This window comes from Gordonia terrae (assembly GCF_001698225.1).
Taxonomy (GTDB): Bacteria; Actinomycetota; Actinomycetes; order Mycobacteriales; family Mycobacteriaceae; genus Gordonia; species Gordonia terrae.
The window spans coordinates 3,734,758-3,792,196 of the sequence record NZ_CP016594.1; the positions used below are offsets into that span (position 1 = coordinate 3,734,758).

General features: G+C 68.6%; 55 protein-coding genes (2 of these 55 running past the window's edge). 18 read left to right on the top strand and 37 right to left on the bottom strand.

Features of this window, described 5'->3' with window-relative positions; genetic code table 11:
* From BCM27_RS16760 to BCM27_RS16795, 8 genes are all read right to left on the bottom strand, one after another.
* Positions 1–46 carry the start of a uroporphyrinogen decarboxylase/cobalamine-independent methonine synthase family protein gene (locus tag BCM27_RS16760; protein WP_004019285.1) on the bottom strand. It extends 971 nt beyond the left edge of the window, so 46 of the gene's 1,017 nt are visible here — the first part of the coding sequence; its start codon is at positions 44–46; the stop codon falls past the left edge of the window.
* On the bottom strand, positions 43–1,161 hold the full coding sequence (gene mnmA / locus BCM27_RS16765) for a tRNA 2-thiouridine(34) synthase MnmA (protein ID WP_004019284.1): 1,119 nt from the start codon (positions 1,159–1,161) through the stop codon (positions 43–45). Before mnmA ends, BCM27_RS16760 begins: the two co-directional genes overlap by 4 nt.
* Entirely contained in the window at positions 1,161–2,381 is a 1,221-nt protein-coding gene (locus BCM27_RS16770) for a cysteine desulfurase family protein (RefSeq protein ID WP_172622063.1), read from the bottom strand. The genes mnmA and BCM27_RS16770 overlap by 1 nt, the downstream gene beginning before the upstream one ends.
* Before the next feature lie 151 nt (positions 2,382–2,532).
* The gene (locus BCM27_RS16775; protein ID WP_004019282.1) at positions 2,533–3,012 is read right to left on the bottom strand and encodes a DUF4334 domain-containing protein; all 480 of its coding nucleotides are present in this window, start codon (positions 3,010–3,012) and stop codon (positions 2,533–2,535) included.
* Between the two features lie 62 nt (positions 3,013–3,074).
* Positions 3,075–4,019, bottom strand: coding sequence for a lysophospholipid acyltransferase family protein (locus BCM27_RS16780; protein ID WP_004019281.1), 945 nt, complete (start codon positions 4,017–4,019; stop codon positions 3,075–3,077).
* Positions 4,016–5,002 carry a GNAT family N-acetyltransferase gene (locus BCM27_RS16785; RefSeq protein ID WP_004019280.1) on the bottom strand — a complete coding sequence of 329 codons (987 nt, stop codon included), beginning with the start codon at positions 5,000–5,002 and terminating at the stop codon, positions 4,016–4,018. Before BCM27_RS16785 ends, BCM27_RS16780 begins: the two co-directional genes overlap by 4 nt.
* Positions 5,003–5,102: 100 nt before the next feature.
* Complete coding sequence (locus BCM27_RS16790) at positions 5,103–6,059, bottom strand: electron transfer flavoprotein subunit alpha/FixB family protein (protein ID WP_004019279.1); 957 nt, start codon at positions 6,057–6,059, stop codon at positions 5,103–5,105.
* A gap of 53 nt (positions 6,060–6,112) precedes the next feature.
* Positions 6,113–6,898 (bottom strand): electron transfer flavoprotein subunit beta/FixA family protein, encoded by a 786-nt coding sequence (locus BCM27_RS16795; protein ID WP_004019278.1) that lies wholly within the window; start codon positions 6,896–6,898, stop codon positions 6,113–6,115.
* A gap of 185 nt (positions 6,899–7,083) precedes the next feature.
* Between BCM27_RS16795 and BCM27_RS16800 the strand changes: the two genes are divergently transcribed.
* From BCM27_RS16800 to BCM27_RS16810, 3 genes are read left to right on the top strand one after another with little or no spacing between them, the layout of a single operon-like run.
* Positions 7,084–7,902: a class I SAM-dependent methyltransferase gene (locus BCM27_RS16800; protein WP_004019277.1), complete on the top strand. Its 819-nt coding sequence runs from the start codon at positions 7,084–7,086 to the stop codon at positions 7,900–7,902.
* Between the two features lie 2 nt (positions 7,903–7,904).
* Positions 7,905–9,512: a 1,4-alpha-glucan branching protein domain-containing protein gene (locus tag BCM27_RS16805; RefSeq protein WP_004019276.1), complete on the top strand. Its 1,608-nt coding sequence runs from the start codon at positions 7,905–7,907 to the stop codon at positions 9,510–9,512.
* Positions 9,509–10,786 carry a glycosyltransferase family 4 protein gene (locus BCM27_RS16810; protein WP_033203978.1) on the top strand — a complete coding sequence of 426 codons (1,278 nt, stop codon included), beginning with the start codon at positions 9,509–9,511 and terminating at the stop codon, positions 10,784–10,786. The genes BCM27_RS16805 and BCM27_RS16810 overlap by 4 nt, the downstream gene beginning before the upstream one ends.
* Positions 10,787–10,809: 23 nt before the next feature.
* Here the strand turns inward: BCM27_RS16810 and BCM27_RS16815 are convergent, their stop codons facing one another.
* Complete coding sequence (locus BCM27_RS16815; protein ID WP_004019274.1) at positions 10,810–11,556, bottom strand: acyltransferase; 747 nt, start codon at positions 11,554–11,556, stop codon at positions 10,810–10,812.
* A gap of 156 nt (positions 11,557–11,712) precedes the next feature.
* Between BCM27_RS16815 and BCM27_RS16820 the strand changes: the two genes are divergently transcribed.
* The gene (locus BCM27_RS16820; protein WP_004019273.1) at positions 11,713–13,050 is read left to right on the top strand and encodes an outer membrane protein assembly factor BamB family protein; all 1,338 of its coding nucleotides are present in this window, start codon (positions 11,713–11,715) and stop codon (positions 13,048–13,050) included.
* A 59-nt stretch (positions 13,051–13,109) separates the two neighbouring features.
* Here the strand turns inward: BCM27_RS16820 and BCM27_RS16825 are convergent, their stop codons facing one another.
* The 3 genes from BCM27_RS16825 to BCM27_RS16835 form a co-directional block, all read right to left on the bottom strand.
* Positions 13,110–14,309, bottom strand: coding sequence for a class I SAM-dependent methyltransferase (locus tag BCM27_RS16825; RefSeq protein WP_004019272.1), 1,200 nt, complete (start codon positions 14,307–14,309; stop codon positions 13,110–13,112).
* Between the two features lie 21 nt (positions 14,310–14,330).
* Entirely contained in the window at positions 14,331–15,308 is a 978-nt protein-coding gene (locus tag BCM27_RS16830) for a class I SAM-dependent methyltransferase (protein ID WP_004019271.1), read from the bottom strand.
* A gap of 65 nt (positions 15,309–15,373) precedes the next feature.
* Positions 15,374–16,162, bottom strand: a complete 789-nt coding sequence (locus tag BCM27_RS16835; RefSeq protein WP_004019266.1) for an enoyl-CoA hydratase-related protein — start codon at positions 16,160–16,162, stop codon at positions 15,374–15,376.
* Between the two features lie 102 nt (positions 16,163–16,264).
* Here BCM27_RS16835 and ligD point away from each other — a divergent pair, with 102 nt between their 5' ends.
* The gene (ligD, locus tag BCM27_RS16840) at positions 16,265–17,245 is read left to right on the top strand and encodes a non-homologous end-joining DNA ligase (RefSeq protein ID WP_033203980.1); all 981 of its coding nucleotides are present in this window, start codon (positions 16,265–16,267) and stop codon (positions 17,243–17,245) included.
* Between the two features lie 120 nt (positions 17,246–17,365).
* On the opposite strand, the gene BCM27_RS16845 is transcribed toward ligD, so the two are convergent.
* Entirely contained in the window at positions 17,366–18,190 is an 825-nt protein-coding gene (locus BCM27_RS16845; protein ID WP_004019264.1) for an NUDIX hydrolase, read from the bottom strand.
* A complete protein-coding gene (locus BCM27_RS16850) occupies positions 18,190–19,026 on the bottom strand; it encodes an ABC transporter ATP-binding protein (RefSeq protein WP_004019263.1) in 837 nt (278 codons plus the stop codon). The genes BCM27_RS16845 and BCM27_RS16850 overlap by 1 nt, the downstream gene beginning before the upstream one ends.
* A gap of 152 nt (positions 19,027–19,178) precedes the next feature.
* On the opposite strand from BCM27_RS16850, the gene BCM27_RS16855 reads away from it, so the two are divergent.
* The gene (locus BCM27_RS16855) at positions 19,179–20,183 is read left to right on the top strand and encodes an LLM class flavin-dependent oxidoreductase (RefSeq protein ID WP_033204044.1); all 1,005 of its coding nucleotides are present in this window, start codon (positions 19,179–19,181) and stop codon (positions 20,181–20,183) included.
* Between the two features lie 22 nt (positions 20,184–20,205).
* Here the strand turns inward: BCM27_RS16855 and BCM27_RS16860 are convergent, their stop codons facing one another.
* Genes BCM27_RS16860 through ctaD form a run of 4 tightly spaced genes read right to left on the bottom strand, consistent with a single transcriptional unit; the run spans position 20,206 to position 24,518 of the window.
* Complete coding sequence (locus BCM27_RS16860) at positions 20,206–20,655, bottom strand: cupin domain-containing protein (RefSeq protein WP_004019261.1); 450 nt, start codon at positions 20,653–20,655, stop codon at positions 20,206–20,208.
* Positions 20,652–21,473, bottom strand: a complete 822-nt coding sequence (locus tag BCM27_RS16865; protein ID WP_004019260.1) for an aminoacyl-tRNA hydrolase — start codon at positions 21,471–21,473, stop codon at positions 20,652–20,654. The genes BCM27_RS16860 and BCM27_RS16865 overlap by 4 nt, the downstream gene beginning before the upstream one ends.
* A gap of 15 nt (positions 21,474–21,488) precedes the next feature.
* Positions 21,489–22,730 (bottom strand): phosphoserine phosphatase SerB, encoded by a 1,242-nt coding sequence (gene serB / locus BCM27_RS16870; RefSeq protein ID WP_004019259.1) that lies wholly within the window; start codon positions 22,728–22,730, stop codon positions 21,489–21,491.
* Between the two features lie 3 nt (positions 22,731–22,733).
* The gene (gene ctaD / locus BCM27_RS16875) at positions 22,734–24,518 is read right to left on the bottom strand and encodes an aa3-type cytochrome oxidase subunit I (protein WP_004019258.1); all 1,785 of its coding nucleotides are present in this window, start codon (positions 24,516–24,518) and stop codon (positions 22,734–22,736) included.
* 291 nt (positions 24,519–24,809) lie between these two features.
* On the opposite strand from ctaD, the gene BCM27_RS16880 reads away from it, so the two are divergent.
* Entirely contained in the window at positions 24,810–25,850 is a 1,041-nt protein-coding gene (locus BCM27_RS16880) for an ABC transporter substrate-binding protein (protein ID WP_004019257.1), read from the top strand.
* Positions 25,851–25,991: 141 nt separating this feature from the next.
* Positions 25,992–26,480, top strand: a complete 489-nt coding sequence (locus tag BCM27_RS16885) for a beta-class carbonic anhydrase (RefSeq protein WP_004019256.1) — start codon at positions 25,992–25,994, stop codon at positions 26,478–26,480.
* 9 nt (positions 26,481–26,489) lie between these two features.
* On the opposite strand, the gene BCM27_RS25890 is transcribed toward BCM27_RS16885, so the two are convergent.
* A complete protein-coding gene (locus BCM27_RS25890) occupies positions 26,490–26,660 on the bottom strand; it encodes a hypothetical protein (RefSeq protein WP_004019255.1) in 171 nt (56 codons plus the stop codon).
* Positions 26,661–26,799: 139 nt separating this feature from the next.
* Here BCM27_RS25890 and BCM27_RS16890 point away from each other — a divergent pair, with 139 nt between their 5' ends.
* A complete protein-coding gene (locus BCM27_RS16890; RefSeq protein WP_004019254.1) occupies positions 26,800–29,802 on the top strand; it encodes a DEAD/DEAH box helicase in 3,003 nt (1,000 codons plus the stop codon).
* Positions 29,799–30,608, top strand: a complete 810-nt coding sequence (locus BCM27_RS16895) for an SWIM zinc finger family protein (protein WP_004019253.1) — start codon at positions 29,799–29,801, stop codon at positions 30,606–30,608. Before BCM27_RS16890 ends, BCM27_RS16895 begins: the two co-directional genes overlap by 4 nt.
* A gap of 19 nt (positions 30,609–30,627) precedes the next feature.
* Here BCM27_RS16895 and nrdF read toward each other — a convergent pair whose 3' ends face one another.
* The 5 genes from nrdF to BCM27_RS16920 all read right to left on the bottom strand — a co-directional run bounded on the left by nrdF (position 30,628) and on the right by BCM27_RS16920 (position 35,850).
* Positions 30,628–31,632, bottom strand: a complete 1,005-nt coding sequence (gene nrdF, locus BCM27_RS16900; RefSeq protein ID WP_004019252.1) for a class 1b ribonucleoside-diphosphate reductase subunit beta — start codon at positions 31,630–31,632, stop codon at positions 30,628–30,630.
* A gap of 75 nt (positions 31,633–31,707) precedes the next feature.
* Entirely contained in the window at positions 31,708–33,900 is a 2,193-nt protein-coding gene (gene nrdE / locus BCM27_RS16905; protein ID WP_004019251.1) for a class 1b ribonucleoside-diphosphate reductase subunit alpha, read from the bottom strand.
* A gap of 94 nt (positions 33,901–33,994) precedes the next feature.
* A complete protein-coding gene (gene nrdI, locus BCM27_RS16910; RefSeq protein WP_004019250.1) occupies positions 33,995–34,462 on the bottom strand; it encodes a class Ib ribonucleoside-diphosphate reductase assembly flavoprotein NrdI in 468 nt (155 codons plus the stop codon).
* A gap of 200 nt (positions 34,463–34,662) precedes the next feature.
* On the bottom strand, positions 34,663–34,896 hold the full coding sequence (locus tag BCM27_RS16915) for a redoxin NrdH (RefSeq protein ID WP_004019249.1): 234 nt from the start codon (positions 34,894–34,896) through the stop codon (positions 34,663–34,665).
* Positions 34,897–35,292: 396 nt separating this feature from the next.
* A complete protein-coding gene (locus BCM27_RS16920; RefSeq protein WP_004019248.1) occupies positions 35,293–35,850 on the bottom strand; it encodes an NAD(P)H-dependent oxidoreductase in 558 nt (185 codons plus the stop codon).
* A 118-nt stretch (positions 35,851–35,968) separates the two neighbouring features.
* On the opposite strand from BCM27_RS16920, the gene BCM27_RS16925 reads away from it, so the two are divergent.
* Positions 35,969–36,595 (top strand): TetR/AcrR family transcriptional regulator, encoded by a 627-nt coding sequence (locus tag BCM27_RS16925; RefSeq protein ID WP_004019247.1) that lies wholly within the window; start codon positions 35,969–35,971, stop codon positions 36,593–36,595.
* 109 nt (positions 36,596–36,704) lie between these two features.
* Positions 36,705–37,862: an FAD-dependent urate hydroxylase HpxO gene (hpxO, locus tag BCM27_RS16930; RefSeq protein ID WP_004019246.1), complete on the top strand. Its 1,158-nt coding sequence runs from the start codon at positions 36,705–36,707 to the stop codon at positions 37,860–37,862.
* 23 nt (positions 37,863–37,885) lie between these two features.
* Here hpxO and eccB read toward each other — a convergent pair whose 3' ends face one another.
* On the bottom strand, positions 37,886–39,382 hold the full coding sequence (gene eccB, locus BCM27_RS16935; RefSeq protein WP_033203984.1) for a type VII secretion protein EccB: 1,497 nt from the start codon (positions 39,380–39,382) through the stop codon (positions 37,886–37,888).
* Between the two features lie 224 nt (positions 39,383–39,606).
* Between eccB and eccE the strand changes: the two genes are divergently transcribed.
* Entirely contained in the window at positions 39,607–41,322 is a 1,716-nt protein-coding gene (gene eccE / locus BCM27_RS16940) for a type VII secretion protein EccE (protein ID WP_239450613.1), read from the top strand.
* A gap of 31 nt (positions 41,323–41,353) precedes the next feature.
* On the opposite strand, the gene manA is transcribed toward eccE, so the two are convergent.
* The 3 genes from manA to BCM27_RS16955 form a co-directional block, all read right to left on the bottom strand.
* Positions 41,354–42,640 (bottom strand): mannose-6-phosphate isomerase, class I, encoded by a 1,287-nt coding sequence (gene manA / locus BCM27_RS16945; protein ID WP_004019243.1) that lies wholly within the window; start codon positions 42,638–42,640, stop codon positions 41,354–41,356.
* Positions 42,637–43,794 (bottom strand): hypothetical protein, encoded by a 1,158-nt coding sequence (locus BCM27_RS16950; protein WP_004019242.1) that lies wholly within the window; start codon positions 43,792–43,794, stop codon positions 42,637–42,639. The genes manA and BCM27_RS16950 overlap by 4 nt, the downstream gene beginning before the upstream one ends.
* A 116-nt stretch (positions 43,795–43,910) precedes the next feature.
* On the bottom strand, positions 43,911–44,420 hold the full coding sequence (locus BCM27_RS16955) for a DUF3499 domain-containing protein (RefSeq protein WP_172622064.1): 510 nt from the start codon (positions 44,418–44,420) through the stop codon (positions 43,911–43,913).
* Between the two features lie 118 nt (positions 44,421–44,538).
* Here BCM27_RS16955 and BCM27_RS16960 point away from each other — a divergent pair, with 118 nt between their 5' ends.
* Complete coding sequence (locus tag BCM27_RS16960) at positions 44,539–45,060, top strand: metallopeptidase family protein (protein WP_004019240.1); 522 nt, start codon at positions 44,539–44,541, stop codon at positions 45,058–45,060.
* 88 nt (positions 45,061–45,148) lie between these two features.
* Here BCM27_RS16960 and BCM27_RS25955 read toward each other — a convergent pair whose 3' ends face one another.
* Complete coding sequence (locus tag BCM27_RS25955; protein WP_172622106.1) at positions 45,149–45,406, bottom strand: WhiB family transcriptional regulator; 258 nt, start codon at positions 45,404–45,406, stop codon at positions 45,149–45,151.
* 683 nt (positions 45,407–46,089) lie between these two features.
* Between BCM27_RS25955 and cofD the strand changes: the two genes are divergently transcribed.
* From cofD to BCM27_RS16980, 3 genes are read left to right on the top strand one after another with little or no spacing between them, the layout of a single operon-like run.
* A complete protein-coding gene (gene cofD / locus BCM27_RS16970) occupies positions 46,090–47,127 on the top strand; it encodes a 2-phospho-L-lactate transferase (protein ID WP_004019238.1) in 1,038 nt (345 codons plus the stop codon).
* Positions 47,124–48,473 carry a coenzyme F420-0:L-glutamate ligase gene (locus BCM27_RS16975; RefSeq protein WP_004019237.1) on the top strand — a complete coding sequence of 450 codons (1,350 nt, stop codon included), beginning with the start codon at positions 47,124–47,126 and terminating at the stop codon, positions 48,471–48,473. Before cofD ends, BCM27_RS16975 begins: the two co-directional genes overlap by 4 nt.
* Entirely contained in the window at positions 48,470–49,066 is a 597-nt protein-coding gene (locus tag BCM27_RS16980) for an NUDIX hydrolase (protein ID WP_004019236.1), read from the top strand. The genes BCM27_RS16975 and BCM27_RS16980 overlap by 4 nt, the downstream gene beginning before the upstream one ends.
* On the opposite strand, the gene glgC is transcribed toward BCM27_RS16980, so the two are convergent.
* On the bottom strand, positions 49,063–50,277 hold the full coding sequence (gene glgC / locus BCM27_RS16985; RefSeq protein ID WP_004019235.1) for a glucose-1-phosphate adenylyltransferase: 1,215 nt from the start codon (positions 50,275–50,277) through the stop codon (positions 49,063–49,065). The genes BCM27_RS16980 and glgC overlap by 4 nt on opposite strands.
* Before the next feature lie 130 nt (positions 50,278–50,407).
* On the opposite strand from glgC, the gene glgA reads away from it, so the two are divergent.
* Positions 50,408–51,574 (top strand): glycogen synthase, encoded by a 1,167-nt coding sequence (gene glgA / locus BCM27_RS16990; RefSeq protein ID WP_004019234.1) that lies wholly within the window; start codon positions 50,408–50,410, stop codon positions 51,572–51,574.
* On the opposite strand, the gene BCM27_RS16995 is transcribed toward glgA, so the two are convergent.
* The 7 genes from BCM27_RS16995 to BCM27_RS17025 all read right to left on the bottom strand — a co-directional run.
* Complete coding sequence (locus BCM27_RS16995; RefSeq protein WP_033203988.1) at positions 51,553–52,524, bottom strand: putative RNA methyltransferase; 972 nt, start codon at positions 52,522–52,524, stop codon at positions 51,553–51,555. The genes glgA and BCM27_RS16995 overlap by 22 nt on opposite strands.
* A 2-nt stretch (positions 52,525–52,526) precedes the next feature.
* Entirely contained in the window at positions 52,527–52,694 is a 168-nt protein-coding gene (locus BCM27_RS17000; protein ID WP_004019232.1) for a DUF3117 domain-containing protein, read from the bottom strand.
* A gap of 103 nt (positions 52,695–52,797) precedes the next feature.
* Positions 52,798–53,193 carry a DivIVA domain-containing protein gene (locus tag BCM27_RS17005; protein WP_004019228.1) on the bottom strand — a complete coding sequence of 132 codons (396 nt, stop codon included), beginning with the start codon at positions 53,191–53,193 and terminating at the stop codon, positions 52,798–52,800.
* Positions 53,194–53,307: 114 nt separating this feature from the next.
* A complete protein-coding gene (locus BCM27_RS17010; protein ID WP_004019227.1) occupies positions 53,308–54,336 on the bottom strand; it encodes a glucosyl-3-phosphoglycerate synthase in 1,029 nt (342 codons plus the stop codon).
* A complete protein-coding gene (gene folP, locus BCM27_RS17015) occupies positions 54,333–55,157 on the bottom strand; it encodes a dihydropteroate synthase (RefSeq protein WP_239450706.1) in 825 nt (274 codons plus the stop codon). The genes BCM27_RS17010 and folP overlap by 4 nt, the downstream gene beginning before the upstream one ends.
* 71 nt (positions 55,158–55,228) lie before the next feature.
* On the bottom strand, positions 55,229–57,034 hold the full coding sequence (locus tag BCM27_RS17020; protein WP_004019225.1) for a long-chain-acyl-CoA synthetase: 1,806 nt from the start codon (positions 57,032–57,034) through the stop codon (positions 55,229–55,231).
* Between the two features lie 76 nt (positions 57,035–57,110).
* On the bottom strand, positions 57,111–57,439 hold the 3' portion of the coding sequence (locus BCM27_RS17025) for an LOG family protein (protein WP_004019224.1). It continues 208 nt past the right edge of the window; only the last 329 of its 537 coding nucleotides appear in the window; the start codon falls outside the window, past its right edge; it ends in the stop codon at positions 57,111–57,113.

Genomic DNA, 57,439 nt, shown 5'->3' on the forward strand with positions numbered 1-57,439 from the left:
AACCCACGCCGGTGCCCACGCCGGTGGGCAGCCCCGATCCGGTCACGGAGACGGTACGACAGTCGGCTGCGACGAGGTGGTGGCGATCCGCCCGCACCCGACGACCTGGTCGCCGCGTCGGGCATCGGGCAGATACAGCACCGCGGCCTGACCGCGGGCGACGCCGGTGAGCGGCTCCTGCAGCGCGATCTCGATTCCGGGCTCGCCGTCGACCATGGTCGCGGTTGCCCGCACGGGCGCGAGTCCGCCGTGGGCCCGGACCTGCACCATGGCGTCGAAGGGTTCGTCGGGGGTGACCCCCGACGTCCAGACCGCGCGGGTGGCGGTGATCCCCCAGACCTGGAGATCGGCGGCCGTCCCGACCGTCACCGTCCCGGAGTCCGGATCGATCTCGGTGACATAGCGCGGCTTCCCGTCGGCGGCCGGTGCCTCGACCCCGAGGCCCTTGCGCTGACCGATGGTGAAGCCGTGGACACCGTCGTGCTCGGCGAGACGCTCACCCGACGACGCGTCGACAATCGCTCCCGGCCGGACGCCGATGCGGGCACCGAGGAACGCGCGGGTGTCACCGCTGGGGATGAAGCAGATGTCGTGGGAATCCGGCTTGTCCGCGACGGCCAGACCGCGCCGGGCCGCCTCGGCCCGGATCTCGGACTTCGGAGTGTCGCCGATAGGGAACATCGCCCGCGACAACTGGTCACGCGTCAGGACGGCGAGCACATAGGACTGGTCCTTGTCGGCATCGACCGCGCGCCGCAACTCCCCGTCGACGAGCTGGGCGTAGTGGCCCGTGGCCAGCGCGTCGAACCCCAGGGCGACCGCCTTGTCGGCGAGGGCGGCGAACTTGATCTTCTCGTTGCACGTCAGGCAGGGGTTCGGCGTGCGTCCGGCCGCGTAGGCCTCGACGAATTCGTCGATGACGTCGTCTTTGAATCGGTCGGCGAAATCCCAGACGTAGAACGGGATTCCGAGGACGTCGGCCGCCCGGCGGGCGTCGGAGGCATCCTCCCGCGAGCAGCAACCGCGCGAGCCCGTGCGCAACGCACCCGGCGCCGTGGACAATGCCAGGTGAACTCCGACCACCTCGTGGCCGGCCTCGACCGCTCGTGCCGCGGCGACCGCCGAGTCGACGCCGCCACTCATCGCCGCCAGTACTCGCATCAGGAGATCCTTCCGCCGGGGACGGACACCAGACCCGCGGCCCGCGCCCGGTCGACGACCTCGTCGATGACCGCGGCGACCGCATCGATGTCGGCGTCGGTGGTGGTGTGGCCGAGGGAGAAACGCAACGACGATCGGGCATCGGCCATGTCGAGCCCCATCGCCAGCAGCACATGGCTGGCCTGAGCGACGCCGGCGGTACAGGCCGATCCGGTCGAGCACTCGACACCCTTGGCGTCGAGGAGCATCAGCAGCGAGTCACCCTCGCACCCGGCGAACGACACGTGCACGTTGCCGGGAAGACGACCGGCGCCATCGGCACCGTTGAGCACCGCCCCGTCGACGCCGAGCAGTACGTCGGTCAACCGGTTCCGCAGCGCTCGGACGTGCGCGGTGGTCGCATCCAGGTTCTCGACGCACCACGAGAGAGCGGCAGCCATGCCGGACACGCCGGCGACGTCCTGGGTTCCCGACCGCACGTCACGTTCGTGCCCGCCACCGTGCAGCAGCGGAACGCATCCGACGTCGCGACCGAGGAGCAGGGCTCCGACGCCCTGCGGGCCGCCGAACTTGTGGGCGGTCAGGCTGAGTGCGGACAGGCCGCTCGCGGCGAAATCGACCGGCAGGTGGCCGACCGCCTGGATCGCGTCGGAGTGCACCGGGACCCCGAACTCGGACCCCAGCGCGGCGATCTCGGTGATCGGCTGGATCGTGCCGACCTCGTTGTTGGCCCACATGATCGAGATGAGGGCGGTCTCGTCGGCGTGCGCCTCGAGCTCGGCGCGCAGGTCGGCCGGCGAGACCACACCGTCGGCGTCGACGGGCAGCAGCACGAGTTCGGCGTCGCCCTCGTCGGCGAGCCATTGCGCGGGGTCGAGAACCGCGTGGTGCTCGACGGCGGAGGTGATGATCCGGCGACGGCGCGGGTCGGCGTTCCGGCGGGACCAGAAGATCCCCTTGATCGCCAGATTGTCGGACTCGGTCCCGCCCCCGGTGAACACGACCTCGGAGGGCCGGGCGCCGACGACCGCGGCAATGGCCTCGCGCGCTTCCTCCAGCCGGCGTCGCGCGGTGCGGCCGGACCCGTGCAATGACGAGGCGTTACCCGGCTGGGCGAAGACGGCGGTCATCGCCTCGACGGCTTCGGGCAGCATCTGCGTCGAAGCGGCGTGGTCGAGGTAGACAGGCGCCTTCACGGGCGGTCGGCTTGGCACGGGCATCGCTAGCAAGGATAAACGCGCGTCGGTCGCCGACAAATTCCACGATCGGGTCGCCGATCGGCGACCCGACCCCTCACCGACCCGACTCCTGCCGCTTGTCAGCGAGCGCGGACGCCGAAATCGCGCGTATAGGCGGATCGACCCGTCGTCCTCAGACCCGCTCGAGGTAGAAGTACAGGTGACGACCGTCGATGACGCCGCCCTTGCCGTTCATGATCCCCATCACCGTGGTGTCGTCGACGCGCTTGAAGTGATCGATGACCGGCTGGCCGTCGTAGACCATCGACGCGGTGATCTCGCCGCGGAACTCGATCGCCCACAGGCTCGCCTCGCCCTTGCCCAGCTTCGTGTTGGAGTAGAGGTCGCCGTTCTCGTCACGGCACACCAGCGGCTGTACGTCGCTGCGCGAGGTGAAGGTCTTGCCGAACCAGTTGGCCTTGGCGAGCATGCCGTTGATGGCGTGCCCGGTCGTGAACTCCCCGCCCTTCCAGGCGCCGAGCATCTCCTCGGGTCGCAGCGTCGACAGTCCGGCCCAGACGGTGTCGAGATCGGCGTCGTCAACCCGGCCGTCGACATCTCGGAGTTCGAAGAACCTGGTGCGCGCGGCTTCTCGGGTTTGGGTGGACGTCATCGTCGCCTCCTGGAGGTACGCGGTTGATCGTCCGCAGAGCTACGGACGGCTACCCGAGAAACCTATATGAGAGAACGGATGATGTCACTTTCGGTGACCGCGCGCGGACCTGCCACGACGCGCTCGCACCGACCTGCCAGTTCGCGGCGATCCCGGCCCGGCTCCTCGGGCGGGTGGATGATCATCGTGACGGCGAGGCCGCGTGCCCGCAGAACCCGCCGCAGGGTGTCGGCCGGGGTGTCCGCGCCGATGAAGCTCGGTGCCGTCGCCGTCGTTCCGTCGGTGCCAACGAAGCGGAGTTTCACCGGCACCACCGGCACGTTCGCATCGATCGCGGCCTGGAAGAAGGCGGGGCGGAACGCGCCGCCGGACCGACCGCAATAGGTGGTGCCCTCGGGGAACACGATCACCGACGAATCGCGGTGCAGCCGCCCGGCGACCTCGCCGACCGTCCCCGGCAGCCCGCGAAGCGTGCCGCGGTCGACGGCGATGACGCCGAACCTGCGCGCGAGAGACGACACCACCGGCATCCCGACGACATCGGATTTGGCGACCACGTGCGCGGGGCTGACCAGTGCGAGGGCGAGGACATCGAGGAACGAGATGTGGTTGGCGACCACCAGACCCGGACGCGCCGGATCGGATCGTCGGTCCTCGACGTCCACGGAGATGCCCAGAGCGGCGAGCAACGCACTCGACGCAGGGGCGCGGAGGGCGCGCGGCGGTCGTCGCCGCAGGCGCGCCACCGACCCGGCCGCCAGGACGGCCCAGAGGATCCACACCACGACCGCGGCGAGACGGCACAGGCGCCACGCGACGATCGTCGCGTCGGAGATCGCGTCGATCCGCCGCGCCGCCGTCACGCCGATGCAGCCTTCGCCGCAGGTGCTGATCGGGAACCACGGGTGGGCGAGCCCGCCGGTCGAGCGGACCGTGGAGCACTGGGCGTGACCGCGACGCGGACCAGCCGTGCGCGGAGCGACCGGATCGACCAGCAGCGCGGTCATCGCGCCGCGCCTCCGGGCGCCGGCACCGCGTCCGTACCGGGCGATCCGAGCCGTCTGGCACTCGATCGCAGCCGGTCGAGGTAGCGCTTGTTCGCACCCTCTCGGTCGAGCAGGGTCAGGAAGTCCGCGACGTCGAAGACGTCGTCGACTGCCGGCTCGCCACAGATCCGGGCACCGAGTCGGAGATACCCGCGCATCAGCGGCGGCATCGCGACCGTGTCCGCGGGCACGATGTCGTCGAGCAGGCGGCCGCCGATGCGGGCCGCCGCCAGTGGGTGTGCCCGCCGCCGGAGGTCCTGGTGGTCGTCGCGCAGTCGGTCTCGGAGGGCGCGCAACGACGATCCCGGGTGCCACTCCCCCGGACTGTGCAGCGGCACCGACACGCACCCCATCAGGTAACGCAGACCGGCGTCGTCCATGTACTGGAGCAGCGCCGCCCACATGAGCGCGGTCACCGAGCCGTCGCGGTACGCGGAGTGAACACAGGCTCGGCCCAATTCGACCGTGGCGGAGACGATGTCGTTCATCTCGCGGAGATCGAACTCGGTGGCCGAGTACCAGCCGCCGGCGGCGATGGCCCGGGCCGGCGCGAGGAGACGTGCGCAGCCGACGACACCGTCGTCGTCGTGGCGGACGATGAGGTGTTCGCAGAAGGCGTCGAACCGGTCGGCATCGCGTCCGGTGACCGCGTCACCGATGCGGTTGGAGAAGCCGGGCTCGTCGGCGAAAACGCGGTACCGCAACTCCTGCGCGGCGACGATGTCGGCGGGATCGTCGGACACGATGACGCGGATGGGTCCCGTGGTGAGCAGGGTCGTCGGTACGGCCCGCGTGAACCGTGCGCGCGAGACGTGGCTGGTGCGGACTGGCGACTGCATGGCGTTCATGACTCGAATGAAAGCCAGACCGGGCGTCGGCGGGACCACCGCAGTGTGTCGTGTCGGTGCGGGTTCGATGAACTCGGGCCGCCATCGGGTGAACATGCTTCGCGACGGTCACCTGCGGGTGAACGACCCCCGAACGCACGGTGACCCCCGACACGGAGTCGGGGGCCACCGGGTTGTGGAGCTGATCAGCGCAAGATCACTTGCGCTTCTTGACCTCTTCGGTCAGCTGCGGCGCGACGTTGAACAGGTCGCCGACGATGCCGTAGTCGGCGATCTCGAAGATCGGGGCCTCTTCGTCCTTGTTGACGGCCACGATCGTCTTCGAGGTCTGCATGCCGGCGCGGTGCTGGATGGCGCCCGAGATGCCCAGTGCGACGTACAGCTGCGGCGACACGGTCTTGCCGGTCTGACCGACCTGGAACTGACCCGGGTAGTAACCGGAGTCGACGGCCGCACGCGAGGCGCCGACCGCGGCACCGAGCACATCGGCGAGTTCCTCGACGACCGAGAACTTCTCGGCACTGCCGACACCGCGACCACCCGAGACGACGATGGACGCCTCGGTCAGCTCGGGGCGGTCGCCGCCGACATTCGGCTCGACCTTGGTGATCTTGACCGCGCCCTCGCCCTGAGCGGGGACCTCGACATCGACGCGCTCGCCGGCACCGGCCTGCGGAGCGGCCTCGACGCCACCGGGGCGGATCGAGAAGACCGGCACGTCGCCCTTGGCCTGGGCGTCGACGGTGAAGGCGCCACCGAAGATCGAGTGGATGCCCACGCCGCCTTCCTTGACGTCGACGATGTCGGCGAGGACGCCGGAGCCGAGGCGCACGGCCAAGCGTCCCGCGATCTCCTTGCCGTCGGCGGTCGCCGGGACGAGGATGCCGGCCGGCGAAGCGGTCTCGGCGATCGAGGCGAGGACGTCGACCTGCGGGGTGATGAGGTAGCTGCCCGCGTCGTCGGACTCGGCGACGTAGATCTTCTCGGCGCCGGCCTCCTTGAGGCCGTCGAGGATGCCGTCGGCCGAGCCGGGCTTGCCGACGACGACTGCCGACGGGGTGCCGAGAGCGCGGGCGGCGGTGATGAGCTCGCTGGTGACTTTCTTCAGGGCGCCTTCGGCGTCCTGTTCCACGAGAACGAGTACTTCTGACATGGTGGTTATCTCCTGAATGTCTGGGGGTTCGCCGGTGGTCTGCGTCGAGAAGGTCAGATGATCTTCTGGCCGACCAGGTACTCGGCGACCTTGGTGCCGCCGTCGCCTTCGTCGGTGACGCGCTCGCCCGCGGTCTTCGGCGGCTTCGGGGTGTTCGCCGTCACGACCGAGCCGGCATTCTCCAGGCCCACATCGCTCGCCTCGACGTCGATCTCGGCGAGGGTGAGAACGGTGACTTCCTTCTTCTTCGCGGCCATGATGCCCTTGAAGGACGGGAAGCGCGGCTCGTTGATCTTCTCGTTGACGCTGACGATGGCCGGCAGGCTCGCCTCGACATGGAAGATGCCGTCGTCGGTCTCGCGCTCACCCTTGAGGGTCTCGCCCTCCAGGGTCAGCTTGCGCAGGTGCGTGAGGTGCGGCAGCTCGAGGTACTCGGCGATCATGGCCGGGATGGCCCCCACCCGACCGTCGGTGGCCTCGTTGCCGGCGATGACCAGCTCGACACCCTCGACCGTGCCGAGTGCCCGCGCGAGGACGTATGCGGTCTGCACCGCGTCCGAGCCGTGCATGAGGTCGTCCTTGATGTGGATCGCCTTGTCCGCACCCATCGACAGTGCCTTGCGGATGGCGTCGGTCGCGCGCTCGGGGCCCGCCGTCAGGATGGTGACCTCACCGCCGTCGGCCTCCTTGATCTTCAGCGCTTCCTCGACCGCGCGCTCGTTGATCTCGTCCAGGACGGCGTCAGCGGCCTCGCGGTCCAGGGTGTAGTCGTCATCGGACAACTTGCGCTCGGACCACGTGTCGGGAACCTGCTTGATCAGTACGACAATGTTTGTCATGGGTCTACGTCGACCTCCTGCATCGGGTTCGGCAACTTACCGGCGGGTAAGGCCATGGGTCTTCACCACTTTAGCCTCTCCTATGGTTCCACTAAACATCGACTACCTCACACAATGGACATGACCGGTCGCTCGCTCGGTACGACGGCCCCGGCAACCGGAGGGCATGCCCTACTCTCTCTCAGATGACTGACGCAGACCTCGGATCGTCGCGCGGGACGGCAACCACTGGTCTCGAGGCGCTCGACACCGACCAGCAGCTCGCGCTCACCGGCGAGCGCACGGTCCCGGGAATTCCCGCCGAGAACTACTGGTTCCGGCGCCACGAGATCGCCTATCGCCACATCGCCGGCCGATGTGCCGGGCGGGACGTCCTCGAAGCCGGGTCCGGCGAGGGTTACGGCGCCGCGATGATCGCCGCCGCCGGGGCGTCGTCGGTGGTCTGCGTCGACTACGACACCGCCGCCGTCGAGCACACCCGCCGCCGGTATCCCGAGCTCGTCGTCCACGAGGGCAACCTCGTCGACCTCCCGCTCGCCGACGCCTCGGTCGACGTCGTGGTCAACTTCCAGGTGATCGAACACCTCTGGGACCAGCCGCGCTTCGTCGCCGAATGCCACCGCGTGCTGCGCCCCGGCGGCGTGTTGCTGATGTCGACGCCCAACCGCATCACCTTCTCCCCCGGTCGCGACACACCGCTCAACCCGTTCCACACCCGGGAGCTGGATGCGGCGGAACTCACCGAGCTCCTCATCGACGGAGGCTTCGTGGTCGACGCGATGCTCGGCGTCGCGCACGGACCGCGCCTGCAGACGCTCGACGCCAAGTGGGGCGGTTCACTCATCGACGCCCAGATCGAGCGCGCACTCGCCGGTGAACCCTGGCCCGACGAACTCGCCGCGGATGTCGCCGGCGTGGTCGCCACGGACTTCGAGGTCGTCGACTCGGGCGAGCACGACATCGACGCCTCCCTCGACCTGTTCGCGGTCGCGTTGCGGGGCTGAGTGTGACCACCGGAACCGCTTCCGTTCCGGGCCAGTTCACACTGGTCCTGCATTCGCATTTGCCGTGGTTGGCCAATCACGGACGCTGGCCGGTCGGCGAGGAATGGCTGTACCAGTCGTGGGCGGCGTCGTATCTGCCGTTGGTCGACGCGCTCGAGCGTCTCGCCGCCGACGGGTTCACCGATCAGCTCTCGTTGGGCATCACGCCGGTCCTGGCCGCACAGCTCGACGACCCGCATTGCGCGTCGTCGATGTACGAGTGGCTCGCCGACTGGCAACTGCGCGCCACGCAGGCCGCGATGTCTCGCGACCCCGACCGCGCGGCCGCGGGACGGCGTGAGTATCTCGACGCCCAACGCGCTCTCGACACCTTCGCCAACCGGTGGCGCCACGGCGCGTCGCCACTGATCCGCGGGCTGGCCACCAGCGGGGTCGCCGAGATCCTGGGTGGTCCCCTCGCCCATCCCTTCGCGCCGCTGCTCGACCCGCGACTGCGCCACTTCTCACTGACCGAGGGGCTCGCGGACGCCCACGCGCGCTGGGGTTTCGATCCAGTCGGCATCTGGGCCCCGGAATGTGCCTTCGCGCCGGGGATGGAGACCGAGTACGACCGCGCGGGTGTGCGCCACTTCATCGTCGACGGCCCCGCCTTGCACGGGGACACCGCGCTCGGCCGCCCGGTCGGCGACAGCGCCGTCGTCGCCTATGGACGTGATCTGACGGTGAGTTATCGCGTCTGGTCGCCGAAGTCGGGCTATCCGGGCCACGCCGCGTACCGCGACTTCCACACGTACGACCACGACACCGGGCTCAAGCGGTTCCGGGTCACCGGCCGGACCGTGTCCGGAGAGGACAAGAAGCCGTATGACCCCGCTCGGGTCGACGCGGTTCTCGACCGGCACGTCGAGGACTTCGTCGCGCACGTCCGCGCCCGCCTCATCGACGAGTCCGACCGGATCGGCCGTCCCGCGCTGGTCGTCGCGGCATTCGACACCGAATTGTTCGGGCACTGGTGGCACGAGGGCCCGATCTGGCTCGAGCGGGTCCTCCGCCGCCTGCCCGAGGTCGGGGTCACCGTCGGAACACTCGCGGGCGCAACGCAAGCCGGATTCGTCGGTGCGCCCTTCGACCTCCCCCGCTCGTCGTGGGGCTCGGGCAAGGACTGGCGGGTGTGGAACGGTCCGGCCGTGCAGCACCTGGTCGACCTGAACGCGGAGGTGACCGAGACGGCCCTCGACGCGGTGACCAAGTTGCGGCACCGAGGCGGCGGGCGGAATCGCGTGGCCGATCAGATCCTGCGCGAGACGCTCCTGACCGTGTCGTCGGACTGGCCGTTCATGGTGTCGAAGGACACCGCCGCGCAGTACGCTGTGGCGCGAGCTCACACGCATGCGCACGCCACCCGCGAGATCAGCGACGCGGCGATGCGAGGCCGCGACGACGCTGCCGAGACGCTCGCCGCCAACTGGTCGCGCGCCGACAATCTCTTCCCCGCACTGGATGCGCGTCGGCTGGAGACGACGCTGACTGCCGACCGGGACAGGGCTGCGCGTACGAGCGTCGACGGGATGAGCGCCGGGGGAATCGTCACCGAGGGGGAAATCGGATGAGGGTGTTGTTCGTGTCGTGGGAGTACCCGCCCGTGGTGGTCGGCGGACTCGGTCGGCACGTCCATCACCTGGCGACCGAGATGGCCGCCGCGGGTCACGACGTGGTGGTCCTGACCCGGCGACCGTCGGGAACCGACGCAGTGAGTCACCCGACGACGGACACCGTCGTCGAAGGAGTGCGCGTCGTGGCCGTCGCCGAGGATCCGCCGGAGTTCGAGTTCGGCCAGGACATGATGGCGTGGACGCTCGCCATGGGGCATGCGTTCGTGCGGGCGGGGTTGCGGGTTCTGCACGGCGCCGGGAGCGGAGCGAGCGAGCCGGGGGCGCGGTGGGTGCCCGACGTGGTGCACGCGCATGATTGGCTGGTCGCCCATCCGGCCATCGCACTGGCCGAATTCTTCGACGTTCCTCTGGTTTCCACGATCCACGCGACCGAGGCCGGACGGCACAGCGGATGGGTGAGCGGCCGGACGAACCGGCAGGTGCATTCGGTGGAGTGGTGGCTGGTGTCGGAGTCCGATGCCCTCATCACGTGTTCGGCGTCGATGCGCGACGAGGTGCACCGACTGTTCGGGTACGACGCCGCCGACATCACGGTGATCCACAACGGCATCGACATCCGCACGTGGCCGTTCGCGGAGCGTTCGCGGACGGGCGGTCCGGCGGAGTTGCTGTTCGCGGGGCGGCTCGAATACGAGAAGGGCGTGCAGGATCTGCTGGCCGCGCTCCCGCGGATCCGGCGTAGCCATCCGGGGACGACGCTGACCGTCGCCGGTGACGGCACCCAGCGTGACTGGCTGATGGAGCAGGCGCGCAAGCATCGGGTCAGCAAGGCGGTGACCTTCGTCGGTCCGGTCGACCACGGCGAGCTGGTCACGCTGATGCGCCGCTGCGACGCGATCGTCCTGCCCAGCCGCTACGAACCGTTCGGGATCGTGGCGCTGGAGGCGGCGGCGACCGGCGCGCCGCTGATCGTGTCGACCGCGGGTGGCCTGGGCGAGGCGGTCCGCGAGCCCGACACCGGCCTGACCTTCGCGCCTGCGGATGTCGCGGGTCTCGCGGCGGCGGTCCGCGCGACGCTGTCCGACCCGGGGGCGGCGGCGCAACGCGCGCTGCGGGCCCGTGCGCGGCTCACCGCGGAGTTCTCGTGGGCCGAGGTCGCGGAACGAACCGCGAGCGTGCACCTCGCGGCGAAGCGTCGGGTCCGGCACGCCGTCGGACGACCCGACATCCCGGAACGCCCTCTGCCGGAACGGGACCCGGGGCAGGCGTAGGCCTTCCAGTCAGCTCAGTACATCTAGTCGCGCTCGGCCGCGGCCTTTTTGCGTTCGATGTCGGCGAGGGCGCGTTCGAGTTCGGCGCGCTCCGCGGCAGACGACGCCCAGTCGTCCATCCGGTTCTTGACCACACGGGCGGGTGCGCCGACCGCGATGGCGTAGTCGGGGATGACGCCCTTGACCACCGCGTGCGAGCCGAGGACGCATCCTCGGCCGACGATCGTGTTGCGCAGGACCGACACCTTGGCCGCCACCCACGTGTCCGGGCCGATCCGCACCGGGCCCTTCACGATGCCCTGGTCTTTGATGGGCAGCGTGATGTCGTCCATCTTGTGATCGAAGTCGCAGATGTAGCACCAGTCGGCGATGAGGGTGGAGCCGCCGATCTCGAGGTCGAGGTAGGAGTTCACCACGTTGTTGCAGCCGAAGACGGTCTTGTCACCGATGCGGAGGCTGCCCTCGTGACAGCGGATGGAGTTGCCGTCGCCGATGTGCACCCAGCGTCCGATCTCCATGCGGGCCAACTCGGGTGTCGCGTGGATCTCGACGTTGCGCCCGAGGAACACCATGCCCCGCAGCACGATGTGCGGGTTGGCCAGACGAAACCGCGCGAGACGGTAGTAGCGGACGAGGTACCACGGTGTGTACGCGCGATTGCGTCTCACCCAGCGCAGCGAGTCCAGGGTGAGGAAACGCGCCTGGTCGGGGTCGCGGCGTCGGCCCGCGCGCCGGCGGGACCGGTACGAGGCGTTCCACATGGTGGTCATGACGAGAAACCCTAATCGACGCGATTTTCGCGCACGATAGGCTCACTGCTGGCACGCTCGGGTGCCGTTTCGATGGCATGGGTGCCGAGCGAGCCCCACTGTTACCGGCCGGCGCCTTACACAGACGACGACCAGGACACGACGACGAGGAGCAGGATGGCTTTCGCACGACCGCAGGTGTCTCGACGCCGCCGATCTGCGCTGACCCGCCTGCTCGTCGCGCTCGTGGCCGTGAGCTCGCTGGTCCTCGCCGGCTGCTCGGACGGCCACATCGACGTCCGCTCCGTCCCGAGCGTCGGCTGGCCCAGCTACGGGGGCGTCCCGGGCAACGCCAACTTCGCGTATGCCGATGTGCCCGAGGATCTGACGCTGAGCTGGACTCGCCCCACCGGCGGCCCGGTCACCGCGCCGGTCACCATCTCCGGCAAGGGGAACGTGGGCGTGACGTCGAACGCGGCCGCCGGATGCAACGTCCTGGTACTCGACAGCCGGTCCGGGCGCAAGAACTTCTGCAAGGACATGCGGGCCGGCGTCGAGATCAACGCGATGCTCGTCGACCAGTACGACCAGCCCTACCTGGGCGAGGAGTCGACCTTCCTGGCCTTCAACGCCGGCGGCGCGATCCGCTGGCGGGCGGGCGTGATCGGCGTTCCGCTGTCGGCGAAGTTCGCGGCTCCCAACGCCGTCCTCGTCGCCAGTACGCAGGGCCAGATCCTTCTGATCGACACCCAGCGCAACGAACTCCTCGCTCCTGAGGTTAAGTTGCGCTCCGACGTCGACCCGGCGCAACCGCTCCGCGGCTTCGGCGACTGCGTGCGCAACGGTCCGCAGTGCGCGATACCCGCACCTCCGGCAGTGGACACCCAGCGAGAACTGTTCTATCTCAACTTCTTCCCGCAGGGCGCGGCGACTTCGCAGATCCGGGCGATGAAGTACGGCCCGGTCGCCGGAAACCGTGAGGTCCGGACCGCCTGGCAGGCCGACGTCCCGAGCGGCGTCGTCGGGACACCGACGCTCTCGGCCGACGGCGCGACCCTCTATGCGTTCTCGCGCGACGGCAAGATCGTCGCCCTGAACACCGACGACGGATCGACCCGGTGGACTCATGACATCGGCGGGCACGGTTTCGCGACGATGACCGTCTCGCCGGACGGCCTGATCATCCCGACCGGTTCACTCGGCGCCCCGCTGACCCTCCTGCGCGACCGCGGCGATCGCGCCGAGCAGGTCTGGCAGCGCACCGATCTGGCGACGGTGAGCCTGTCCGCACTGACCCAACAGCAGACCGCGTGGACGGTCGCCCGCGATCCCGGTGAGGACTCACTGTCCCTGGTCGAGGTGTCCACGACCGACGGCGCGACGAAACGCACGCTGCCGCTGCCCGATTCGCGCGGCTTCGCGACCGGGGTCTCGGTGTCCTACTCCGGACAGATCGCCACCGCGACCAACCTCGGCGAGGTGTACTTCTTCGACAGCAAGGCCAACCTCGAGTAAGCGCTCAGCGAGTGCGGGATTCGTACCGGAAACCGATACGGATCCCGCATTCTGCGCGACTAGAACCGCACGCCCGGCTCACAGATGAACGCGACACCCTTGCGTCCGATCCGGGTGAGTACCACCGACAGCGGTCGGGAGCCCTTGAGCTTGAGCTTCTTTCGCAGCCGGTCCGGGTCGACGTCGAGTCCGCGGACGAGGATCTCGAGCGGGCCGCACTCCAGGGTGGCGAGCGCCTTCCGGAGCGCCTTCTCGGTCACGCCCGTCTGCTCGATCACCCGGAACCCGCGTGCCCCCTCGGGGACCGAATCCCCGGTGAGATAGGCGATCTGCGGATCGAGTTGCCAGAGCCCGTGCCGGTGGGCGTAGTGCCTGACCAGACCGGCGCGGACGATCGCCCCATCTGGATCGACGATCCACTCCCCGACCTCACCGGCGGGCACGTCGTCGGCCTCACGGTCGGTGATCTCCACCACGGCGACCGTGCCGTCGGCTCTGGTCCGCAGCACGGTGGCCCGACGACCGGGCTCCACACCCGGCCCCGACCACAGACACGCCTCCCGCACGCCGCCGTCGAGGGAGGTGATCTGGACCTCGCCGTCGAAGCCGAAGCGGTTCCGCAGCATCTGATGATCCAGTCCGGGTGCGCATTTCACGACCAGGACACGGCCCGGGTAGGTGGTCAGCAGCTCGAAGAGCGGAGGGGTCAGCTGGTCGAGCCGAAAGATCCGGCCGGCGTCTGATCGACGCGCCGGATCGGCGAGGAGTACATCCGCGGTGGAGGTCGGGGTCAGCGCATCCGCGACCAGTAGCGTCGCGTCGGGTACGTTCGCCCGTGCCATCGCGAGCCGGAGCCGATCGATGTCGCTACCGATGACACCCTGGATATCGCTGACGCGCACCAGTTCCCGGAGTTCCGCACCGATCGAGCAGGTCAGGTCGTGCACCACCGACGCGGGGAACCGCTGCGCGATCTCGGCGGCGCGATGCGCGGCGACCACCGATGCGGTCGCCTGCTGCACGGCGTCGTCGGTGAGCAGGAGTGCTTCGGCGTCACGCAGTTTCGGGTGCGCACGCCGCCGGCACCGCACCGTCTCGATGAGCGCGGCATCGTGCGGCGCGTACCGGCTACGGGTCTCGGTGATGTCAGCGAGCATCGTCGACGGCGAGAGCTCGAGGCCGGACACCGTCTCGAGCGCCTTCTCACCGTGCCGCGACCGCAGGAATGCGACATCGTCGAGACTGAAGGAGTAGCCCATGGTCCTGAGGGCGAGAACCGCTTACCGCGGCGGCTTCACACCGGTTACCACGACGTTGTAGAAGAACTTCGGCGGCACGATCTTGCGCAGCACGTTCTCGTCGAGCCAGGTGAGGCGCTTCCATCCGCCGAAGGCGAAGCGGGCCCAGCCCCAGCCCAGCTTCTCCGGCGGCACCGCGGCTTCGAAGGTGCGGACCGGCCAGCCGAGCATCGCGGCGGCCAGCTCCTCGGTGGCGGTGTCCACCTTGTGCGCACCGGCGGCGCGGGCGATGCCGGCGAGCTCGTCGGGATCGAAGGTGTGGATGTCGACCACGGCTTCGAGCGCGGCCGCGCGGGAGGACTCGTCGAGTTCCTCCTGCGGGCGCCGCCACCCCTGCAGGGGGCCGAGTTTCGTGACGTTCGTCGTGGCGAACCACGTCGCCCGACTCATCCAGCGCGCGTAGAAGTCACCGATCGTCGACGGTTCACCCGCGAAGATGAAGCGACCGCCGGGCTTGAGGACCCGCAACACCTCGCGGAGTGCCTGCTCGACGTCCGGGATGTGATGCAGCACAGCGTGGCCGACGACGAGATCGAAGGTGTCGTCGTCGTAGGGGATCTTCTCCGCGTCGGCGACGCGGCCGTCGACATCGAGCCCGAGGTTCTCCGCGTTGCGCAGCGCGACCTTGACCATGCCCGGCGACAGGTCGGTCACCGATCCCTTCGTCGCCACCCCCGACTGCATCAGGTTCAGCAGAAAGAAGCCGGTGCCGCACCCGAGTTCCATCGCGCGGCCGTACGGCAGGGATTCACCGGTGTCGACGGCGTCGAAACGCCCTCGCGCGTAGTCGATGCAGCGTTCGTCGAAGCTGATCGACCACTTCTCGTCGTAGGTCTCCGCCTCCCAGTCGTGGTAGAGCACCTGGGCGAGCTTCGTGTCGGTGAGCGCCGCCTTGACCTGCTCCTCGGTCGCGTGCGGGTTGGGAGCCGGATCGGTGCCCGGAGTGACGTCGGTGGTCATGATCGCTTCCTGTTTGCGTGGTGATGTCGGTGGTGGAGTCGAAGGTGCGCGGTGTCGTCGACGGCTCAGCGGCCGACGAATTCCGCTTTTCCGGGCCCGTTCTCGTGGAAGGACGCCATACCGATGGCGCGGTCCTCCGTCGCGAACAGCGGGGCGAACAACTGCTCCTCGATCTTGAGTCCGGTGTCGAGGTCGACCTCGAGACCCTGGTCGACGGCCTTCTTGATCGCTGCGAGCGCGACCGACGCGGCGCGGTCGAACTGCCCGGCCCAGGCGAGCGCGGCGTTGTACACCTCATCGGGCGCGACGACCTCGTCGACGAGCCCGATGGCCAGGGCCTCCTCGGCATCGACGAACCGCCCGGTGAACATGAGGTCCTTGGCGCGCGACGGGCCGATGAGGCGTGCCAGCCGCTGGGTTCCGCCGCCGCCCGGGATCAGACCGAGCAGCACCTCGGGGAGGCCTAGTTTCGCGTTGTCACCGGCGATCCGGCGGTCGGCACCCAGCGCGACTTCGAGGCCGCCGCCGAGGGCGTATCCGGTGATGGCAGCGACCGTGGGCTTCGGGATGGCGGCGATCGCGCCGAGGTCGCGCTGCAGACGACCGGCGACCCGGCTCATCTCCGCATAGCCGATGTCCCGCATCTCGGTGACGTCGGCGCCGGCCGCGAGGATCTTCGGACCGCCGTAGACGACGACGGCCTTGATGTCCGTACGCACGGTGGCCTCCTCGGCCGCCGCGGCCAGCTCGGCCTGCACCTGCCGGCTCAACGCGTTCATCGGCGGTCGCTGCAGCAAGATGGTGCCGACGCCCGGATGAGCGTCGGAGCACTCGAGGGTCACGAACTCAGGCATGGTCGAAGGCTACCGGTTGGTAAGTCCCGTCGGTGCCCCAGCCCGCAGACGCGACCCGCAGAGTCCGACGTAGACAGACGTCGGAGTCATACAGTGGCGGTCATGGCGAAAACGTCGGGTTCCGCAGGTGAACCCATCGAACTCGAGGTCGGTGGCCGCACCGTCCGACTGTCGAGTCCCGACCGCGTCTACTTTCCCGAACGCGGTGAGACGAAGCGCGACCTCGCCGAGTACTACCTGTCCGTGGGCGACGGGATCGTGCGCGCGCTGCGCGACCGTCCGTGCATGCTGCACCGATTCCCCAAGGGCGTCAGCGGCAACAAGGTCCACCAGAAGCGCGTCCCCGCCGGCGCGCCGGACTGGCTGGAGACCACCGAGATCTACTTCCCGCGGTACGGCCGCACCGCCGACGAACTGTGCGTCACCGAGTTGGCCTCGGTGATCTGGGCGGTGCAGATGTCGACCGTCGAGTTCCACCCCTGGAACTCGCGCCGCGCCGACCCCGAATCCCCCGACGAATGGCGGATCGATCTCGACCCGATGCCCGACTGCACGTTCTCCCGTATTCGACGCGTCGCGCACGTCGTCGAAGAGGTGCTCGACGAGCTGGGCATGCGCGGGTACCCCAAGACCTCGGGTGGTCGCGGCCTGCACATCTACGTGCGCATCGCGCCGGAGTGGGGCTTCCCGCAGGTACGACGAGCCGCGCTGGCGTTCGCTCGAGAGGTCGAGCGACGGGCGCCCGACGACGTGACGACGACCTGGTGGCGCAAGGACCGGGACCCGGCCGCGGTCTTCGTCGACTACAACCAGAACACCCGCGACCACACCATGGCGTCGGCCTACTCCGTGCGCGGCAACGAGCGGGCCACCGTGTCGACTCCGATCACCTGGGCCGAGATCGACGACATCGAACCCGACGACTTCACGATCGCCACCGTGCCGGCCCGCTTCGCCGAGCTCGGCGATCTCCACGCCGAGATCGACGACGTGGCGCACCGCCTCGACACGCTCATCGACTGGGCCGATCGTGACGACATCGGCGACGAGGAGGACGCCGAGGTCATCGACATGGATCGGTGAACGCACACACCGGCGCCATCACGAAAACCACCCCCACAACCCGCCCGCGCACACATATCGTCGCTGCTCCCCCGCACGAGGGCACATCTCAGGCCGATCGGTACACCGAAGTCGGACGCCTCAGAGCGTGATCTCCGGTGGTTGCTGGTCGCCGAGCGTCCGGAAGTACTCGTCGGAGCCGGGAAATCCGAGACCGGCGAGTCCCGCGCCGGGCGTGACGTCCGGCAGGATCGGTTCGATGACGCGATCGGCACCGAGCAGTTCGTCGATGGTCGAGAACCCGGAGACGTAGTTCAGCTGCGACCACGTCGGCGGCATGAGGAAGTGCTTGCCCGCGGCCCACAAGTCGATCGCGACCCGGGCGTTCACCCACCGCGCGACCTCGGCCTCGGTGGTCTCGGCGTCGGCACGCTGGCCGTCGGGCATCGCCGCCAGGAAGAAGCGGGTGTCGTAGCGCCGCTTCTCGTTGACCGGGGTGATCCAGTGCGCCAGCGGGCGCAGCAGGTCGGCACGCAGCGTGAGTCCGCGCGCGGTGAGGAACTGCGCGAACGACAGCGACTTCTCGACGAGGCGTTGCCGATCGTCGGCAAGTCCCTCCGGGTCGGCGAAGGAGCCGTCGGCGTCCGTCGCGAGCAGGACACCGCACTCCTCGAAGGTCTCCCGGACCGCCGCACACACCAGCGCCTGCGCGGTCTCGGCATCACTCGCGAAATGGGTCGCCCACCAGGCCGCGTCGGGACCGGTCCACGCCAGGTCGGCGTCGGCGTCGCGCTTGTCCACGCCACCGCCCGGGAACACCGTCATGCCGCCCGCGAAGGCCATCTGCTTGACGCGGCGCTGAAGGAACACCTCGATACCGTCTGCGGCGTCGCGGACGAGCACGACCGTCGCGGCGTCCCGCAACGGTGCGGACACGACCTCCGGACCCGATTCCGTCGACGTCATCAGTTACCTCCTGCTGCTCGCCGATGGCCGCCCGCGCGACGCCGGCGCCGCGCGAAGTACCGGCCGTCGACCTTGTCCAGAACGATCTGCTGCCGAAAGGCGGCGGTGAGGTTCTCGCTGGTGAGCACCTCGTCGAGCAACCCCTGGGCCACCACGCCGCCCTCGGACAGGATGAGGGCGTGGGTGAAACCCTCGGGGATCTCTTCCACATGGTGGGTGATCAGCACGATGGCCGGGGCGTCGGGGTCGGCGGCGAGCCGCGCGAGACGGTCGACGAGCTCTTCGCGTCCACCCAGGTCGAGCCCGGCGGCCGGCTCGTCGAGCAGGAGGAGCTCGGGATCGGTCATGAGGGCGCGCGAGATCACGACGCGCTTGCGCTCACCTTCCGACAGCGTGCCGAAGCGACGGTCCGCGAGGTGCTCGGCGCCCATCGACTCCAGCGATTCGACGGCCTGCGCACGGTCCATCGCGTCGTAGCTCTCCCGCCAGCGTCCGAGAACCGCGTAGCCCGCCGAGATCACGACATCGCTCACGACCTCCTCCGGCGGCACCCGATCGACCAGGGACGGGCTGGAGACACCGATCCGGGTCGACAGTTCGCGGATCTCCACCCGGCCCAGCTTCTCGTTGAGCACGAAGGCGATACCCGAGGTCGGGTGGATCTCGGCACCGGCCAACCGGATCAGCGTCGTCTTGCCTGCGCCATTGGGTCCGATGATCACCCAGCGTTCGTCCAGTTCCACCTGCCAGGACAGCGGGCCGACGAGGGTCTCGCCGCCACGGACGACCGCGACGTCACGAAAATCGATCAGGAGGTCGGGATCGGATTCGGTCACTCCCCCATCCTGCACCACGACCGGATGTTCGACGGGGCCGACTCGGCACCACGACGACACGAACACAACGACACGAACACAACGACACGAACACGACGGCCGGAACGCGACGACGGGAATAGTCCGGGGCGTCGGCCGCATTGAACATCAGCGTGACGCCTTCGAACCTCCCCTTGTCGATCCTGGACCTCGCGCAGATCGGCCGTACCGAGACTGCCGCGCAGAGCCTTTCCGCCAGTGTCGATCTCGCCCAGAATGCGGAGAAGTGGGGCTATCGCCGAATCTGGTACGCCGAGCACCACAACATGTCGGCCATCGCTTCGTCGGCGCCTGCGGTGCTCATCGCCCACATCGCCGCGCACACCTCGACCATCCGTCTCGGTGCGGGCGGCGTGATGCTGCCCAACCACTCGCCCCTCACGATCGCCGAGCAATTCGGCACGCTCGCCGAGCTCCATCCCGGACGCATCGACCTCGGTCTCGGTCGGGCTCCCGGCAGCGATCAGCAGACCTTCGCCGCGCTGCGCCGTACCCATGCCTCGGCGGAGCGGTTCCCGCACGACGTCCTGGAACTGCAGGCCTTCCTCGGCGACGAGTCGCGCGTCGAAGGCGTGCGTGCGACACCCGGCGCCGGCACCCACGTGCCGCTGTACATCCTCGGCTCATCGCTGTTCGGTGCCCAGCTCGCGGCTGCGCTGGGACTCCCCTATGCCTTCGCCTCCCACTTCGCGCCGCAGGCACTCACCGAGGCTGTTGCGTTGTACCGCCGCGAGTTCCGGCCGTCGGAGGCGCTGGCCGAGCCCTACGTGATCGCCGGTGTCGGTGCGATCGCCGACGACGACGCGGACCGCGCCCGAGAGCAACTACAGATCGCGAAACGGCAGCGGGTGTCCCTGCTCTTCGGACGAGGCCGCACGTTCACCGACGAGGAGGCCGACGCCATCCTGTCGATGCCGCAGGGCCGCCAGATCGACGAGATGACCACGTATTCGGGAGTCGGCACGCCCGCGGAGGTCCGCGACTATCTCGGCTGGTTCGCCGGCCACGCCGACGCCGACGAGCTGATCGTCGCGTCGATGGCCCCCGACCGCGAGGTGTGGCTGGGCACCTTCGGCCATCTCGCCCCACTGAATTCGCCGGTGGCCGTAGGCCGCTGACCCGACGCCAGCAGACGACCCGTCAGAGCAGCCGGAAGTCCTCGAAGTCGAAGCCGGGCACAACGATACAGCTGACGAGCGCCGGCTCGTCACCAGCCGGCCGGGCCCGCTGCCATACACCCGGTGGCACGAGCGCCTGCGGATGCTGTCCGGACTCGATGTCGGGTCCGACGAGAACGGTGCTCGGATCGCCGGGCTCATCGGCATCGCCACCGAGGTCGAGTTCGACCGGGGCGCCGCGATGGTGGAGCCAGAGCTCACTACTGCGGACCGTGTGCCACGCCGACTCATCGCCCGGCATCAGCACGAAGTAGATCGCGGTCCCGGCAGCACGGTCGCCGGTGTACTCCCCCGACAGCACCTCACGCGGGATCTCGACCTCGCTGCGCCAGGTCTGCCGGTACCAGCCACCCTCGGGATGCGGCTGCAGGTCCAGTTCACGCACCCAGTCGGGCAGTTCTGCGGCACTCATCCGTGTTCTCCGTCCGTTTCCCCGAGGCTTGTGTCGTCGACGCTCATGCTCCCGTCGTGCCGCACGACTTCGGCGATCACGGTCACCGATCCGGGTGCGATCTCGGTGAACCCGGCGTCGCGGACCGCCACCGCTGTCCCGGCGGCGTCCGCAACGAGCAGGTCGGCCCACCGCTCGGGGGTGGCCTGACGAACCGCGAGCGGGCACCCATCCGATTTCCACCGGATCGCCTCCTCGGTCGTCAGCAACTTCGCCGAAAGCATGGACGCGTGTCCGACCTGCGCCGCCAGTTTGCCGACGGTCATCGCCAGATCCGGACTGGTCCACAACACGACTCCGCGCCCGGGCGGCTCGCCGGACAGCGCGCCCTCGACATCTGTCCCACCGATCTGCAGCTTCGCGACACGACGGTCGAGGTCACCCACCCGTCCGGGGACGAACGCTCGCGCCGATGCGCCGCCTTCGGTGGCGGTCACGCCCCAGACTTCCTGCGCGGCATCCCATTGCGCCCCACGCGCCCGTCGGGCGATCTTGCGGATACGTGCACCGCACCAGTCGTCCATCGCCGATGCCCACGGCCCCTCGCCGGCACTCCGTTCGTCGAGGCACAGCAGCGCCACCGCCCGCGCCGCGGCGGTCAGCAGGTCGGTGCGGTCAGGCGGATCGTTCTTCTCGATGCGCAGCACCATCGCCATCGCCAGAACGTCGGCGGGATCGGCCGGGTCGTCGCCGCCGCCGACGTAACCGACCAGCCGGCGATGGTCCGCGGCGATCGCATCGACGTCGGCGAGCGGCGCGTCCGGGGTCTCGAAGTCCATGGCGCGGGGGCGAACTCAGCCCAGGGGCACCCGGCGATAGACACCGTCGGCGGCGTCGGCCGCCTCGATCTCGTCGCGGGACACACCCAGGATGAACAGGACCCCGTCGAGGAACGGGTGATTCAGCGTGGCGTCGGCCACCTCACGCAGCGCTGGTTTGGCGTTGAAGGCGATGCCCAGTCCGGCGACGCTGAGCATGTCGATGTCGTTGGCGCCGTCGCCCACGGCGATCGTCTGCTCCATCGGCACCCCGACCTGGTCGGCGAACGACCGCAGGGCGTGTGCCTTGCCCATCCGGTCGATCACCTCGCCGACGACCCGGCCGGTGAGCTTGCCGTCGACGATCTCGAGGGTGTTCGCCCGGACGAAGTCGAGTTCGAGTTCGTGCGCGAGTCCGTCGATGACCTGGCGGAAGCCGCCCGACACGAGCCCGCAGTGGAATCCGAGGCGGTGCAGCGTGCGGATCGTCGTGCGCGCGCCGGGAGTGAGTTCGAGCGACTTGGCGACGTCGTCGAGGACACTGGCGTCGAGACCTGCCAGCGCCTTGACACGTTCGTGAAGCGACTGCGCGAAGTCGAGTTCGCCACGCATGGCCGCCTCGGTCACCGCGGCGACCTCGGCTTCGCGGCCCGCGTGCGCGGCGAGCATCTCGATGACCTCACCTTGGATGAGTGTCGAGTCGACGTCGAAGACGATGAGCCGCTTGGCACGACGGGCGAGGCCGCCGCGCTCCACCGCGATGTCCACCGCGTGCTTCGCGGCCACCTCGGCGAGGCCCTTGCGCAGAGCGGCGTCGGCCGCGACGCCGCCGCGGCCGGCGACACTGACCATCAGTTCGAGCCCGGTGAGCGGATAGTCGGCGATCCCGCGGATCGAGTCGATGTTGCCGCCCTGGCTCGCCAGTTTGGCGGCGACCGCGCTGAAGGCGGTCGCGGTCACCGGACTGCCGAGGATGACGACGGCATGCGATGACGGCGAACGGCTACCCGGATCCACCCCGATCTCGACGCGGACCTCGAAACCGATGGAGGCCATCGCCTGTTCGACGACTTCCTGCAGGGCTTCGGGGTCGCCGGCGGAGGACACCAGGACACCGAGGGTGAGCTGCCCCCGGATGACAACCTGCTCGACGTCGAGCAGGGCAACGGCCTGACCGGCCAGGGCACCCATGAGAACCGAGGTGACACCTGGCCGGTCGGGACCGGTGACGGTGACCAGGACGGTCGTACCGGAACTGGCTGTCGAGTCCTTGCTCACCGGTCAGCGCGGGTCGGGATCCGGAGATCCCTCGTGCGTTCCCACGGTGAACGGCTCGCGGCGAGCCTCTTCCATCTGACGGTCCTTGCCCGCTTCGTGACCCGGACCCACGTGCGCTTCGGCACGCATCCGGTCGATCATGTGCGGGTAGTGCAGCTCGAACGCCGGACGCTCCGACCGGATGCGGGGCAGCTCGGTGAAGTTGTGGCGCGGCGGCGGGCACGAGGTGGCCCACTCGAGCGAGTTGCCGAAGCCCCACGGGTCGTCGACGGTCACGACCTCGCCGTAGCGGTAGCTGCGGAAGACGTTCCACAGGAACGGCAGGGTCGACAGGCCGAGGATGAACGCACCAGCCGTCGAGATCATGTTCAGCGTGGTGAAGCCGTCCGACGGGAGGTAGTCGGCGTAACGACGCGGCATGCCCTCGTTGCCCAGCCAGTGCTGCACCAGGAAGGTCATGTGGAAGCCGATGAACGTCATCCAGAAGTGGATCTTGCCGAGCCGCTCGTCGAGCATGCGTCCGGTCATCTTCGGGAACCAGAAGTAGATGCCGGCGTAGGTGGCGAACACGATGGTGCCGAAGAGCACGTAGTGGAAGTGCGCGACCACGAAGTAGCTGTCGGACAGGTGGAAGTCCAGCGGCGGGCTGGCGAGCAGGACACCGGTCAGGCCACCGAAGAGGAACGTGACGATGAAGCCGACCGAGAACAGCATCGGCGATTCGAACGTCATGTGACCTCGCCACATCGTTCCGATCCAGTTGAAGAACTTCACGCCCGTGGGCACCGCGATCAGGAACGTCATGAAGGAGAAGAACGGCAGCAGCACGGCGCCGGTGACGTACATGTGGTGCGCCCACACCGCGGCCGACAGGGCCGCGATGGCGAGGGTGGCGTAGATCAGGCCCGAGTAACCGAAGATCGGCTTACGCGAGAAGACCGGGAAGACCTCGGACACGATGCCGAAGAACGGCAGGGCGATGACGTACACCTCGGGGTGTCCGAAGAACCAGAAGAGGTGCTGCCACAGGATGACGCCACCGTTGGCCGGGTCGTAGATGTGGGCACCGAACTGGCGGTCGACCTCGAGACCCATCAGCGCCGCGGTGAGCAGCGGGAAGATGAGGAGGATCAGGACGCTGGTCACCAGGATGTTCCAGGTGAAGATCGGCATGCGGAACATCGTCATACCGGGTGCGCGGAGGCAGACCACGGTGGTGACCATGTTGACCGCGCCGAGGATGGTGCCGAGACCACCGACGGCCAGACCCATGATCCACAGGTCGGCACCGATGCCGGGGCTGTGCACCGCATCGGTCAGCGGGGTGTACGCGGTCCAGCCGAAGTCGGCGGCACCGCCCGGGGTGATGAAGCCGGCGATCGCGATGGTCGAACCGAACACGAACAGCCAGAAGCCGAGTGCGTTGAGTCGCGGGAAGGCGACGTCGGGCGAGCCGATCTGCAGCGGCAGCACGAAGTTGGCGAAGCCGATCACGATCGGGGTCGCGTACATCAGCAGCATCACGGTGCCGTGCATCGTGAAGAGCTGGTTGAACTGCTCAGTGGACAAGAACTGCATGCCCGGCATCGCGAGCTCGCCGCGCATCAGCAGGGCCATGAGGCCGCCGATGAGGAAGAACGCGAAGCAGGCAGAGATGTACATCATGCCGATCAACTTGTGATCGGTCGTCGTCAGCAGCTTGTAGATGAACGAACCCTTGGGCTGATAGCGCTCCGGGAACGGACGCACTGGAGCCACTTGCGTGGTGGGTTGGTCTACCGCGGTCACAGATCCTCCTCTTGCCCGAAACCCACTCCGAACCCCTTCGGACGTGGGTCGGCACATGAACAAACCGAGCGCTGGTTACTGATCCTAAACCCTCACCGGTGCCCGAGCCGAGCGGGTCCTACGATCTGTCGTATTCGATGTCGGAGCCGCCGGATCGGCAGTGCTCATCGGCGGTTTCTTCGACGACGCGCGGGGCTCTCGGAGCAGCCTCCCGGGCGCCGGTGTCCGGCGCCGCGGTGTGCGCTCCCGAGCCTACGCCGGGCACTGTGAGGCCGGTGCTAGGTTGGGCGGGTGCAACGCAGGGTCACGGTCGCGAACGAGGCTGACAGAAGTGTCGACGCCGGCACCCGCCTCTCCCTCGTCCGACGCGCGGGCCTGGCGACGACGATCGGGTTGACGATGGTCGCACTGGCCGCCTGTTCGGGCGAACAGCCGCTGACGACCCCGGACGGCTCCCCCATCTCCACCGTGACCACACGAGTCGCCGAGGTGAACATCGTCTCGGCCGACCGCGACTACGCGACGACCTGCCTCGCGCCCACCGCGCCGGATGCCGGTCAGGCCGATGTCGAACGCATCGTCGTCACCGACCCCGCCGTTCTCGACGCACTCTGCGCACTCGGGCTCGGCCCCGAGGTCGTCGCGGTGGCGGCCGACCCCGGCTCCGTCCCGGCATATCTGGGTCCGCAGCTGACCGCGGTCCCGACCATCGGATCGGCCCCCGACGCCGCAGCGGTCGCCGACGCCGACGCCGGCCTCGTGCTCACCACCGCCGACACCGCGGACTCGGCGCGACCGTTCACCGGCGTCCGTTCCGTCACCATCCCGGCCGGGGGCACCTGGAAAGAGAAGTTCCAGGCGGTCGCCGACGCCGTGAACCGGAGCGAGGCAGGTCGGGCCCGGCTCGCCGAGTACACGACCGAGGCCACCAAGACCGGCAGACGGATGGATGCCGCCCACACGCAGGTGTCGCTGGTGCGATTCGGGGACGACTCCGAGACGATCGCCGGGATGGGCACCTTCGCCGGGCAGGTCCTCGGCGACATCGGCGTCCAGCGCCCCGCCCCGCAGCGCGTGCCGGACTCGTTCCCCGTCACCGACGAGAACTTCCGCGACGCCGACGCCGACCTCATCTATGTCAGCTTCGAGGGCGAGAAGGGTCTCGCCCACGGCGAGGACGTCCTGTTGAGCGACGAATGGCTCAGTCTCGGGGCACCCGTGTGGAAGCGCGTGCTCGCGGTCGACGACGCGCTCTGGTACGAGTCCTCGGGGCTCGCCGCCGCCTGGCTGGTCCTCAACGACGTCAAGGGATCACTCGACGGGAACTCCTGACCGGGTCGCCCTCGCGCAGGTGTCGCGGTTCGTTGCGGCAGGCGCAACGGCTCACTACATCTGCACGGGTCGTCGCGGTCACTTCGGATCACCGGCGTCCTAACCCTCGCCGGAGCGGCGTCGACACATCAGGATCGGCGCATGAGTGTCACCGACGAATACCTCGCGAACAACGCCGAATACGCCAAGACCTTCGACGGCCCGCTGCCGCTACCGCCCGCCAAGCACGTGGCGGTGGTGGCCTGTATGGACGCCCGACTCGATGTGTACCGCATCCTGGGACTGAACGACGGGGAAGCCCACGTCATCCGGAACGCCGGCGGCGTGGTGACCGACGACGAGATCCGCTCGCTGGCCATCAGTCAGCGACTGCTCGGCACCACCGAGATCATCCTCATCCACCACACCGACTGCGGCATGCTGACCTTCACCGACGACGACTTCAAACGGCAGATCCAGGATGAGATCGGACAGAAGCCGGCCTGGTCGGCCGAGGCGTTCGGTGACCTCGACGACGACGTCCGCCAGTCGCTGACCCGCATCCGGAACAGCCCGTTCGTCACCAAGACCACGTCGCTGCGCGGCTTCGTCTTCGACGTCGCGACCGGACTCCTGCGCGAGGTGTCCTGACCTGAGTACCTAGTCGTCCGTCGAGCCGCCGCCCTCGGAGCGCTGAACCGCTTCGGGGGCGTTCTCACGCGTGGCCATCCCGCCCTCGCGCCCGTGGTCCTGCGGGCCGGGCGGGTCCTTTTCCACTTCCTTCTCGGGAGCGTCTGTCCCGGACGCCTTGTGGTTGTCGGACTGTCCCATCGATACCTCCGTGCTCGTGCCGGCTGCGACGATCGTCGATACCCGGGGAGTCGGGCGGACAAACCACCTCGCTGCCCGGCCGGCCGCGCGACGCCCGGGCGGTGTCGGAGGCCACGGCTAAACTGGCCGACGATCCTCGATGCCACATGATTCGCCGTCCAGCGGTCAGACTCCCCCGGACTCTGCCCCGAAGCCTCATCTCGCCGAGCCCCTGCACGCCCTCTGGCGGCCGGGCGTCGGCATGGCGGTGTGGATCGACGGCGATGTGTCCGATCTTTCGCCGCCCCTACGCGACCTCCTCGACGGCCGACGTTTTCGCAGCGAGATCCCCGTCGTCGACGCCGACGATCGACGGCAGTTCGTGCGCGCCGCGACGCTCGGTCTGACGTCGGCGGTCACATTGCTCGACGCATCGCGGTCGGTCCCGGTGGCGGGTGACGTCCGGTGGTACCGGTACCTGCTCGACGGCGCGCGGTCGTTCGTGCGGTCCGGCACGGTGGTGCCGTCGGTGCAGCAGGTGGCCGGCGAGTGGATGGTTCGCTGGGTCGCCGTCGCGACACCGACGTGGCGCAGCTGGCACGCCGTCGTGGTGGGAAGCGCGCCGGACGCGCTGCTGCACAACGGTTCCGCGGCAGCCCTCGACGACTTCCTCACCGAGCTCGTCGACCACGAATGCCGTTCTGCCATTGCGCGTTCCACGGTCCGTCTCGGCGAACCGCGACCCGCGTCACCGATCGTGCGGGCACTGCTCCCCGACGCCGATCCCCGTCCACCCAGCTCGCCCGAACGCCTCGCGGCCGCCGCGGGCGGCTGGTCGAGATGGAATTCCGGCGCGCCACGCGACGATCGTTCGCTGATCTTCCGCCTGCACGAGCCGGAGTACGACGATCTCGCCGAGGGCCAGTGGGACGACGCCTGGGCTGACGACACCTTCGAGGTGCCGAGCCGCACCGAGGTCGCCGAGTCCGCTCGATGGCGACTACAGGTCTGCCGGCGGAGCATCGACGGGCAGGTCGAACCCGTCGCACCGCACCGGCTCGACGCCCACGAGCTCGACGAGCTGACGACCGAACTGGCAACGGCCGTGCGCGAGTTCCCGGATCTCGGCCGGGCCGATCCCGACCGCGGCTCCCTCGACTTCCTGCTGCCGACCGAGGTCGCCGAAGAACTCTTCGCCACCGGCGCGGCGGCGCTCGGAGCAGCCGGCATCCCGGTACTGCTCCCCCGGACGATCGCCGAGGTCCGCCCGAGCCTGACGCTGCGCGCACTCGCCCCGCCCGGTGGCGGTGCGCCGGCGGCGATGGTCGGCCTGCGGGAGATCCGCGAGTTCGAGTGGCGGCTGGCGCTCGGCGACACACCCGACGCCATCACGCTCACCGACGCCGACCTCGACGAGTTGTCCGGGCAGAAGGGCGACCTGGTCCGGGTGCGCGGGGTGTGGATGCGCGCCGAGGGTTCCGCGTTGACCCGGGCCGCCGCGTTCGTCGCCACCCAGCGCGCACTGGCTGCGACCGAACCGCCGAGCGACTTCGGCGAGCTGTTCAACCTCGTCACCGGCGAGTCGGATCGGTTACCCGTTCCGGTCTCGCGCGTCGAGGGCCTGTCGTGGCTCGACGACGTCGCCGACGGCGGCACCCTCCGACCCGAATCCATCACGCCACCAGCGGACCTGGCCGCCACCCTGCGCCCCTACCAGCAGCGGGGGCTGGACTGGCTCGCCCACCTGTCGACGCTCGGGGTCGGAGGTGTGCTGGCCGACGACATGGGCCTGGGCAAGACGCTGCAGGTCATCGCGCTGGAGTGTCATGAGAGGAGCCGTTGGCCCGGTTCGCCCGAGGCCGAGCCCCCGAAGCCGACACTCGTCGTCTGCCCGATGTCACTGGTCGGCAACTGGGCGCGCGAGTTCGCCCGCTTCGCGCCGACACTGCGGGTGGCGATCCACCACGGGCCGTCCCGCGAGTCCGGCGCCGCCTTCGCCGGGATTCGGGACTCCGTCGACGTCGTGGTCACGACCTTCGCGATCGCGGCGCGCGACCACGAGCTGCTGGCGTCCCGGCCCTGGCACCGGATCGTCGTCGACGAGGCGCAACACCTCAAGAATGTGAACACCATTGCGGCCAAAGCGGTTCGGACGGTCCCCGCCGATCACCGTGTCGCCCTCACCGGCACCCCGGTCGAGAACCGACTGGAAGACCTCCGCGCCGTCATCGACCTGGTCAACCCCGGTCTGCTCGGGTCGGCCTCGGTCTTCCGGGCGCGCTACGCCGAACCGATCGAACGAGACCGCGATCCGGCCGCGCTCCGACGACTCTCGGCGATCACCCGCCCCTTCATCCTGCGACGTGAGAAGAGCGACCCGGCGATCGCCGCCGACCTCCCGGAGAAGGCCGACTTCGCCGTTCGGGCCAACCTCACGGTCGAGCAGGCGGCGTTGTACCGCGCGGTGATCGACGAACTGATGGCAGCACTACGGGACAAACAGCAACGGACGCTACGACGCCGCAACGTGCTCGCGGCGCTGACCCGGCTCAAACAGGTGTGCAACCACCCGGCGCACTACCTCGCCGACGGCACCGACCTCGTCCGCGACGGCGAACACCGTTCGGGCAAGGTCGAACTGCTCGCCGACATCGTGTCCACGGTCGCCGACGAGGGCGACCGCGCACTGGTCTTCACCCAGTTCGCCGCCTTCGGCGACATGCTCTCGTCGTGGCTGAGTGCGGAGTTCGGCACCGAGATCCCGCTGCTCCACGGCGGTCTGGGCCGCACCGAACGCGACCGGATGGTCGCCGACTTCCAAGCCGACGACGGGCCACCGGTCCTGCTGGCGACGTTGAAGGCCGGGGGCACCGGCCTCAACCTGACCGCCGCCAACAACGTCATCCACGTCGACCGGTGGTGGAATCCGGCCGTCGAGGACCAGGCCACCGACCGCGCCTACCGGATCGGCCAGGACCAGAAGGTGTCGGTGCATCGGTTCGTCTGTGTCGGCACCATCGAGGAGCGTATCGACGACATGATCGCCAAGAAACGCGAGTTGTCCCGACTGACGGTCGCCGCCGGTGAGAACTGGGTGTCCGACCTCGCCGACGACGAACTCTTCGAGCTGTTCCGGCTGCGCGACGAGGCGGTCAGCGAATGACGGTGCGCAAGAAGGGCACGCAACGCCGAGGCGAGCGCGGCACGATCGCCGTCCGCGGTTACGGCCTCACCTCATGGTCGCGCGGTTTCGTCGACGTCGTCGAGGGCCGCGGCGCCGACGGCGAGTCGGTTGCCGACAGTCGCCGCATCACGAAGGCGCGCAGGTACTTCCGTGATCGCCATGTGCGCGGCCTGCGGATCGGCGCCGGCCAGGTGACCGCTTCGGTCGAAGGCACCCAGCTCGAACCGTTCGACGTCATCCTGAGCACTCGCACCGTCGACACCGCGACGCTCGCGACCCTTCTCCGGGAACGGGGCGCCGTCGACGAACTCATGCTGCTGACACGCGGTGAGCAACCACCGACGCTGGGTGAACTGCTGGTGCCCACCGAGTCCGCCGACGTCGAGACCGACTGCACCTGCCCCGACGAGGCGCCGCGGTGCATCCACGCGCTCGTCACCTGTTACGAGGTGGCCGCCGAGATCGACCGCACCCCGCTGACCCTGCTCACGGTGATGGGTACCGATCTTCGGGCCCTGCTGGCCGAGATCGATTCGCGCCCCGCGGACACGCGGACATCGGACGAGGCCGGGGCACCGGACTCGTTGCGGCCCGACGACTTCTACGGCACCACCTCGACACTGCCACCGCTACCGTCGCCGTCGCGGATGAACCCGCTGACCGCACTCGACGGCGCGGAGCTACGCGCCGCATTGCGCGCGACCGGTGTGGCGCCCGCCGACATCGCCGAGACGATCGACGAACTCGGCGACCTCTACGACCGCCTCACCGCCGGCGATTCGTAGCATCCCGAGGGACTCGAGACTAGAAGTCCCAGTCCTCGTCCTCGGTGTTGACGGCCTTGCCGATGACGTATGAACTGCCCGACCCGGAGAAGAAGTCGTGGTTCTCGTCGGCGTTGGGCGACAGCGCCGACAGAATCGCCGGGTTCACGTCGGTCTCGTCGCGCGGGAACATCGCCTCATAGCCCAGGTTCATCAGGGCCTTGTTCGCGTTGTAGCGCAGGAACTTCTTGACGTCCTCGCTGAGCCCGACCTCGTCGTAGAGCGCCTCGGTGTAGTCGCTCTCATTGTCGTACAGCTCGAACAGCAACTCGAAGGTGTAGTCCTTGAGTTCCTGCCGACGCTCCGGGGTCTCGACCTCGAGCGCCCGCTGGTACTTGTAGCCGATGTAGTACCCGTGGACCGCCTCGTCGCGGATGATGAGACGGATCAGGTCGGCGGTGTTGGTGAGCTTGGCTCGGCTCGACCAGTACATCGGCAGGTAGAAGCCGGAGTAGAACAGGAACGACTCGAGCAGCGTCGAGGCGACCTTGCGCTTCAGTGGGTCGTCGCCACGGTAGTAGTCCATGACGATCTGCGCCTTGCGCTGGAGTTGTTCGTTCTCCTCCGACCAGCGGAACGCCTCGTCGATCTCCTTGGTGGAGCAGAGCGTGGAGAAGATCGAGCTGTAGCTCTTGGCGTGCACCGACTCCATGAACGCGATGTTGGTGAGCACCGCCTCTTCGTGCGGGGTGGTCGCGTCCGGGATCAGCGACACCGCGCCGACCGTGCCCTGGATGGTGTCGAGCAGGGTGAGACCGGTGAACACCCGCATGGTGAGCTGCTTCTCGTACTCGGTGAGCGTGCCCCACGACGGGATGTCGTTGGACACCGGCACCTTCTCGGGCAGCCAGAAGTTGCCGGTGAGGCGATCCCACACCTCGGCGTCCTTCTCGTCGGGCACGCGGTTCCAGTTGATCGCCGAGACCCGGCTGACCAGCTTGATGGGCGCTCCGTCGGCGGGGCTGTGGCTTGCGGTGGAGGTCATGACTCTTCCTCGTCTAACGGGTGGGGTGGGTGCCGGGAGTCTTAGAGGTACTGAAAGTTGTTGTCTCGGAGAGGATCACAACATGCAGCTGACGCAGCCCTCCACCTCGGTCCCCTCCAGCGCGATCTGGCGCAGGCGGATGTAGTAGAGCGTCTTGATCCCCTTGCGCCATGCGTAGATCTGCGCCTTGTTGACGTCGCGCGTGGTGGCGGTGTCCTTGAAGAAGAGCGTCAGGCTCAGACCCTGATCGACGTGCTGCGTGGCCGCGGCATAGGTGTCGATGATCTTCTCGTACCCGATCTCGTACGCATCCTGGTAGTACTCCAGGTTGTCGTTGGTCATGTAGGGCGCCGGGTAGTAGACGCGGCCGATCTTGCCTTCTTTGCGGATCTCGATCTTGGCGGCGACCGGGTGGATCGAGCTCGTCGAGTGGTTGATGTAGCTGATCGAGCCGGTCGGCGGGACGGCCTGCAGGTTCTGGTTGTAGATGCCGTCGCGCTGGACGGCCTCCTTCAGTTCGCGCCAGTCGTCCTGGGTCGGGATGGCGATCCCGGCCTGGCCGAACAGATCCCGCACCTTCTGGGTTTCCGGCTCCCACACCTTGTTCAAGTACTTGTCGAAGAACTCGCCGCTCGCGTACTTCGACTTCTCGAAGCCGGTGAACGCCCGGCCGCGCTCCTTGGCGATCCGGTTCGACGCGCGCAGGGCGTGGAACAGCACCGTGTAGAAGTAGATGTTCGTGAAGTCGATGCCCTCATCGCTGCCGTAGAAGACCCGTTCACGCGCCAGGTATCCGTGCAGGTTCATCTGCCCCAGGCCGATGGCGTGAGAGTTGTTGTTGCCGAACTCGATCGAGGGCACGGAGGTGATCGAGGTCTGGTCGCTCACCGCGGTGAGACCCCGGATCGCGGTCTCGATGGTCTGGCCGATGTCGGGCGAGTCCATCGTCTTGGCGATGTTCAGCGAGCCGAGGTTGCACGAGATGTCCTTGCCCACTTCGGCATACGACAGGTCGTCGTTGAAGGTCGACGGCGTCGACACCTGCAGGATCTCCGAGCACAGGTTGGAGTGGGTGATCTTGCCGTCGATCGGGTTCGCCCGGTTCACCGTGTCCTCGAACATGATGTACGGGTACCCGGACTCGAACTGCAGCTCCGCGAGGGTCTGGAAGAACTCGCGGGCCTTGATCTTGGTCTTGCGGATCCGTCGGTCCTCGACCATCTCGTGGTACTTGTCCGTCACGTTGATGTCGGCGAACGGGACGCCGTAGACGCGTTCGACGTCGTACGGGCTGAACAGGTACATGTCGTCGTTGGCCTTGGCCAGCTCGAACGTGATGTCCGGGATGACCACCCCGAGCGACAGGGTCTTGATGCGGATCTTCTCGTCCGCGTTCTCGCGCTTGGTGTCGAGGAAGCGGTAGATGTCGGGGTGGTGTGCGTGCAGGTACACCGCGCCCGCACCCTGCCGGGCACCGAGCTGGTTGGCGTAGGAGAACGAGTCCTCGAGCAGCTTCATGATCGGGATGACACCCGAACTCTGGTTCTCGATCTTCTTGATCGGCGCGCCGTGCTCACGGATGTTGCTGAGCAGCAACGCAACTCCGCCGCCTCGCTTGGACAGCTGCAACGCCGAGTTGATCGACCGGCCGATCGACTCCATGTTGTCCTCGATGCGCAGCAGGAAGCACGAGACCGGCTCGCCACGCTGCTTCTTGCCGGAGTTGAGGAAGGTGGGCGTCGCCGGCTGGAACCGGCCCGAGATGATCTCGTCGACGAGGTTGCGGGCGAGCGTGGTGTCACCGTCGGCCAGGGTCAGCGCCACCATGCAGACGCGGTCCTCGAAACGCTCGAGGTACCGCTTGCCGTCGAAGGTCTTCAGTGTGTAGCTCGTGTAGTACTTGAACGCCCCGAGGAAGGTCGGGAACCGGAACTTCTTGCCGTAGGCGTGATCGAACAGTTCGTTCACGAACGCCCGGTCGTACTTCGCGAGGACCTCGGGCTCGTAGTAGTTCTCCTCGATGAGGTAGTCGAGCTTCTCGTCGCGATCGTGGAAGAAGACGGTGTTCTGGTTGACGTGCTGCAGGAAGTACTGGTTCGCCGCCTCGCGATCCTTGTCGAACTGGATCTTGCCGTCGGCGTCGTACAGGTTGAGCATCGCGTTGAGCGCGTGGAAGTCGAGCTCTCCGGGATCATGCCCCGCAGGCCCGGGGTGCACGCCCGACTTGCTGGCTGAAGTGGTGTCCGAGACGGCGGCGGTGGGCGACACGACAGATGACTCCTGCGGATAGTGGTGGCTGAGGCCGATGATGGGCACGGTATCGACGGGGTACGACAAAGCCTGGTGACGCGCGAACGTCGGGTCAGGCGGGCGAGGCGCTGAGCGACACACCTGCCGCGAACGCCGGACTCTGGGCGAACTCCGCGAGCCCCGCGCGCACGCGGTCGACGTCGTCGGTGGTGCCCATCAGTTCGAATCGGTACAGGTAGGGCACCCGACACTTTCGTGCGATGACGTCGCCGGCGTAGCAGAACTCCTCACCGAAATTGGTGTTGCCCGCCGCGATCACCCCCCTGATCGACGATCGGTTGTGCTCGTCGTTGAGGAAGCGGATGACCTGCTTGGGGACGTAGCCGCCGGGTTGCCCCGTCGCCTTGCCCCCGCCGTAGGTCGGACAGACCAGGACGTACGGCTCGTCGACACGGAAAACACCGGTCCGATCGAGGAGCGGGATGCGCTCGGCGCGCATGTCCAGCTTCTGGACGAACCGGTGGGTGTTCTCCGATACGGAGGAGAAGTACACGATCAACGGCGATGCGGCTGCCGCCATGTCTCCTCCAAACTGGTCGTTCTCGTGGATCTCGCCCGCGGGGTCATGTCCTGGCGGGCGCTGTCGGTATCAACGCCGTGACCGGCGTGACCATTTCCTCGATGACTGCGGAGATGCGATGCGATCCGGCTTCCCCGTCGGATCGCTGTTCACATCGCCGGTCGGCGGACGTCGCCACCGTCATGGTGACGACCGTCGGATCAGGCAGCGGCAGTGGCGAGCGCCTTGATGCGGTCGGGACGGAAGCCCGACCAGTGCGCGTCGCCGGCGACCACGACGGGCGCCTGCAGGTAGCCGAGCGCCATCACGTAGTCACGCGCCTCGGCATCTTCGCTGATGTCGACGATCTCGTAGGACAGACCCTGCTTGTCGAGGGCCTTGTAGGTGGCATTGCACTGGACGCAGGCCGGCTTCGTGTAGACGGTGATTGACATTCGGAGGTACTCCTCGGGTCGTAGGAATCGCCAGTGACGTGCGGTTTTCCAGCGTGAAGATGGTGACCTGGATCACCATCTCGGCGGCTTTGTCGAGGAGTCGAACTGCTTCTCGTCTTGTGCCTGACTGGTAACGCAAACACTACACCTAGTGGCTGACATTTCTGACCACCACAAGGGGTTGTGAATAACATTGATGGAAGACGTGCAGGTCGGAGCGGTGCACGATCGTAAATCCGGGCGTGTCCGCCGCGTGTTCGGCGTGTCGCTCACAGGTTGTCCCGAGACCGTCCACAACATGTCCACCGCCCATCCACATCAGCACGCGGTCGACCCCCGGACACGACGACGCCGCGCCGGGCTGAGCCGGGCGCGGCGTCGGACGTCGTCGGGTGATCAGGCGCTGACAGCGACCTCGTCGACGAGTCGGGAGACCGAGGCGACGACCTTATCGACGATGGCCGGATCGGTCAGACCACCCTCGGGAAGAGCGGCGACCTGCAGGCCGAGGTCGGCCTCCTCGATGGCACGACCGCCGGCGATGCCGACGGACTTGCGGGTGTCCTCACGGGTCCACGCGCCGCCGTACTGACCGAGGGCCGCGCTCAGGACCGCGACGGGCTTGCCGGTGAGCGCTCCGGTGCCGTAGGGCCGCGACAGCCAGTCGATCGCGTTCTTCAGCGCGGCGGGAATGGTGCCGTTGTACTCCGGGGTGGCGATCAGCACGCCATCGGCCGCCCCGACCACCTGGCGCAGCTTCGCCACGCCGGCGTCGAGCTGATCCTCGATGTCGACATCTTCGCTGTAGAACGGCAGCGAGCCGAGGTCGTCGACGACGGTGATGGAGACCCCCGACGGCGCGTTGTCCGCGGCCACGTGGGCGAGCTGACGGTTCAGGGATGCTGCGCGCAGGCTTCCGACCAGCGCGACCAGTTCGACGACTCGTTCCGACATGTGATTCCTCTCGATGGCACAGGGGTCCGTGGGGGTCCGCGAGACCTCGTCTACGACTTGCTCTAACCGGACCAGGGTCCGATTCATTCCGGATCTGGTCAAGAGTTACGCTCATCACGTGCCGAATGGGCCCGACCACTCCCCGCTCCACATCTCGCTCAATCCTTCGGGGACCGAACGTGCCGACGCCGCACGTAACCGGCGTCTGTTGCTGGCTGCCGCCAAGAACCTGATCGATCATCACGGCGCGGCCGCGGTGACGATGGAGGCCGTGGCGCGCGAGGCGGGTGTGGGCAAGGGCACGGTGTTCCGCCGCTTCGGCAGCCGGACCGGACTCATGCTCGCCCTTCTCGACCACAGCGAGTCCGAGATCCAGCAGGCGTACCTGTCGGGCCCGGAGCCGCTGGGTCCCGGTGCTCCCCCGCTCGACCGACTGCTCGCCTACGGGCGCGCGCGTCTCAAGCTCACCTCCGACCACCTGGACATCCTGCTGGAGGCCGGCGCGGGCGCAGAGGATTTCATGAGCCATCCGGTGGCCCGCACATCCACCCAACATGTGCAGATCCTGTTGCGGCAGCTGGGTTTCGACGGCGCGCTGGATTTCCTCGCGCTCACCGTCCAGGCGCCACTGTCGGCGAGTTCGGTGCGCTACCTGCTCGTGGACGTCGGGCTGGGCCTCGAGACGATCACGCACCAATGGCAGGAGATGGTGACCGCGCTCGTCACCGGCCACCACCGGTCCTGACCGCACTGCTTCCGGCGGCTCGCGTCGTCGCCGCGCCGACGACCGACGCGGCCGGTGTGCCGGACGCTCGTCGCGCGCCGCGGCGCCGGGACCCCTAGCCTGGGTTCCTGTGAAAGCAGTGATCATCGGCGCCGGTATGGGCGGGACCTCGGCGGCCATCGCGTTGCGACAACTCGGGCACGAGGTCGAGGTGTACGAGCAGGTCACCGAGAACCGGCCGGTGGGCGCGGCGATCTCGGTCTGGTCCAACGGGGTCAAGTGCCTGAATCATCTGGGCCTGGAAGCCGAGACGGCCGCGCTCGGCGGCATCGTCGACTCGATGAGCTACGTCGACGCTTTCACAGGAGAGACGATGTGCCGCTTCAGCATGGCACCGCTCATCGATGAGGTCGGGCAGCGTCCGTATCCGATCGCACGCGCCGACCTCCAGCTGATGCTGATGAACGCCTTCGGTCACGACGAGATCCGATTCGGCAAGAAGATGGTCGCCGTCCACGACGGTCCGGAACACGCCACCGTCGAATTCGCCGACGGCAGCACCGCTCACGGCGACATCGTGATCGCCGCCGACGGTGCGAGATCGCTCGCTCGCGACTACGTCCTCGGCCGGATAGTCGAACGCCGGTACGCGGGGTACGTCAACTTCAACGGGCTGGTCCCGATCGACGAGGAGATCGGACCGGCGACCGAATGGACCACCTACGTGGGTGATTCGCGTCGGGTGTCGGTGATGCCGGTCGCGGACAACAGATTCTACTTCTTCTTCGACGTCACCATGTCGGAGGGAGCCCCGTTCGAACGCGGCACGGCGCGTGACGTGCTCGCCGAGGAGTTCGCGGCATGGGCTCCCGGTGTCCAGAAGCTGATCCGGGCACTGGATCCCGAGACCACCAACCGGGTGGAGATCCTCGACACCGACCCGTTCCACACCTGGGTCAAAGGACGCGTCGCGCTGCTCGGCGACGCCGCGCACAACACGACTCCGGACATCGGCCAGGGTGGTTGCTCGGCGATGGAAGACGCGATCGCCCTGCAGTTCGCCTTCCGCGACCACGCCGACGACCCGCACGCGGCACTCGCGGCCTACGAGAGGTCACGTACCGAGCGGGCCGCCGACCTCGTCCTCCGCGCGCGCAAGCGGTGCGACGTCACGCATGGCAAAGACCCGGAGGCAACCGCCGCCTGGTACGAGGAACTTCGATCCGAGGACGGCACGAACGTCATCCGCGGCATCGTCGGCAACATCGTCGGCGGTCCACTCACGTAGATCTGCGGCGGCACCGTCGCCGATCATCCGCCTGCCGACGGCGCCTCGGTGCGCTCCGCACCGGCCTCGAGCCGGGCGGTCTCCAGACCGTCGTGCGCCACGAGCGCGTTCTCGCGCGTCAGGCTCGGTCCGGGTGCCAGCAGGGTCACGACCGACCACGGGGCGCGGGACGGGGAGTCCCCGAGCCCGAGGATTCCGCCGGTCTCGAAGTCGGGGATGCCGAACCGGACGCCCGAATCGTTGACATAGAACAGGGATTCGGTGCGCGAGCTGTCTGCTTCGTTGCCGGTCACCTGCAGGTACTCACCCGAACCCGGAGGCACGTAGACCGCATCGAGGTTCGGACCGGCGCCGTCGGACGAGGTCAGACGGACCGGCACCGCATCCGAACCGAGTGGGAGCTCGCGACCTGCGAGCAATGAGGTCTGCGCGCGGGGTTCGCCCGTGTCGCGAGTCCAGGTGCGGCACAGCGTCGGATCGCCGCTCACGTTCAGCAGCTCCGGTGCGATCTCGGGAAAGTCCGAGACGGGTTCTGAGCTCAGGGTTTTCAGCGCGGCGAGCTGTCCCGGTGCGACAGTGGCCACCGGCGCGGCGTCGGAGTCGGCCAATCGCATGAGCTCGGCGGTCGGGGCACTGATCTCCTGGACCCCGTCGCGCAGCACGAGGTGAAAGGTCGTGGTGTCGTCGACGCCGACCGATTTGACGACGCTGCCGATGCTCACGCCGTCGACCGCGCCCGGTTGCCCGGCACCCGGGATCTCCGGCACCGCAAGTGGATCGACCACGGGGAACGTGTTCAACAGGCCGGTGGACATCTGCCGGGGCGTGACCCCCTCGAGCCCGAGGGCGCGCATCACCGGCACGCTCGCGGTGTCGACCGAGGCGCGCACCGGACTCCAGACACCGTCTCGGAACAACTGGTACACGAGGAAGGTCTCGTCACCGGCGTCGACGAGTACGGCGTCGGCCGGGCGCGCCGTCCCGATCGAATCGCCGAGGCGCGGTGTCTCGGCGATGACGGTCAGTTCCACCGACTCGGTCGGCGCCTCCGACACCGTGGACGAATCGCACACCGTCCAGGTCGAGGAGTCCGCGTGCGACGATCCCGGCAGGGCGGCCGGCGCGCCGGGGATGCCCAGCAGGGGCCCACGCGGGTACGGCTTGAGCTTGTTGTCCCCGACCGACGTCGGCGACTCCGAACTCCCGGTCACCAGCCGCGCGGAGGCGAGGTTCAGCACGGGATGCAGGGTGTCCTCGATCAGCACGTAGGTGCTGCCGCTGTTCTTGCTGACGACGATCGTGGCGTCGCCGACCGAACCCTGCGGTCGGATGAGGCCCCAGATCCCGCACCCGCCGAGGACGAGCAGACCGAGCACCGTTCCGACCACGAGCGCCTGCAATTGGGAGCGCATGGGATCGTGCAGCATCCGGACGTCGCGCCGAACGAGCGCGTGCTCCAGCCGCTTGATCAGGAAACGATAACCGTTGACCTGGGCTTTGGTCGTCAGCTGACGTGCCACGACTCCCCCTGTCCGCACCCGTTCCACAGCGCCGGACCTCATCCGGCGGCGGGCGGGCTGTGATCTCCTGCGGCATACCCCCTGCCGCGCGGTAGTAGCCTAACCGACAAACATGCCCCTGACGTGTGGGGCTCCACCGCTTGTGCACACACTCGGTGGGCGCCACACGGCGGTCGGCAGCGGTGATCGAGGGGGTCGCAACCGTGGAGCGGAACACGCGTGGGATGGCACTGCCCACACTCGTCCTGATCGAGGCGATCCTGGCGATCGGGCTCGTCGTGTGGACCGTGTCCGGCAGCGTCTGGGGCGCGACCGCGCTCGGTGTCGCCGTGGTCGTCTCGGCAGGCCTGGTGCACCTGGGCGATCGGCCGTCGGTGTTCGGCCGGATCGTCGCGCACCTGTCGTTCTCGTGGGCGCGCATGCGTCGCGACCACGCCGATCTGGCCCCGGCCCCCTTCGACATCCCATTGCCTGCGCCCAACACCCATGCCGCGGCCCGTCGTTCGACGGCGCCGACGACCATCGGTGCGCGATGGGTCGGCGACACCCTCGTGACGGTGGTCCGGGTGGACCCGGGAGGTCCCGCCGTCACCTATCTGACCCCCGGGCACAGCGAGATGGCCGATGAATCGGGCCAGGTGGTCCCCCTCGGTGTGCTCGCCGAGTGCATCAGCCCCTACGACATCCAGCTGAGCAGCATCGAGGTGATCAGCCACGGCGTGCGCGTCTGGGGTTCGGGCGTCGCGCCGGCCACCTACGACCGGACTCTGGGTCCGCTGTCGGCGACTGCCCAGCGGTCGGTTCTGGTCGTCCTGCGGCTGAACCCGCTCGATTGTGCCGACGCCGTCGCCCGCCGCGGCGGAGGCGCGACCGGCGCCCTGCGCACGGCGACCGTGACTACCCGCCGCGTCGCGAAAAGGCTTGCCGAACAAGGCCTGTCGACGACGATTCTGTCGGCCGCGCAGATCACCGCGATCACGACGCAGCTGACCGAGGGGGCGACCCTCGACTCGCTGTCGGAGGAGCGCGACTCGATCGGCGTGGCGGGTCTGCGGATGCGCAGCGCAGCCGTCGAACCGGCCGCGCTGACCGCCGTGCTCCGCGACGTCTGGGTCAACTCCGCGGTCTCGACGACGGTCACCGTGAAGTTGCGTCCGCGAGCAGCCGAGCGCAGGCGGCGCGGTGAACGCACGACCGTCGAGGTGTCGGGGATCGTCCGATTCAACGAATTCCCGGCCGCGCGGCGCGCACTGACCGAGTGGCCGGCCGGGTTGATCCCGCTCGATGGTCGCCAATTCGATGCTCTCGCAGCCAGTCTCCCCATCTCGACCTCGACCCGCCTCGACCGGGCGGTTCCGTTACTCGCCGGAGCGGAGGCGGACGCGTTCCTCGCCTCGGCACGCCTCCCGGCCGGTGGTTGCGGACAGCTGATCGGGGCCGATCACGCCGGCCGTGCGGTCGCGACCCGGCTCGTCGGGCCCGGTATCTCCACGGTGTCGGTGGCCGCGGGCATCCACGTCGTCGCCCAGATCGCCCTGCGCGCCGTCGCGGTCGGCGCCGCCGTACGCGTGCACACCGACCGCCCGCACCGGTGGACACCGGTGGTCACCGCCGTGGGAGACCCGAGCGCGCTGTCACTCGCCGGTCACCGCACGCCCGCGCGCCCGGGCCCGGCCCTGGTCATCGTCGACGGGGTCACTCCGCCCTCCCCGGCGCCCGACACCACCCGGATGATCGTCGTCGCTCCGGGACTGGGAGAACCGACGGACGGCGCCACGGTGGGACTGCGGCAGAATCCGCGGACCCCGCAGGACATCTCGCTCGACACCGGCGACCGGCCCACCCTGGTCACGATGGTTGCGACCCCTGACGAATGGACCCTGATCGGCGGCTATCCGGAACCCGCCGCAGCCGCGGCGCCGGCACCCGTCCGACACTGACCCGCAGCACCGACCGTGGTCTGCGGCCGGATCATTCGGCCGCGGTGGCCACCGTCGAGGTCAGTCCGGGATGCGCCGTGACCGCCGCCGGGACCAGCGCGCGGTAGAAGACCGCGCGAGCCGAGGCCGCGCGGACGATGACGTCCGGGTCGTCGTCGGTGATCCACATGGCCCGTCCGGCCGTCACGGTGAGCGGTGCCCCGCCCGCGGGCCGGACCTCCACCGCGCCGCTGAGCACGGCGAGGATCTGTGGGCCGGGCATGTCGAAGCAGATCGACGAGGCGTGATGGAGCCCGGTGCCGTCGAGTTCGACACGCGACAGCCGGAACTCCGGCGCGGGGGTGAGGTAGATCCGTTCGGCACCGATCGTCCGCACCTGCGGTGTCAGATCGGCGACGTCGACGGGGGTGAAGTCGAGGACTCGCAACAGCTCGGGCACGTCGATGTGCTTCGGCGTCAGTCCACCGCGCAGCACGTTGTCGGAGTTCGCCATGATCTCCACACCGGTACCCCGGAGGTAGGCGTGCAGGTTGCCGGCGGACAGATAGAGCCCTTGCCCGGGTTCGAGGTGAATGTTGTTGAGCAGCAACGACGCGAGGACACCGGGGTCGTTCGGATAGGCCTCTCCGAGTTCACAGACGGTGCGCAGTTCGGCAACGAAATCGGACTCGCCCGCGCTGAGAACGGTGACCGCGCCGGCGAGCACCGCCGGGACGAGTTGACGGAGGAGGGACTCGGGCAGCGTCAACCACGTCGTGAACAGCGCGCGCAGCCCCTCGGAATCCGGCTGGCCGGCCAGCATCCCGAGATACGGGTCGAGTTCGCTCACCTGCAGTGCACGAAGCAACCGGACGGTGTCCTCCGGCCGGCGGAAACCGGCCAGGGCGTCGAACGGGGTCGTGGCGACGATCAGTTCGGGTTTGTGCCACGGGTCCCGGTAGTTGCGGTCGCGGGCCTCGAGACCGACACCGCGCGAGTTCTCACGTTCGAATCCCGCGCGGGCCTGCTCGGCGGACGGGTGTGCCTGGAGCGACAGCGGTTCCTCGGCGGCGAGCACCTTGAGGAGGAACGGCAGGCGCTCGCCGAAGGCGGCCGTGCTCGCCGCGCCGAGCGTGCCGACCGGATCGGCGTCGATCACATCGACGAGATCCTGCTGGATCCCGGCGACGTCCACACAGCGAGCCGAGCCCGCCGGGTGGGAACCGAACCACAACTCGGCCTCGGGATGCGCCGACGGGACGGGTCTGCCCTGCATCGACGCGATCGCCGTCCGTGAACCCCACGCGTAGGGGCGCACCACACCGTCGATAATCCTCATTGCATCGCGTTCCCAACCAGGCGGAGGTACACCGCCGCCATCTCGACCCGTAGTGCCACGATCAGGAAATCCAGTACATCCCCCGGGCCGTCGGCCACCGGATCCTCGCCCGGCGCCGGGCGCCGGTCGTCCCATTCCCGACCGTCCGAGCCCCCGGCGGCCGAAGTCTGCTCTGCACGATCGGCTCCGATGAGCACATCGACCTCGCCCAGGCCGGCGACGCGCTGGCGCGTGTACCACTCCCGCCGGCCGGTCGACACGACCTGAACTCGTGGCGCGGGGGCCGGCGGCGGTCCGTCGAAGTCGGGATCGTAGAAGATGGAGTCGGCGGCGGGTCCGCTGTCCGGACGCGCGCCGAGCAGCTGCACCATCCGCGAGACATCCGCGAGTTCGGCTGCGGCGCTGACGATCCCGGACAGGCCGACGAGCCCGGCAACCGCGTGACGGGCGATGGCCGCACCGGCTGGGCTGTCCGCGGTCCACACCGTGGGACGCCCCTGGACCCGAAGCGCCAACGACTTCGCGCGATTGTGAAAGGCGTCGCGTGCCGGATGCCCGGTGGTGGCCTCGGCGTCGAGCGCGTCGGCGAGGTCGTCGAGCACGGGCACGGCGCCGGTGAACCGGACCTGCGTCAGCGCCCCGAACACCGCGAGCAGCGCCGCCGCGAATCCGACGAACCGGAAACGCGGTTCGATGTCGAAGCGTGGCGCGAGATCGATTCCGTTGCCGCCCAGAGCATCCTGGAGCGGACCGGCCACCGGCGCGAGCACCACCACCTCCGCCCGCCGGCGTAACGCGCGCGCGGCCGCGTCGGCGAGTGCCATGTCCCCGGCGTCGTCGCCGGCGATGATCACGACATCCAGCGGCCCGATCCACCCGGGCAACACCGGTCCGCTGACCACCGGGACATCCACCCGGGCCGCCAGGGTCGCCACCGCGAACTCGGTGGCCCGATGCGACACCCCGCTGGACCCGTGGACCACGACCACGCTGCGCGGGCGCAGCTCGGCGAGCGGCGCGAGCACACCTTCGCGGACCGCTTCGGCAACGGCGCGTACCTGCGCACCGGCGAGCGCAACCGTTCTCAGCAAACCGTCGACATCGGCCGAGATCAGCTCCTCGGCGTCGTCGAGGTCGGGGGAACCGGTTCGCATGTGACCAGGGTAGCCAGCTCGCGGAGTCGGTGTGCATGGGAACGGCACATCGTCGCGGTGGCGACGTCCCTCCTCGACGTCGACGGAGTCCACGCCCCCCGCGCGGTGGTGACCGGTCAGTCGACCGGGTCCGGCAGTACCCGAAGGTGCCCGCGACGTCCCGGACGGGGGCGGGTCTGGTGTCGCGGGGCCCCGGCCGGCTGCGACGGTGCATCGACCGGTCCGGCGCGGTGGCGCCCCGATCGACGATCCTCCACGGCCTCGCGGTGAGCGTCGGCGAAGTGGGTGTCCTCGAAGGCGTCGAGTGCGTCGATGGGACCGCGGTCGACATACCGCGGGCGTCCGCCCCCGGCGACGGCCCCGGCTTCCCGGACCGCCTCGGCGAGGGCGGTCAGCTCCTGATCCTCGGCCGGCGGCGCGGAGAAACCGCGCTCGCTGCGCAGCATCTCCCAACCCCGCGGGACGGTGATCCGGCGGGCGTGGTCATCGCACAGGTCCCAGGAGTGCGGCTCCTGCGACGTCGCGAGCGGACCGATCACCGCGGTCGACTCGGCGTAGACGAAGGTCAGGGTAGCCACCGCGGATCGGGCGCAGCCGGGTCGGCAGCACAGTCGGGGAAGCTTCACGTGACGAGATTAGCCCTCGTCGCTCGCAACCACCTCGACGACACGCTCACTGCGCGGCCGGCGAAGACACGGGCGGCCGGAGGAGACAGGGGCTCACCCGACCTCCTACACTCTCGCCATGCGTATCGACCCGAAGCCGACTCCACGTGGCTCCTCCGGCCTGCCGGAGTCCCGCCGCGGCCGGCGGCGGGTGGGGCGACATCGCGATCGTCGCGGACGCGGACTTCGCTCGCCGCTGCTCCCCCAGGGGGTGCCCGCGCACAACAGCCGATCCGACGAATTCGACGCGGTCGCGCTGGAGGCATTCGCGGAGATCGACGCGCAGTGGCATGACCAGATCGCCGGCCTCGACATCGCCGTCGACGAGATCCCGCGGCTGCTGCCGCGCGATCCGGAGACCGTCGAGTGGCCCGACGAGGTGACCGCCGACGGCGCCGTCCCACTGGCTCGGCTGATTCCCGCCGGGATGGATGTGAACGGTGCGCCGACGCGTGCGCAGATCATCCTGTTCCGCCGGCCGCTGGAGTCCCGGGCCAAGAAGGGCACCGAGTTGCTGGATCTGATCCACGAGGTCCTCGTGCAACAGGTGGCGACCCACCTGGGCGTCGACGAAGACACGATCGACCGCGGACCAGAGTGATCCGCGGTCGAGTACTGCGGTAGCCGTTCGGCCGGCCGACAGTGAGGTCGATCGATGCGTCGGGCGATCCCCGGATGGGGCCGCCGACTCAGATGATGCCGCGCTTGAGGCGACGGCGCTCACGCTCGGACAAGCCGCCCCAGATCCCGAAGCGCTCGTCGTTGTGCAGTGCGTACTCGAGGCATTCGGATTTCACCTCGCAGCCCTGGCAGATCCGCTTGGCCTCGCGCGTCGACCCACCCTTCTCGGGGAAGAACGCCTCGGGGTCGGTCTGCGCGCACAGGGCGCGGTCCTGCCACTGGTCCTCGACGGCGTCGAAGAGATCGTCGAAGTCGTTGGGCACCAACGAGAGATGACGGCGAGTCGGGTCCGCGTCGTCGGCGGCGGGCGGTCCGAAATCGGTGCCGACACCGATGACCGACGCAGCGGCGGTGCCACCGATCATCGAATCATCTACGGGGCCAAGGGTATTGAACTCGGCGGTGAATTGCGGGCGATTCTGTGGTTCAAGCGGATTGCCGATCGGGTTTTCCAAAGCCATCGTCGGCGCCTCCTAGCTCGGGATGTTGGTAGTTTCTGCGTCCTCTGCGAACACGGCCTGTGTGCCGCACCCACCACTGTTGCCACACCACTTGTACTACGGATGCGGAAACTCCCACATCAGTCGTACACACAGCGCCCGAGCGACGGCCCGCGAAGTGCCGGAACCGACCCTCACCCGAGTTCGAACATACAATCGAATCCGTTGAAGTCCAGCGGTTTTCGATCCAGAGGTTCTCGATCTCAAACTCGGAATGACACTGATGTGATTACACACGCCCGGGGCGGTCGCGGTCAAGTTGAAGTCAAAGATTCTCTGTTTACCACCAGGATCCGACAACGCTGTGACTCGACACGACATTGACCTCAACCCGACGTGAATGTCACACCGACCCCGGCACCCGTCGGAATCGTCCCCGACCGCGCCGACAGCCCCTGACCGCCCTCGCACACCGCGCACTACAGTGGCGGTGTGAAGGAGTACCTGCTGTGAAGGTGACCGTACTCGTCGGGGGCGTCGGAGGGGCACGATTCCTCCTCGGTCTGCGCGAATTGTTCGGGCCGACGGCGTTCCCGGCCCCGCAGGACGACTCGTCCGGGGGCCAGGCGAGCGAACACGAGATCACCGCGATCGTGAACGTCGGCGACGACGCGTGGATGCACGGCGTCCGCATCTGTCCTGATCTCGACACGTGCATGTACACCCTCGGCGGCGGGATCGATCCCGAACGCGGGTGGGGCCGGCGCGACGAGTCCTGGCACGCGAAGGAGGAACTCGCCGCCTACGGTGCCGATCCGGACTGGTTCGGCCTCGGCGATCGCGACCTCGCGACGCATCTCATCCGGACCCAGATGCTCGATGCCGGGTACCGGCTGTCCGACGTCACCGCCGCGCTGTCCCGCCGATGGAATCCCGGTGTGCGGCTCCTGCCCGTGACCGACGACCGTCACGAGACCCACGTCGTGGTCGCCAAGCCCGACGGCGAGGACGGCGAACGGGTCGCGATCCACTTCCAGGAATGGTGGGTGCGCCATCGCGCCCAGATCCCCACCTTCGGTTTCGCGCAGGTCGGTTCGGATGACACCGCACCCGCACCCGGCGTCCTCGACGCGATCGCCGACGCCGACGTCGTCCTGCTCGCGCCGTCGAACCCGGTCGTGAGCATCGGCGCGATCGTCAGCGTTCCCGGGATGCGCAGCGCGCTGCGGCAGACGAAGGCCCCGGTGGTCGGTATCTCCCCGGTCATCGACAATCGGCCGCTGCGCGGCATGGCCGACGAGTGTCTGTCGGTGATCGAGGTCGAGTCCTCGGCAGAGGGCATCGCCGGGCACTACGGCGCCCGCAGCGGCAACGGCATCCTGGACGGGTGGTTGATCGCCGAGGGCGACCACGCCACCGTCGACGGCATCGCCATCGGCGCCGCACCCCTCCTCATGACCGATCCCGCCTCCACCGCCCAGATGGTGCGCGCGGCGTGCGCGCTCGTCGACGTCGCGCTCCCCGACTCCAACCAGGGCAGCGCGTGACCGCCCGCCCCGACCACCGCGCCCCGGGCCACCTCGAGATCCATCCGGTGACCGGCCTGCCCGAGTTCACCGCCGACTCCGACGTCGCGCGCGAGATCCTCTCCGCCGCACCGTGGCTCGAGTCCGGTGACGTCCTGGTGGTCACCAGCAAGATCATCTCCAAGGCGGAGGGCCGGATGGTCGACGCGCCGAGCGACCCCGAGGAGCGCGACGCGTTGCGCCGGCGCCTCGTCGACGACGAATCGGTGCGCGTGCTGGCACGCAAGAACCGGACCCTGATCACCGAGAACCGGCTGGGCCTGGTCCAGGCCGCGGCCGGGATCGACGGCTCGAACGTACGCAGCGACCAGCTCGCACTGCTCCCGGAGAACCCCGACCGCAGCGCGGCGGCCCTCCGACTCGCCATCGCCGAGGTCGCCGACCTCGACGTCGCGGTGATCATCACCGACACGATGGGCCGCGCCTGGCGGACCGGGCAGACCGACGTCGCCATCGGCGCGTCGGGCATCGCCGTGACCCATCCGTATGAGGGCGGTGTCGACGACTACGGAAACCCGTTGATCGTCACCGAGATCGCGGTGGCCGACGAACTCGCCGCGGCGGCCGATCTCGTGAAGGGCAAACTCGCGGCGGTCCCCGTCGCCGTCGTCCGCGGCTTCGGTCCGGCGGACGACGGGACCACGGCCGCCGATCTGATCCGCCCCTACGAGGAGGACCTGTTCCGCCTCGGGACCGAGGAGGCGATCGCCCAGGGACGTCGCGAGGCCATCCGCACGCGGCGTTCGGTGCGGAACTTCGCCGACCGGCCTGTCGACCCCGCCGAGTTGCGTGCCGCGCTCGGCGAGGCGCTCACCGCCCCCGCTCCACACCACACGCATCCGGTCCGCTTCGTCTGGGTGCGGTCCGGCCCGCGGCGCCGGGAACTCCTCGACGCGATGGCGCAGGAGTGGCGCGCCGACCTCGAATCGGATTCCAAGACAACCGAGTCCATCGAGAAACGGTTGCGGCGCGGCCAGATCCTCTACGACGCCCCGGAACTGGTGATCCCGTTCCTCGTGCCCGACGGCGTTCACGAGTACCCCGACGAGCGGCGGAACACGGCCGAACACACGATGTTCACCGTGGCCGCAGGCGGAGCGGTCGCCACCCTGCTCACGGCGCTGTCGGTGCGCGACCTCGGCAGCTGCTGGATCGGGTCGACCATCTTCGCCGCGCCGACCGTACGCCGAGTCCTCGGCCTCGACCCGAGTTGGGAACCACTCGGCGCGGTCGCGATCGGTCACCCCCTCGAGCCGGCGGGCCTGCGCGACCCCGCCCCCACCGCCGATTGGGTACTCGAGCTGTGACCGCCGAGTCGCTGCACGCATCCGCCGTCGAGGCCCTCACCCATTGGGACACATCCGATCCCGACCAGGACACGCTCCGTCACACGTACCTCGCATTCCTGGCGGCATCCTCGCAGGCATGCCTACGAGCCAGTGCGCCGGGACATCTGACGGGTTCGGCGATCGTCTTCGACGCCACCCGCCGGCACGTCCTGCTCACCCTGCATCCCCGGGTCGGCAAGTGGATTCAGCTCGGCGGACACTGCGAACCGGCCGACGACACCATCGCCGACGCGGCGCTGCGTGAGGCGCGAGAGGAATCGGGCATGCCCGACCTCGTGCTCGACTCGGCGGACCCCGCCGATCCCGGAGGCGGGATCGTGCATCTGCACACCCACCCGATCACCTGCTCGCTGGGCGTCCCCACGCGCCACCTCGACGTCCGGTACCGGGTGATCGCCGCACCGACGTCCGACGGCGGACTACCGCGCGTCGTGCGCAGCGACGAGTCGGTGGATCTGCGCTGGTGGCCGATCGATGCACTCCCGGACGACGCCGGCGACGACATCGCGACACTCATCGGCGCGGCCTTGCGGGACGGACATCCGCGCTAGACCCGGATGTTCTTCCCCACCGTCACCACACCGCCGGCGCTGACCGAGAACCGCTCGCGGTCGGCGCTCACGTCGACACCGAGTTGCTCGCCGTCGCCCACCACGACGTTCTTGTCGAGGATCGCCTTGCGGACGACGGCACCCTTTCCGACGCGGACGCCGGGCATCAGCACGCTGCCCTCGACCACCGCGCCGTCCTCGACGATGACGTTCGAGGACAGCACCGAGTTGCGGACCGTGCCCCCGGAGATGATGCAGCCGGATCCCACGACCGAGTCCTCGGCGACCCCGGACTGGACGAACTTGGCGGGCGGCAGGTTGTGTGTCTCGCCGCGGATGGGCCAGCGGCCGTTGTACAGATTGAAGATCGGGTGCACCGACACGAGGTCCATGTGTGCCTCGTAGAACGCGTCCAGCGTTCCGACGTCCCGCCAGTAGCCGGTGTCGCGTTCGGTGGCACCGGGGACATCGTTGTCCTTGAAGTCGTAGACATACGCGGTATCCCGGCGCACGAAGGCCGGGATGATGTCGCCGCCCATGTCGTGATCGGAGTCCGAGTCGGCGGCGTCGGCGCGCAGCGCGTCGACCAGCGCCTCGGTGGTGAACACGTAGTTGCCCATCGACGCGAACGTCGACTCGGGATCGTCCGGCGTCCCCGGCGGATCCGACGGCTTCTCCAGGAAGCGGGTGATCTTGCCGCTCTCGTCGGAGTCGATGCAGCCGAAGGCCGTCGCCTCGGCGCGCGGGACGCGGATTCCGGCGACCGTCACGTCGGCACCGGATTCGACATGCGCCGCCACCATCTGCGACGGGTCCATCCGGTACACGTGGTCGGCGCCGAAGACGACGATGTACTCGGGCCGTTCGTCGGTGATGAGGTTCATCGACTGGAAGATCGCGTCGGCACTGCCGGTGTACCAGCGGGGTCCGAGCCGCTGCTGGGCCGGGACCGGGGTGATGTACTCGCCATGGAATCCCGACGTCCACCAGGTCTGCGAGATGTGCCGGTCCAGCGAGTGCGACTTGTATTGTGTCAGCACGCAAATGCGTTCGTAACCGGCATTGACCAGGTTGGACAACACGAAATCGATCAGCCGGTAGGCACCGCCGAAGGGCACCGCAGGTTTGGCGCGGTCCATCGTCAGCGGATACAGACGCTTGCCTTCGCCGCCTGCGAGGACGATGCCGAGGACGTGCGGCTCAGATCTCACTCCCCCAACTTAACCGCCATCGAACCCGTCGGCCAGGTGACCGGGCCAGAAGAATGCCCGCGTCCCGGTCGCGGCGACCGTTTACCGGCACCGATGGCGAACTGCGCGCGATGGCACTAGCGTCGAGATCATGCGGGTGGCGATGATGACACGGGAATATCCACCTGAGGTCTACGGCGGTGCCGGTGTCCACGTCACCGAATTGGTCCGCCATCTCCGCGATCTCATCACCGTCGACGTGCACTGCATGGGCGCCGAACGGGAGACCGCAGCGGTGTACACCCCCGACCCTGGGCTGGCCGGGGCGAACGCGGCGATCACGACCCTCTCGGCCGACCTGCGGATGGCCGTCGGCGCGGCCGACGCCGACGTCGTGCACTCTCACACCTGGTACACCGGTCTCGCCGGGCACCTGGCCGGGCAGCTCTACGACGTGCCCCATGTCCTCACCGCGCATTCGCTCGAACCGTCGCGTCCGTGGAAGGCCGAGCAACTCGGCGGCGGGTACCGGGTGTCGAGCTGGGTCGAACGCAATGCGGTCGAGTACGCCGACGCCGTGATCGCGGTGAGTGCGGGCATGCGAACCGAGATCTGCGACACCTACCCGCGACTGGACCCCGAACGTGTCCACGTGGTGCGCAACGGGATCGACACCTCGCAGTGGTATCCGGTCGCCGACCCGTTCGGACCCGACTCGACACCCACGGCCCTCGGACTCGACCCCGACCGACCCATCGTGGCGTTCGTCGGCCGGATCACGCGGCAGAAGGGCGTCGCGCATCTCGTGGCCGCGGCCCACCGTTTCGACCCGGAGATCCAGCTCGTCCTCTGCGCAGGCGCACCGGACACCCCGGAGATCGGCGCCGAGATCGAGCGGGCGGTCGGCGAACTGTCGGCCTCGCGTCCCGGCGTGCACTGGGTCCGCGAGATGCTCCCTCTCCCCCGTATCCGCGAGATACTGACAGCGGCAACGGTCTTCGTGTGCCCGTCGGTGTACGAGCCGCTGGGCATCGTGAACCTCGAGGCCATGGCCTGCGGCACCGCGGTGGTGGCCTCGGAGGTCGGCGGCATTCCCGAGGTGGTGCGCGACAACGTCACCGGCCGCCTCGTCCGCTACGACCCCGCCGATCCGGAGACGTTCGAACACGATCTGGCCGAGACGGTGAACGCGGTCGGTTCCGACACGGCCGCGGCATCGGCGATGGGTGCGGCCGGCCGCGAACGTGCCGACGCCGAGTTCTCCTGGGCGTCGATCGCCGAACAGACCCTGGGCGTCTACGAGTCCGTCCGGCGCTGATCTGGGCGCCGTCCGCGGGTGGGCCGGCACGTCGTGACCACGACCGACACCGTCACCGGTACGCGGCCGTCCCCGGCGAAGTCGTCGGCACGAGAGCGGATGTCGGCCTCCTCGGAATGAAATGCCGAGGGTCCCATCGCGACCAGATCGCCGATGATCCCGGCGCCGACGTCCGCGGTGTACCGCAGTGGAGCCTCGTCGACCAGCTCGAAACCGTCGTCGAGCGCTGCATGGAGCCGTGCGGATTTCGCGGCGTCGACCCGGAGCATCTCCATCGGCTCGATGAGCTCGGAGAGATGGTCGGGCCCCGGGCTCACGATGATCAGTGCGCCATCGGGTGTCAGGACCCGGGCGAACTCGGTCGCGTTCCGGGGCGCGAACACCGAGAGCACCACCGAGACAGCGTCATCGACGACCGGTAGCTCGCGCCAGACGTCGCCGACGACTGCGGCGAGCGCGTGCGGCCCCCGGGCGATGGCGCGCGCGCAGTATTTGGACAGGTCGATGCCGATTCCGGCGACCGGGGATTCGACGACACCGTCCGACGTTCCGCTCGCCGCGACCGCGGCGCGAAGATAGTGTCCGCCACCGGCGCCCGCGTCGAGGATCACGGGCCGCGGGACTCCGCTCGCGAACTCGGCGGTGAGTCGGGCGACGGAATCGACCACCGGGGCGAAGAAACCGGCGTCGTGCACACGCGCCCGGGCGGCCACCATGGCCGCGGTGTCGGCGCGCAACGACCCCGACCGACCGTCGAGCAGTGAGACGTAGCCCTGTCGGGCGATGTCGAATGAATGAGCGTCGGGACAACGCAGGGCAGTGCCGTCGACCGAGAGCGGCCCGGTGCACACCGGGCATCGAAGGATCTCGACGATCGACGTGAGGCCATGCGCCCGGTGCGGTGTCGGTGTGTCCGCCCGGGCCTCATGGGAACTGCCCTCGTGGGGCACGTTCAGCCGGTGACCCCGCGGAGTTCCTCGCCCAGCGCGGCTGCTTCGTCGGCGGTCAGCTCGACGACGAGTCGACCCCCACCCTCGATCGGAATCCGGACAACGATTCCACGCCCTTCTTTGGCCGCTTCGAGGGGGCCGTCCCCAGTACGTGGCTTCATTGCCGCCATTCTCAAGCTCCCTTCAAGGTCCCTGCTCCGAACATGATACGTGTAGGCGTCTCACACGATTGCCAGTGCGCGACACGCGCGCCACGCGGAACCCGCTGCGCGACTACCCCGGGGCCATCGGCGGGCCGGGCTGCCACGCGCCGGCACCACCGTTCTCGTGGTCGGCGGCCGCATCGTCGGGGTGCGTGTCGACCGGCGTCCCGGGCACCGGCTCCCGGTCACGCAGGCGCGCGATCACCGAGCGCAGATCGTCGACCTCATGTGCGAGACGCGCCAGCGCCCAATCGACTTCGGCCTGCTTGTAGCCCCGCGGTGTCTGCGCGAACCGCAGCGCGCGGACGTCGTCGCCGGTGATCCCCACCGACGGCAGTCTGGTGAGGGTCGTGTCGGGCTCGACCGGCGGAAGATCCTCACCACGTCCGAACACGAACCAGACGATGGCGAACACGACCGCGATGACGAGCCCCATGATCAGCAGGTACAGCAGCAGCGTCTGCATGCGATCCATCCTGACAGAAGCACTCGGACCGGAGTCCGGCACAGCACGAACCCGACAACCGCTTCCGGTGTGGCGCGCGGTCGCCGGGTCCGTGGGGTGCCGTGCCCGGTGCCCCTAGGAGGCCATCTCCTCGGCCTTGGTGTCCAGCACCCGCACGGTGTTCATCGGCGGACGATCCTCGAGATAGACCTCGGTGGTGTGCGGTGTGAACGACCCGTCGGGCTCGGCGGTGAACTGGGTCAGGCCGACGCCCGAGTCCTCGATCCCGCACCGGCGCATGAGGGTTCCGACGATCTGCCGGCTCATGACCCCCAGTTCCACCAGCGGGCGGTTGCGGTGGGTCCGGACCCCGAGGTTGACCTGACCGATACCGGCCAGACCGTGGCGGTCGTAGGTGTCGATGAGCAGCCCGATCTCCACCCCGTAGCCGGGCGCGAACGGGACCGACGACAGCAGCTCGCGCGTGCCGGCGTACTCGCCGCCGAGCGGCTGCAGCACTGCGGTGAGGTCGGGTTTCTGGGAGGCCAGGAGCGGCCGGGCGACGAGCTCGGTCACGCGACCGCCGCCGTTGGCGTCGTGGGTGCCGCCCGTGCGCAGCGGCCGCCGGTAGTAGCCCTTCACGAGCTGGATCTCGGGGTTGACGAGCAGCGGACCCAGCATCTTCGGCACGAACATCGGGTCCGGGTCGATGAGGTCGGAGTCGACGAAGGCGATGATGTCGCCGGTGGCCACGGCGATCGAACGCCAGAGCACCTCACCCTTGCCCTTGACCGGGTCCAGCTCGGGGACCGCCTCCTCGCGGGTGACCACCTGCGCGCCGGCGGCGAGCGCTCGTTCGGCGGTCGCGTCGGTGGAACCGGAGTCCAGGACGATGACCTCGTCGACCAGGCTCCCGTAGAGCGGCATGATCGTCGCGATCACGTCGGCAACGGTCTCCTCCTCGTTCAGCGCGGGGAGCACGACCGAGATCGTCCGGCCGTCCTTCGCCTCGACGAGTTCGTCGATCGTCCAGTCGGGCTGTTCCCAGGTGTGGGTTGACGACCAGCGCTGCTCGGTTCCCGGGGCCTGGGCGATCGTCGGCCACATCGCGGCCTTGTCCCGGCTGATGACGGTGCTGGGCGTACGTCGCTTCTGCTTGGTCATGCGAGTCCCCTGACTGTTCGGGCGGGTGGTCTCGTTCCCGCGATGGCAGCGACCATGTCGACCACACGGCGAGTGGCGGCGACCTCGTGAACGCGGAAGATCCGGGCGCCCTGTGCGGCGGCCAGACTTGTCGCGGCCAGTGTCCCTTCCAATCGTTGCGCTAGGTCTGTACCCAGAGTCTCCCCTACGAAATCCTTGTTGCTCAGCGCCATGAGCACCGGCCAGCCCGTGTTAACAAGATCTTTCACGCCACGTAACAGAGCCAGCCCGTGGTGGGTGTTCTTGCCGAAATCGTGCGTCGGATCGATGACGATCGAGTCTCGACGGACCCCGGCCGCGAGCGCGCGTTCGGCCGCGGAGGTCACCTCGCGGAGGACATCGGCCACCACGGCGTCCACCGAATCCCCGTATGCGACGCGGTGCGGGCGGGTCCGCACCATCGCTCCACCCGTGTGGGAACAGACGATTCCCACACCCCGTTCGGCGGCGACGGCCACCACGTCGGGATCGACCCCCGCCCAGGTGTCGTTGATGAGGTCGGCCCCGGCGGCGCAGGCCTGGTCGGCCACCTCGCTGCGCCACGTGTCGACGCTGATCAGCACACCCGGGTGCCGATCCCGGATCCAGGAGATCATCCCGACGACCCGGGCCGCCTCCGTGGCGGCATCGACCTCGCGACCCGGACCGGCCTTCACCCCGCCGACGTCGATGATGTCGGCGCCCTCGGCCACCACCCGATCGACGTGCGCCTGCGCGGCGGCGTCGTCGAAGCTCGCACCCCGGTCGTAGAACGAGTCGGGGGTGCGATTGACGATCGCCATGACCAGCGCGCGATCGGTCGGCACCCGACGCCCGCACAGCGTCGGCGACACCGACGCCTCCGGGTTCGAACTCACCCCTTGGGCACCTTGGCCGCGGCGACGTCGTCGGGATAGCCGTCGTAGTACTCGGTGTAGCCCTTCTCCTTGCCGAGCAGTACGTGGAGTCGGTCGGCCTCGGCGTCGGCGTATCCCTCCTTGCGGAGCTCGACCTTGCGGTTCTTGAAGGTCGAGGTCTGCTCGAAGTCGTCGACGATCCGCACGAACAGCGGCACCGCGTACGACGGCAACGCGTCGTAGAGGTGACGGGCGAACTTGCTCGGATCGAGGTCGGCGCCCTCACGCAGCTTGATCGCGATCATCCCGGCGCGACCGTCGGTTCCCGGGACCTCGACGCCGTACGCGACGGACTGGGCGACGGCCTCGTAGGAGTCGACCGCCCCCTCGACCTGGGTCGTGGCGACGTTCTCACCCTTCCAGCGGAAGGTGTCACCGAGCCGGTCGACGAAGGCGATGTGGGCGAAGCCCTGATCGCGGACGAGGTCACCGGAGTTGAAGTAGGAGTCGCCGTCCTTGAAGGCGTCGCGGATGATCTTCTTCTCGGTCTCCTCGGAGTCGGTGTAACCGTCGACGGGCACCCGGTCGCTGATCTGGGCGAGCAGCAGGCCGGTGCCGCCCCGGCCGACCTTCACGAGCCGACCGTCGTCGCCGCGCTTGGGGTTCCCCTCCTCGTCGTACTCCACGATCTTGTACGGGAGCGGGCAGAAGCCGGCGGTCTTGTCGACGCTGAACGCGTTGACGAACGCGAGGTTGAGTTCGCTGGCCCCGTAGAACTCGACGACCCGGTCGACGCCGAACCGCTCGCGGAACTCGTCCCAGATGTCCGGGCGCATACCGTTGCCGACCACGGTGTGTACGGAATGCTGGCGATCGGTGGGCTTCTCGGGCTGCGCGAGAAGGTAGCGACACAATTCGCCGATGTAGCAGAAGGCCGTCGCACGGTTGAGGATCACGTCGTCCCAGAATTTCGACGCCGAGAACGACCGCCCGATGGCGATACACGCGCCGGAGGCGAGGACCGACGACAGTGAGACCGACAGCGCGTTGTTGTGGTAGAGCGGCAGCGGCACGTACATGGTGTCGCTGTGGCGCAACCGCACCGCGAGACCACCGATGCCGGACAGGCTCGCCAGCCACCGGTTGTGGCTCATCACGCTCGCCTTCGGCATTCCGGTTGTACCGGAGGTGAAGATGTAGAAGGCCTTGGTCGACGCGGGCAGCTGCTCGGTGACCTCCGGATCGGCCTCGGCGAGCCCCTCGGCGGCGGCGTCGAACTCGGCGAAGTCGTAGACGTGTTGCGGCAGAACCGATTCCGGAATCGAGTCGAACGCCTCGGCGCACTCGGGATCGTGGATGAGGACCGAGGCCTCCAGCAGTCCGACGCTGTGCTCGAGCACCTCACCGCGCTGGTTGTAGTTCAGCATCCCGGCGATGGCACCGAGTTTGACGGTGGCGAGCATCAGCAGCAGGTCGGTCGTGCAGTTCTTGGACAGCAGCGCCACCACGTCGCCCGTGCCGACGCCGTCGGCCGAAAGCGCTGCGGCGTAACGGTTCACCCGGCGGTTGGCCTCACCGTAGGTGGTCGTGCGGCCTTCGAACCGGACGAAGGGGCGGTCGGGGTGCTCGGCCGCGAGCTTCTGGAAGACCGAACCGATGGTCCGCTTGGCCTCGGGTGGGCGACGGATGAGCCCCGGTGCGTGCTTGATCATCCCGGTCGCATGTGGCGCCATCTTCACCACACCACGAAGAAGGTCGGGGATACCGACCGTCTTCTTCACGCTCTGCTGCCGACTGTCCTGCTGCTCGACCTCTGGGGACATCTGCCCTCCGCTCTCCCGCTGGCATATCAGGTGCCCCGCGCACCCACGCGCTACCCTACCGGCCGGTAGCAAGACCTCACCGTGCCGTCGCCAACTCCACCGCGTCGGACACCGACCGCGAGATGAGCAGTCGGTCCAGCGATCGCCGGGCGACGAACCCGGTTGTCGACAACTCTCGCAGCCAGTCGAGCAACGGCGCGTAGAAATCGGAAGGATCGAGCAGGACGACCGGCTTGTCGTGCATCCCGAGATAGCCACCGGTCCAGGTCTCGAAGAGCTCCTCGAGCGTCCCGATCCCGCCCGGCAGGGTGATGAACCCGTCGGCGCGCTCGTCCATGAGCCGCTTGCGTTCGCGCATGGTCTCGGTGACGACGAGTTCCCCCGAACCGAGGTCGGCGACCTCGT

Coding starts and splice junctions, on each gene's coding strand:
- ligD (WP_033203980.1), top strand. CDS start 16,265: ATGGCGAAAACGTCGGGTTCCGCAGGTGAACCCATCGAACTCGAGGTC.
- BCM27_RS16820 (WP_004019273.1), top strand. CDS start 11,713: ATGGCTTTCGCACGACCGCAGGTGTCTCGACGCCGCCGATCTGCGCTG.
- BCM27_RS17010 (WP_004019227.1), bottom strand. CDS start 54,336: ATGACCAAGCAGAAGCGACGTACGCCCAGCACCGTCATCAGCCGGGAC.
- BCM27_RS16795 (WP_004019278.1), bottom strand. CDS start 6,898: ATGACAAACATTGTCGTACTGATCAAGCAGGTTCCCGACACGTGGTCC.
- BCM27_RS16830 (WP_004019271.1), bottom strand. CDS start 15,308: ATGACCACCGACGTCACTCCGGGCACCGATCCGGCTCCCAACCCGCAC.
- nrdI (WP_004019250.1), bottom strand. CDS start 34,462: ATGGCGGCAGCCGCATCGCCGTTGATCGTGTACTTCTCCTCCGTATCG.
- nrdF (WP_004019252.1), bottom strand. CDS start 31,632: ATGACCTCCACCGCAAGCCACAGCCCCGCCGACGGAGCGCCCATCAAG.
- BCM27_RS16800 (WP_004019277.1), top strand. CDS start 7,084: ATGACTGACGCAGACCTCGGATCGTCGCGCGGGACGGCAACCACTGGT.
- BCM27_RS16960 (WP_004019240.1), top strand. CDS start 44,539: ATGCGTATCGACCCGAAGCCGACTCCACGTGGCTCCTCCGGCCTGCCG.
- glgA (WP_004019234.1), top strand. CDS start 50,408: ATGCGGGTGGCGATGATGACACGGGAATATCCACCTGAGGTCTACGGC.
- BCM27_RS16815 (WP_004019274.1), bottom strand. CDS start 11,556: ATGACCACCATGTGGAACGCCTCGTACCGGTCCCGCCGGCGCGCGGGC.
- BCM27_RS17020 (WP_004019225.1), bottom strand. CDS start 57,034: ATGTCCCCAGAGGTCGAGCAGCAGGACAGTCGGCAGCAGAGCGTGAAG.
- BCM27_RS16835 (WP_004019266.1), bottom strand. CDS start 16,162: ATGCCTGAGTTCGTGACCCTCGAGTGCTCCGACGCTCATCCGGGCGTC.
- BCM27_RS17005 (WP_004019228.1), bottom strand. CDS start 53,193: ATGCAGACGCTGCTGCTGTACCTGCTGATCATGGGGCTCGTCATCGCG.
- BCM27_RS16780 (WP_004019281.1), bottom strand. CDS start 4,019: ATGACCGCGCTGCTGGTCGATCCGGTCGCTCCGCGCACGGCTGGTCCG.
- BCM27_RS16845 (WP_004019264.1), bottom strand. CDS start 18,190: ATGACGTCGACGGAATCGGGTCCGGAGGTCGTGTCCGCACCGTTGCGG.
- BCM27_RS16885 (WP_004019256.1), top strand. CDS start 25,992: ATGAGTGTCACCGACGAATACCTCGCGAACAACGCCGAATACGCCAAG.
- BCM27_RS16920 (WP_004019248.1), bottom strand. CDS start 35,850: ATGTCGGAACGAGTCGTCGAACTGGTCGCGCTGGTCGGAAGCCTGCGC.
- BCM27_RS16865 (WP_004019260.1), bottom strand. CDS start 21,473: ATGGACTTCGAGACCCCGGACGCGCCGCTCGCCGACGTCGATGCGATC.
- BCM27_RS16810 (WP_033203978.1), top strand. CDS start 9,509: ATGAGGGTGTTGTTCGTGTCGTGGGAGTACCCGCCCGTGGTGGTCGGC.
- BCM27_RS16790 (WP_004019279.1), bottom strand. CDS start 6,059: ATGTCAGAAGTACTCGTTCTCGTGGAACAGGACGCCGAAGGCGCCCTG.
- folP (WP_239450706.1), bottom strand. CDS start 55,157: ATGGCGATCGTCAATCGCACCCCCGACTCGTTCTACGACCGGGGTGCG.
- BCM27_RS16785 (WP_004019280.1), bottom strand. CDS start 5,002: ATGTTCACCCGATGGCGGCCCGAGTTCATCGAACCCGCACCGACACGA.
- eccE (WP_239450613.1), top strand. CDS start 39,607: ATGGCACTGCCCACACTCGTCCTGATCGAGGCGATCCTGGCGATCGGG.
- BCM27_RS16890 (WP_004019254.1), top strand. CDS start 26,800: ATGCCACATGATTCGCCGTCCAGCGGTCAGACTCCCCCGGACTCTGCC.
- mnmA (WP_004019284.1), bottom strand. CDS start 1,161: ATGCGAGTACTGGCGGCGATGAGTGGCGGCGTCGACTCGGCGGTCGCC.
- BCM27_RS16950 (WP_004019242.1), bottom strand. CDS start 43,794: ATGCGAACCGGTTCCCCCGACCTCGACGACGCCGAGGAGCTGATCTCG.
- BCM27_RS16860 (WP_004019261.1), bottom strand. CDS start 20,655: ATGAGTGCCGCAGAACTGCCCGACTGGGTGCGTGAACTGGACCTGCAG.
- manA (WP_004019243.1), bottom strand. CDS start 42,640: ATGAGGATTATCGACGGTGTGGTGCGCCCCTACGCGTGGGGTTCACGG.
- BCM27_RS16895 (WP_004019253.1), top strand. CDS start 29,799: ATGACGGTGCGCAAGAAGGGCACGCAACGCCGAGGCGAGCGCGGCACG.
- BCM27_RS17000 (WP_004019232.1), bottom strand. CDS start 52,694: ATGGCGGCAATGAAGCCACGTACTGGGGACGGCCCCCTCGAAGCGGCC.
- BCM27_RS25890 (WP_004019255.1), bottom strand. CDS start 26,660: ATGGGACAGTCCGACAACCACAAGGCGTCCGGGACAGACGCTCCCGAG.
- BCM27_RS16775 (WP_004019282.1), bottom strand. CDS start 3,012: ATGACGTCCACCCAAACCCGAGAAGCCGCGCGCACCAGGTTCTTCGAA.
- BCM27_RS16915 (WP_004019249.1), bottom strand. CDS start 34,896: ATGTCAATCACCGTCTACACGAAGCCGGCCTGCGTCCAGTGCAATGCC.
- BCM27_RS16770 (WP_172622063.1), bottom strand. CDS start 2,381: ATGCCCGTGCCAAGCCGACCGCCCGTGAAGGCGCCTGTCTACCTCGAC.
- BCM27_RS16825 (WP_004019272.1), bottom strand. CDS start 14,309: ATGGGCTACTCCTTCAGTCTCGACGATGTCGCATTCCTGCGGTCGCGG.